Raw genomic sequence first — 57,671 nt, 5'->3', positions numbered from 1 at the left:
CCAGTGTATGTATGTTAACAGTTGTTGTTCCGGTAAAAACAACCTCTTCTTTTAACGCGCCGAACATGGAGGCTGCCCGGGCTCCCATCTCTTCTGAAAATCTGAACCACGGAATCTCTGCATTCATCCAACCTCCTATGCCAAGGGTTCTCCATTCATCCAGAACCCGCAGCAGGGATCTTTCGGCGTCAATACTCAGCAGCCCCAAAGAGTTGCCATCCATATACACTTTCCCCTCAGGTATATGAAAACGGCTCCTGAATTCTGCGAGTTCGTTTTTGGCGTCCAGCTTCCTGGCGTAGGTTCTATTATATAAGGGTTTGTTCTTCACGACTTTAAGGTTTTTACAGGTTGCGGTTACCGGACTGTTAAAAAATGGCCTTCCCCCTTCCGGGAGCGGCCATTCATCTCATCTGAAAAAAGCACGGCAAATATCCTTACGGTAAATATAACCGGTTTTGAGCCGAAATCATAGGATTGTCAATTAAAAAACAACCTTAAGGTAAATTATCAGGCCGTAACGATCTCTTTCTTATCCTTGTCCCAGAACACCTTGGTTTCCAGCCTGTATGCCTGTGTGCCCATGTGGGCGGCAATTGCCTCTTCAACGCCTGCCTTGATGTCGCATGAGGTCTTTCCGGCTCCACGTATTGCATCTACCCACTCTTTTATGTGCAGGAAGGTTGTATCAACTCTTCTGCCTCCACGGTAGGTATAGAGCAGGCCCCTGCTTGCGAAGTACTGCTCGGTTGCAGAAGTGACCACATCCACTCCCTCACGACCCGGTGTGTAGGTCAGCAGCGGGGTGTCGGTCCGGATTATTCCCGCTTCGATATGCTCTTTGTAGCGTGTCGAATCCCTGTCAGCATACACTGTCATGTTGGCGCTTAGCTCCATGTGTGCGTCGTGGCCGAAGAATGTCTTGTTTCGCCTGTTGCTGCTGGCAAGCGAAGCGCTGTAGAGGAGGCTCAGGTCACGTTCGGGGTACTGGTAGCTTACCTGCAGCACGTCGGGAACGGTACGCCCGTCTTTGTAATAGTAGATCCCCCCAGAGGCGACTGCCGAATGGGGAATGCCAATATCCATAACCTGGTTTATGGCATCGAACTCGTGTGTAAACAGGTCGCCGGTCAGCCCCGTGCTGTAATCCCACCAGCAGCGCCAGCGGAAGAACCTTTCAAGTGAGAACGGGTGCGGAGGTGCAGGTCCGGTAAACTGTTCCCAGTCAATCGTGTTTTCATTAGCCTCCGGGTCTATGTCGTATACCCATGCACCGTTGGGAGAGTTCCTGTTGGTATAGCACTCAATCTTTGTGATCTTGCCCAGGATATTCTTTTCTATCAGCTCTTTTGCCCTCAGGTGGCTCTCAATCTGACGGTTCTGGTGTCCCAGCTGGAAAACTACGCCATTCTCCCTTACAGCTTCTTCAACCGCGTGGGTTTCGGCAACAGTCAGACTCAGAGGTTTTTCCAGGTAAACGTGCTTACCTGCCCTGGCAGCCTCAATGGTCATTTCAGCATGCCAGTGATCGGGAGTTGCTATAATTACGGCATCGATATTATCTGCATTGATCAGATCCCTGTAGTTATCATAGAGTTCTGCCGGCTGCCCTTTTTGTCCCCCTGATCCGGCCCGGTAAAGATTTGCAGAGGTCTCCAGGGCCCTCCTGGTATGGGCGGTGAAAATATCGCATACTCCGGTAATACGGATATTCAGGTCCTCCTGTTCGAGGTAGACCTGCAGCCTGTCATCGGCCCTGTTCTGAGCTGCCGCTTCAGTCCAGCTGTCTATCAGTTCCGGATGAGCGAATCCTGCTGAACGCAGCAGTTGTTCACCCCTTATGCCGAACCCGATAATCCCAATCCGGAGAGGGTCTCCCCCCGTTGTAACAACCGGGCTGAAAGGCATGGGTTCATTAACCGTGTCCAGCCCCAGCTCCTTCAAGAGCCGTCCCTGCCTGTAATGCTGGAGGCTTTGCTTTCGGAAGGCACCGTAGAGAAGTGCTCCTGCAAACGGTAATGTTGCCAGACTTTTAAGTACATCCCTGCGTCCTATCCCTTTTGTGTTGTTTTCAGTTTTTTTTGACTTATTGTTATCCATTTTTGTGAGAATATTATCATGCGAATTCCGGATTTATTAACATTTTTTTTTCCGGTTTATTGTTTTTTCCTTTTGAATAGCCGGTCTATCCCTATAATGTGCCCGGTGGGAAAAACATACAGAACTGCCAGCGCCAGGAGTTCAATAAGGTTCTTGTTTACCCACAGGTAACTTCCTTCACCCGGGAACATGTATTCGGCCGACATGATTGGTGGCTGTGCCAAATAATAGAAGAGGAGAAGAACCATTCCCGCAATCTTGGCATATTTTGTGAGAAAGCCCGTTATCAGGGCCAGTCCGATAAGTGCCAGCCCCCACATGTTAAGCTGGTCGGATATGGCCAGTGCAGTGGGATTTGAGGCAATGCTTCTGAAAATACCTGAGAACCATCCCTGTGAGTCCATTAAAAATGCCTGGGCCGTCCAGCTGCCCTGCAGGATCTTTGCAACCCCTTCGTACATGAAATGCCAGCCTATTGCCACGCGCAGTGACACCAGCAATACGAGCCTGGGCATTGTATAGCTTTTGAAATTGTTATCAGTCATTATGTATATAAAAGTTTGATGGGTTAAGTATTGGCAGGTAAAACAAAACCTTACCGGGAAGCCTCAAATATAATTATTACATGAATTTTCTTTATGTGAAAAAATCTTAAATCGGCCTGCCGGGTTATTTGCCATGCATCCTTGCAGCCTGCATCACAATATCCATGCATTCATCATGCCGCTCCTCAATAAGCTGCATAAGCCTGAACTGGGCCCTGCATCGCCTCAGGTTCTGATCGCTGTAACCGGTTGAATAGTATATATCGCCCATTATATAGTCGGTCAGGAATCTCAGCCCCATTATGAATGTCATATAACGGGCAGAAAGGGGCAGCAGTTCAAGTTCGGACTGGGTCAGAAATGCAACGGTTTTTTCAATAAAACCATTGGTATAGGCGCGGAATACCGGTATGCTGAACCTGATCCTGTTAAGATCGGCTTCATCTTCATCGGCAGTGTTTGCAGCGGTACGGATAGTGTCGCCGAAGTCATAGAGAGAAAGACCCGGCATGACGGTATCCAGGTCAATGACGCATGCTGCCCGGTCTTTTTCATCAAACAGGATGTTGTTGAGCTTTGTATCGTTGTGCGTCACCCTGACGGGTAATTTGCCCTCTCTTTCCAGGCGGGGGATAACCAGCATGGCATCAATCGCCCTGGAGGCGGTTTCGATCTCACTTTTCACTTCATCAACCCTTCCTGCAGCGTTTGCTTCTATAGCTCTCAGAAATTTCTCAAAACGCATTTCGATGGAGTGAAACTCGGGTATTACCGGGTATATCTCATCTGCCGGCATATCCCTCAGGTCACCTATAAACTGTCCGAATGCCTTCCCTGCCTCATTTGCGACCTTGTTGTTTGGTACAATATCATAGCTGATACCCGGTTCCAGTTTATTATATATCCGCCAGTGATTGCCTGACTGGTCGGTAAAAAAGGGATCTCCCGATCGGGTTTCAATTACTTCCAAAACGCCAATCTGGCTGTCGCCGGCTCTTTTTGTCCTGATATGCCTGGTAACCCTGATGATATTGTCCATCATCTCCCTCACCGGCGGGAAGACATTTTGATTGATTTTCTGGAGGATATAATCAGGGGCATCCTTTTCCTTTGTCTTTACGAGCAGTGTCTTGTGGATATGTCCCGATCCGGTCGGTTTACCGCTGAGGAAGGTGCCGGTAGTTTTGAAATTGCCGAATACAGATCTGATCTCGCTTTCAAGCATTACTGCCACAGGTTTTCAGGGTATTCACCGTTACGGATCTTTTCAAGGATACTGTTCCTGGCAGCATCCCTGTCTTCTTTGTAAGTTATTCCAAACCAGGTGGAGTTACAGTCGAGTACCCTGACCCTGATCTCCCCGTCATTGATAAGCTGGTCGACCAGGGTTGGTATGTAGAACTCTGCTTTTGGATCGTTAATATTAAAGTCAAGGAAAGAAGAGAACCTTTGCCTGATATGGCCGAAAACGGAAGTGCCGAATCCCCACATGTTCATTGAGACTGTTGCACTTCCGGATAGTTCCGCCGGCTCACCGTTTTCGTAGTGGAAGATTTTACCTTTTTCGCGTTTAATTTTTGTAAGTTCCGAAACTGATATTAAAAAGCGTTCTCTGTCAATGCTGCAAACTCCTCTTGATACGGTTCCGTGATCGGACAGGGTGTTGTCAAGCCTGTATCCTATCATGCAGTATTCCTTCGAAGTATCTCCCGTTTGAAGAAAACCGTGCATTTCGCTGAATGCCTCATACCCATAGTAATCATCGGCATTGATTGCTGCAAAAGGGGTGGTGACGGCTTTTTCAGAGACCATGATCGCATGGGCTGTTCCCCATGGCTTTACCCGGTTGGGGGGTAATTTGTACCCGCCTGGAAGCATATCAAGCTCCTGGAAGACATAGCCGGTCTCTACCTTGTCCCGGAATCTCGCAAGCAGGCTCTCTTTGAAATCAATTTCAATATCCTTCTTTATAACGAAGACGACCTTTCCAAATCCGGCCTTAATTGCATCATAAACCGAGTAGTCTATTATGGCTTCTCCATGAGGGCCAATTGGTTCGATCTGTTTAAGGCTTCCATACCGGCTTCCAAGTCCCGCAGCCAGGATGAGCAATGTTGGTTTTGACATAATTCCGTGTAATTGAATATGGAGAATAACCCCGGGTTATTCTCCATATATGCTTATTTTTCAGGTTTATCAGGTTATTTTGATTTCAGCTTGTTCCATGACCTGTAAAGCAGGAATGATGACACCCCTGTAATGATAATGAATATGAACGCCTGATCGAAATTGCCGTACAACAGGTTGCCGATCGAGAAAAGGACGCTGTATATGGAAATACAGCCCAGTATCATGCACAGTATGCCGGTCGGCACATCCCACCTCAGATCCGTCTCTTTAACCAATTCAATGTTTTCAGCTTTTGCCCTGTCTACTACCGGCTTCCAGCCCGGTCCCCCGGGCCTGATCTTGGTGTAGAAGCTTCGCAAAGTTTCTTCACTGACAGGTTTGGTGAGCAGGGTAACAATTATCCATGTCGCAGATGTAAAGACAACCACTCCTACGAATCTTATTATTGACCAGTAAGTTTCTGTTGACGGAATGCCCAGCACCTTTATCGCTCCGTTTTCAAGATGTGTTATGCCAAAGTTCTCAATTGCAATAAAGATCAGTGAGAATGTTACAGCAGCTATCATAGACGCTATTTCAGAGAAAGCGTTTATTCTCCACCAGAACCACCGGAGAATGTATATAAGTCCGGTTCCTGCGCCGATCATCAGTATGTACTGGAATGCCTGAAGTGCATTCTGCAAAATAAGGGCAAGGATGACCGAACAGACCATTATGGAAACAGTACTTATCCTGCCGACAGCTACCTTTTGTTTCTCGGTTGCATTGGGGTTATAGAAGCGACCGTAGAAGTCATTCACAAGGTATGATGATCCCCAGTTTATGTGTGACGCGGTTGTAGACATATATGCTGCAATGAGTGATGCAACGACCAGTCCCAGCAATCCCGCCGGCAGATATTCCCTTAACATGGCAGGATATGCAAAGTCTTCCTGCACGTACCTGGTGGCTACGTCTGGGAACCTGTCAGCCATTGACTGGATATCAGGAAAAACTATCAGCGAGGCAAGAGCCACTATTATCCATGGCCAGGGCCGGAGCGCGTAATGAAAGAAGTTGAAAAGAAGCGTTGCTCCAACGGCATGATCTTCGCTTTTGGCAGAGAGCATTCTTTGTGCCACGTAACCGCCACCTCCGGGTTCGGCTCCGGGATACCATACCGACCACCACTGCACTGCAAGAGGGATAATGAATATACTAAGCAGAAGTTCAGGCTGTGATATGCTTGGAACGAAACTAAGCTTGTCGACTACATTGGGATGTGAAAACAGTCCCGAAAGTCCCCCCACCTCAGGTGACTTTGTTACATAAACCGCTGCTATAATCGCGCCGAACATTGCAAAACTGAACTGGAACAGGTCGGTCCACAATATCGATTTCAGTCCCCCGAGTCCGCTATAGAAAACCACAATAACAGCGGCAATTATCAGCGCAGGTGCGGGCTGAAGGCCCAGCATCACACCGGCTATCTTGATAAATGCGAGTGACACGGTTGCAATAACCATCACGTTAAAGAAGAATCCAAGATAAACTGCCCTGAAACCCCTCAGAAAAGCTGCCATTTTGCCGCTGTAGCGCAACTCGTAGAACTCGAGGTCGGTCATTACTTTTGACCGGTTCCAGAGCTTGGCATAGACAAATACGGTAAGCATTCCGGTAAGCAGGAATGCCCACCATAACCAGTTACTTGCCACTCCGCCTGTGCGGACCATGTCTGTCACCAGGTTTGGAGTATCGGCCGAAAAAGTAGTTGCTACCATTGAGACGCCGAGCAGCCACCAGGGCATGTTGCGGCCCGAGAGAAAGAAATTGGTGGTACTTTGCCCGGCCTGCCTTGATGTAAAATATCCTATTGAAAGAAGGATGACGAAGAACATTGCCAGAATTGCCCAGTCGATAGGTTGTAGTATCATCTCTATTGGTTATTTATGTTATTAATGTTTGGTTCCTGTGAAAAGATCCTGGTCATAACAACAGGGATAGTGCCGAGCAGCATAGCCTGTTCCCCAAGTTCGCTGATATGGATCGCAGTATCCTGCCGTATCCTGTTGATGGTATATTTGTTAAGTTTTTGCTGTACCGGGTCGGCAAGGAGGTTGCCTGCCCCTGCCATGTCGCCGCCAATGATGATCATTTCGGGGTTGAGCAGATGGATCAGCACTGCAATCCCGCGTGCAAGGAATCCGCCTGCCTCTTCAAGTAGTTCAATGGCAAACTGGTCTCCCTGCCTGGCTGCAAAGATGACATCTGGCAATCTTATATTTTCTGTTCTGCCCTCCACCATTTTCTTGATGATTGAGTTTGTTCCTTCGCTTATCCTCTGTTTTGCCCTTGCAACTATGGAGGATCCTGAAGCAATGGTTTCGAGGCAGCCAATCTTCCCGCAATCACACAATTCACCGTCAGGTACCATCTGTATATGACCGAACTCGCCGGAATACCCGGAGTGTCCCTGGTAAAGCTCCCCCTTCAGTATCATCCCAAGTCCGACTCCTGCTCCAATATTAAGGCACAGGACGTTAGACTTGTTTTTGGCAAGGCCGAACCAGGCCTCACCCAGTGCCATGGTCTTTGTGTCATGTTCAATATAGGCAGGTATTCCTAAAAGTTCGCCAAATATTTCATCCAGGGGTTTATCCCCCAGGCCGGGATAACTGTAGCTGATGTTGGTCTTCTTGTCGATAAGGCCGGGCAGGCTTATACCGGCACCAAGAATACTGCTTTTTTCGAGGTTATGTTTTTTAATCAACTCATTTACAAGGGTTTTCAATATTTTCGGCAGGGAGGTAACATCTTCAAGGCCAATGTCCTTCTGCACAGTTTTACCGGCAGGCCTGTTCCTGAGATCAAATATGTTTATCCTGATGTATTTCCGGGTAATGTCAATTCCGATTATTCTGCGGGCTTCAGGGTTAAGGCCAAAAAAAACGGGTCTTCTGCCCCCCCTGGATTCACCCGTTCCAAGTTCGGCTACCCAACCCTCTCTTATCAGTTCATGCATTATCCTGGTCATCGTCGGGATACTCACACCGGCAGGGATGCAGAGATCAGCAATTGTTTTTGGCCCTTCCAGGTAGAGTAACCCGAAAATCTTTTTCTTCAGCAGCAGCTTTTTACCACTGCCGTTATTTTTAACAGGCAATGATGATTTGTTTTCAAACAATTTTGATAAGTTCATGCAATCCTTTGTTAATTGTCATGACAGCATTTAAAAATTGCCTAAAAATATAAATAAAGGGGAAAACAAATCAATTTTTATCAAAAAGTTTGTGATGTTTTTATCAGGGCGGGTAAAATTATATGTCTGAATCAGGTGTGCCGATTAAAAGCCGGCAAAAAACAGGAAAGTGCCTAAAAAGTATTCCGGAACAGTGGTGCCATGATCTCCGTCCTTAACGGTCACCAGTTCGACACCGGCGGCCCCTCTTGCGGTCATGGCATCATATGCTGTAAGCGAGTTGAAGTAGAAAACAAAGTCATCATCAGTTCCGTGGTACAATCTCAGCGGTGTCGATGGTTTCCAGTCATAATTGTCATTGTCAGCCAGGGCTTCCATAATCGCGGTGTCTGTTCCTGATAAGACGCCATCTGCAAACTGGCCGGTAAACAATTTTCGCGGGTTATGTTCCGTATTGGCAAAAATGCCCTCTTCTTCAATGACTGATGCGTGCGGCTGGTTGAAATAATAGCTGTATGGCCTGTCAATGTCATAAACCCGGTTGTAGGTGTCAAGCACCCAGATGAAATAGTTAATGTAAGTAAGTTCCCGGTTCAGGCCCAGGATGTACTCTGCAAACAGTGTTTTGTTATAGGCACCGGCCCCGGCCGTGGCTGCGGTAACTGTGAGACCGGATTCGTTCTCCTGTTCAAGGAGCTTCAGCAGGGCCATTGTGGCATATCCTCCCTGCGAATAACCTGTCAGGAACAGCTTTTCTGATGCACTGAATTCATTCACAGCCATGTCGAATTCCCTTACAGCCCTGAGCATATCACGTGAAGCTGTCGCCAGGGATTTTCCATGCTCATAGGGGTGTTCAAGGTGGCGCGAGGCGCCGTACCCCAGGTAGTCGGGAAGTGAAATTATATAACCGGCAGATGAGTAGAAGAGGGTAGCAAGGTACTGTTCAGACTGAAAATATGATGGAGCATCTTCATCCCTGGTAATCGTTCCGTGCTGAAAACTCATTAGGGGGAGGGGATCTGGGGTGACCGGGACAACAAGTGCCCCTGATGCCTCTACCGGATTGTTACGGGTATCAGTCGTCTCGTAAACTATCCGGTAGACTGAGACATCATACTTGATCAGGAACTCAATACCCGGAGTCGACAGCCCCAGGCTGCCTGCCATCTCAACAACTTCCCCTGCTGAATATTCAGCTATAAGCTCTGCATCAACAAGGTATTGCGCATCAAAAACAGGATCTTCCTTCTCTCTTTCACAGGAAAGAACCAAAAGCAGCGCGGCCGGGAACAGGATTGTCAGAAAAGCCTTAAAATGTAATCGCATAATTTTTAAACGTTTGCTCAACCGGGCTGATCCCTTGCGGGTTTTTGGCAGCTGCGGATTAAATGTCTGTAATCCTGTGGTTCAGTAGGTCATGTTTATAAGTTGGCAGTCCGGCAGATGGTATTTCCAGTGGTTATATCTGGCCGGATGTGACCATTTTAACACCCAGTCCCGCCATCTCGCCAATGGCTTTATCAACATCGCCGGGGTTCTGGAGTACACCTTCGATGGCATCGGTAACCAGCCAGGTTTTGAAACCTCTCCTGAGGCTGTCCAATGCAGTCGACTTTACACAGTATTCGGTGGTCAGCCCGGCAACATATACTTCTTCGACACCGCTTTTCTTCAGGAGTTTTTCCAGGTTATCGCTGGTTGCCTCAAATGCCGAATATCCGTCATCAACATTACCAGTACCCTTGAGCAGGTGCACATCAATTTTACCGGTATCCAGACCGGGGTGGTATTCGGCTCCTTTTGTATTTTCAACACAGTGGGCGGGCCACTTGTCAAAATGGACGGTACCTTCCGGGTGCCAGTCCCTCGACGCAACCACCAGGTCAAACCTGCCCGATATGCTGTTGATTACCGGCACTACCCTGTCTCCTTCCGGTGCAGGCAATGCGCCTCCCGGACAAAAATCGTTCTGAACGTCAACTACTATAAGTGCTCTCATACCACAACTGTTTATTTCGGCAGGCGGTCAGGCCGGCAGCAGCCGGTAATCAGCCTGCCTGGTTTTTCTTTATTTCCTTTACCAGCCTGTCGCGTGTTTCCATCAATTTTTCACTGATCCCCACCTTGTAGATATGCGGGTATTCAAAACGTTTGTGCTCAGCAGGTAGCTTTATAAGTCTTTCCCGTGCATATTCCGCAATTTCATCAATACTGCGGGGACTATGCAGAGGCTTCCCGTTATTCATGACCTGTACAACAATTTCCTCCCTCTGAAAGTTCGAAATGTCACTCTTTTTTTCGGGATTGAAGGGGTGGTATATCATACGGAAGCTATCCTCCTGCCCAAGGCTTACGCCGTCAGCATAAAAACTGCCGTCGTCCCCTGAATACCTGAAGACCCTTTTTTTACCCGGCAGGATCATTTTTTCAATATTATCGGAGATTTTCAGCCTTTCACGGCCTTCGCTGTAAACAAGCTTGTATACCCCGTCAAGCGCTGCATCGTCCTTCCCGGTAACAAGGTTTGTACCCACCCCGAAGGCATCGATCGGGGCGTTCTGTTCTCTCAGGCTTCTTATTACATATTCATCAAGCTGGTTGGAGGCTATGATCTTAACATACTCCAGATTTTCGGTATCGAGCATTTTCCTGGCTTTCTTACTGAGGTAGGCAAGATCGCCGCTGTCAAGCCGGATCCCTTTCAGGCGGTAACCGGCCCTCTCCATCTCCTTTGCGACCCTTATTGCATTTGGAACTCCTGTTCCCAGGGTATTGTATGTATCGACAAGCAGTATGCAGGAATCGGGAAAAGCCCCTGCAAACTCCCTGAAAGCTGTAAGCTCATCGCTGAAGCTCTGTATCCATGAATGGGCCTGTGTACCCGTGCTTCTGAGACCGTACTTGTATGCGGCAAGTACATTTGAGGTTCCCGAGGCTCCGCCTATCACGGCGGCCCTGCTTGCCTGCATAGCGCCTGTACCCTGCGCCCGGCGAAGTCCGAAGTCAATAAACTCCCTGTCGCCGGCAGCATGTTTTATCCTGCTTGCCTTGGTGGCAATGAGCGATTCAAAATTCAGAATGTTAAGCACCATGCTCTCAATAAGCTGGCACTCAATGATATTTCCCTCAACTGACAAAACCGGCTCATTCGGGAAGACAATCTCCCCTTCGGCTGCTGACCATATGTTGCCGGAAAACCTGAACCCGGCCAGGTATTCAGTAAAACGCTGATCAAATCCGCGGGATTCAAGAAATTCGCGGGCTTCCCTGTCGTACGCGAATTCCGTGAGCATCTCCAGCAGGTTCTGCAGTCCCGCGAAAATAACATAAGAACCCATGAACGGTGATTTCCTGAAGAAGTAATCAAACCTGGCAGGTGTTTCCGCTTTCCCACTGAGAAAGAAACCCTGGGCCATGGTCAGCTCGTAATGATCTGTAAAGAGTCCGCTCTGCCTGTCAATAAGTGTCATAAAACCCTGCTATATTCCCAATTCGATCTGGAACCGGATGACCCAGCCAGTTGACGTGGCGGGAACCGGGACCATATTTTCAGTTATCCTGTATCCTATATTTCCCTGTGCCTTTATCTTGTGGCTGTAGATATATTTTGTAATACCAAGTGTGTACTCTTCGGTTTTCGGGGGACTAATAACCGTCGGGCCGGGTGGAGAAGCATCAGGCCGGTTGAAGCTGACGTTCTCAGGCCTGACATATGTATACCTGCCTGCCACCTCAATATTGTTGAGGAAAACATAGCTCAACTGCATATTTGTTCCATATCCCGTCAATACAAGGGCAAACTTATCGGTGTCTGACAGTGTAAGGGGGTCATCGGTGCTGCGGTCCATGTATTCGCCGTAAAAGGCCCAGCCCCGGTACTTCATTACCGCGTCAAGGTGAAGGGACCGGAGATCGCGCTCTTCAAACAGCGGGCATCCCCTCTGTCCCTGCGTCCTCGTTGCCTTATGATTAAAGTGCAATCCTGCGCCTACCGATAATTTTGGTGTGGGTTCCCTCTCCAGGTCCCCCTCGGAGAAGTCGCCGTCATTTATGAACCGCCCGAACGGCATAAGCTCAATACGTGCCGTATAAGCCATCCCGTTACCGGAGGGCAGGGAATTTCTGCCGTCACCGTTCGATACCGCCGTCTTTAAGTTGTAATGAAGAAAAGCGATGTTGCCGGAGTAGTATCCCATGACGCCGAAATCCCTGTCGATGTTGAACATGGCGTTAACATCGGAGCGGTCGGCAAACTGCAGTTGTCCTGATGAGTTTATCCTCTGCCTGTTGCCGGGAAGCTTTCCCTGTCCGAATCCCACATAGAATTTATCGCTCAGACTGTAATACACCATGGCATCCCGAATGATGTTCGGCACACCACTGCCGTCCCAGTCCTGGTCACTTCTCGAAAAGGAGAGCTGCATGTAATAGGTAATCCTGTCGTTCCTGGTATATCCGTCGATCCTCAGCCGCAGCCTCCTGATCCGTGCATCCACCTCATCTATGACCGGTCCGCTGCCTGTCAGTCCGTTAACCCCCAGCCTGTTCTGCATTCTGAATCTCAGGTTGAGTCCGAAACTCGTGTCCGGGGCATGAAACCCCAGCCCTTTATCAAACCTGATCATTGCCCTCTCGTCGACCTCCGTCTGTGCCAGAAGTCCGCTCTGTACCATGGTCAGCAAACCGGCCAGCAGGGAATAAAACAAAATAGTGCGCTTCATGATATAACTTAAGCTTGTCCGATAATTTTGTAAACCTTTTCCATCGCCGGCTTGCTCAACTGTCCGTCAGCCGTTTCTAGTCCACGTCCCAGCGAGGCATAGGTAAACTCAGCCCCCATTACCGGGGCTGCCAGCCTTGTTATCTTCCCCAGGTTACCCAGCCCTATTACAATTACATTCTTCCCGAGAGAATAAAGGCTAAGCAGGCGGGCATTATCCTCGGTGCTGTTTACCCTGCACACTATTTTCACTATATCGGCGCCACTCATGGCACACTCCTTAACAATATTTTCCAGCTCCCGTTTAACAGGTGTCTTCTCCCTGTCATGGAACGAGATAATAACCCGGCAATCGTTTCCCCTGGCCAGGGGAACCAGCTCTTCCAGGAACTCCTCTGCGGCATCCCATTCGGTGTCGACAAACTTCGCTCCGGCAAGTATAGCAACCTTTAGCTTCTCAAGTCTTTCTGCATCAGTAGCTTTTCCCGGCCTGAATGCAACAATTGCACGGGCGCTTTGCGAGCAGAGGGTTTTGATCTGCTCATCTGTTGCCTTCAGCAGGTCCAGGCGAAGTTCGATAAGCTCTTCAGATCCGGCCTTTTCCATAGCCGTCTCAAAGTCCGCGTCACCAATACATGTACATATCATACATCAGGGTTAATTGTTCAGTTCACAGTCTGCGTGATGATTTGCGGGATTCACCACTGAACAAAGTGAGCAAAATGTAAAATTAACAATTTTTATCAAACCTTACACTATCTGTATTTTCAGACAATAAGCAACATTCTGCAGGTATTGTTTTTGTGCCGGCTATTTTAAACCCGGTTGCCCGGAAGAGAATTTTTATTTATTTTAATTACTTTGCAAACACAAATAACACCTTTTTGTTATCATAACCGGGAGCTAATAATTATTGCCGGCGTTTGTTTAACCAAATAATCCGATCATGCATTTTACCAGGAACATTATTAAGGCGATTCTGCTCATGGTGCCTCTTTTTCTGGCAGCCCAGAAAGAACCCGTGGACCTCGATATGGTTCACAGGATAAGGCAGGAGGGCCTGAAGAACTCACAGATACGCAATATATCCTTTCATCTTACCGATGTTATTGGTCCGAGACTCTCCGGCAGCACCGGGTTGAGCAAGGCCAACGAATGGACCAGTTCTCAGCTTGAAGATTGGGGACTTAGCAATGTTGAGGTTGTACCCTGGGGAGAGTTCGGCAGGGGATGGGACAACGAGCGGTTCTATATAGCAATGACAAAACCCTATTACCAGCATCTGGTTGCCGTTCCAAGGGCGTGGACCAGGGGTACCGACTCGCTGGTGGTGGCAAAACCCGTACTGGTAAATATACAGAGCGAAGATGATTTCGAAAGGTATCGTGGCAGGCTGCAGGGCAAGGTGGTGGTAACCCCGGTCACATCCGAACCTGAGCTCTCATTCCAGCCGCTAGCCTCACGGTGGAGTGACGAAGATCTTGAGGAACTGTCCCAATACCCGGAGATCCGCTCACCTGCATACGGGCAGCCCAGGAGGCAGGCATCGGATTGGTTTGCGCAGCGTGCACTGATGCAGAAGGTCAATGATTTTTTGGAGGAGGAGGGGGTCATAGCGCTTCTCAATTCCTCGGGCACTTACGGAGCGGTCATGTCTCACGGCAGGGGCTATGCTACCAATGTAGAGCCGGGAATGACTGTGGTTGACATGACCTTTGAGCATTACGGCAGGATAGTCAGGCTTCTTGAGGCAGGCATTGAGGTAGAGCTTGAGCTGGATATCAGGAACAACTTTCTTTACGATGACCTGATGGGTTACAATGTTATTGGAGAGATACCGGGAACTGACAGGAACCTGCGTGATGAAGTGGTAATGGTGGGTGGGCATCTCGACTCATGGCACGCCGCGACCGGAGCAAATGACAATGCTGCCGGGGTGGCCGTAATGATGGAGGTGATGCGGATTCTCAGGGAGCTCGGGGTGCAGCCCAGGCGCACCATCAGGATAGCCCTCTGGGGCGCCGAGGAGCAGGGGCTTCACGGGTCGAGGAGCTATGTGCGTGAGCACTATTTTGATCCTGCCGGCGAAGGCAGGAAGCCGGATTACGATAAGCTGTCAGCCTATTATAACGTCGATAACGGGTCGGGCCGCATAAGGGGCATCTACCTGCAGGAAAACGATGCACTGCGACCAATATTCGAAGCCTGGTTCGAGCCTCTTGCCGACCTGGGAGTGAGCACCGTCACCATGCGCCGCACCGGCAGCACCGATCATGTGGCATTTGACGGGGCGGGATTGCCGGGTTTTCAGTTCATTCAGGACCGGCTCGATTACCGGCGCAGCTACCACACCAATATGGACACATTTGAGAGGATGCAGCTTGGCGACATGATGCAGGCTGCAACAGTTGTGGCCGTTCTTGTTTACCACACAGCCATGAGGGATGAGAGGCTTCCGCGGAAGCATTTCGACAGGTAAAAGTTTGTATAAGAAATTATTTACAGGGCAGCCCGGTGATGCAGCCGGGCTGTATTAGTCCCCAAACTCCGACAACTCCAGCCAGCGGTTCGTTTTGGCCTCAAGTTCTTTGGTAAGTCCCCCATACCTGCCGGAGTATTCCTGCAGCTTTTCTTCCGGCAGCTCTCCGCCCGAGAGGGCCTTTTCGATAAATACCTTCTCAGCTTCAAGCTGTTCGATCTCCTTCTCAAGCTGTCCGATCTCCCGCTTCTCATTGTAGCTGAGTTTCCTTTTTCCCCTTTCGGGGAAGCCGGGCGCTGCCTGTCCCCCAACCTGTTCAGCCTTTTGTGAACCCAGCTGCCGTTGCCGGGGAGCATTCCTGCCACCGGCCTGTTCATTGCTCACGGTCCCTTTCCTCTTATGCCGGGAAGCCGCGTTTTCTTCATTCTGCTGTTTCCTGATATGTTCCCTGTATTGTGAGTAATTGCCGGGAAAATCCTTCACCGAGCCGTTGCCCCCGAACACGAACACATGGTCGGATATCCTGTCGAGGAAGAACCTGTCGTGCGATACCACAAGAAGGCAGATGCCGGCTCCGGCGAGGTAATCTTCCAGCACCGTGAGTGTTTCAATATCAAGGTCATTGGTAGGCTCGTCCAGCACCAGGAAGTTGGGATTCTGCATCAGCACCGTGACCAGGTGCAGTCTTCTTCTCTCGCCCCCGCTGAGTTTCTCAATGTAGTCATGCTGCCTTGGCGGCGGAAAGAGGAAATGGCCCAGGAACTGTGAGGCAGAGATGGTTGAACCGTCGCCCATCCTGACCACTTCGGCAATATCCCTCACGGCGTCAATGACCCGCTGCTTTTCATCAAAGCTTATGCCCTCCTGCCTGAAATAGCCGAAACGCACCGTTTGGCCCACCTCCAATGTGCCGCTGTCAGGCCTGAGCTGACCGGTTACCATGTTCAGGAATGTCGTTTTGCCGGTGCCGTTCTTCCCTATTATACCTATCTTCTCAAACCGGCTGAAGGTGTAAGAAAAATCGTCTACCACCTTTATCCCGTCAAAGCTTTTATTTATATGCCGCACCTCGAGTATCTTGTTGCCAAGCCTCCCGGTGCCGGCCCTGATCTTAATCCCGCCCTGCCCGGCAGTACCCGCCGCTCTTTCCTTCAGATCGCCGAAGGCATCAATTCGGGATTTGGATTTGCCTGTACGGGCCTTGGGGGTGCTCCTGATCCACTCCAGTTCCCTGCGCAGCAGGTTGCGGGCCTTGTCGGTAGCCGATTGCATCTGCTCCAGCCTTTCGGCGCGCTTCTCAAGGAAGTATGAATAGTTGCCCTGGTATGAGATCAGGCTGTTATCGTCCAGCTCAATGATCCGGTTGCAGACGCGGTCCAGGAAGTACCTGTCGTGTGTCACCATCAGCAGCGTCATACCCGATCTTCCGAGATAGTTCTCCAGCCATTCGGTCATGTCCAGGTCGAGGTGGTTGGTGGGTTCATCGAGAAGCAGCAGTTCCGGCTCTTCAACGAGGACCCGTGCAAGGGCCACCCTCTTGCGCTGTCCCCCTGAGAGTTCCCCGGTCTTCCGGTCAAAACCCGTTATATCCAGCTCGGTGAGTATCTGCCTGGCTTTGGTCTCCCGGTCCCACGCCTCAAGTGCATCCATCCGCTGGGTGAGTGAGGCAATGAGCCGGCGGTCGCCTGATACCAGTGCCTCTTCGTAGCGGCGGATTGTTTCGGTCACCTCCCCGGGCGAAGAGAACACCTGTTCCAGTACTGTCAGTGCGTCATCCAGAACCGGCTCCTGTTCCAGGTAGCCCAGACGCAGATCGCGCCTGGAGGTCAGCGTGCCGCTGTCGGCCGTATCCTTCCCCGAAAGGATATTAAAAAGAGTCGTTTTCCCCATTCCGTTTCTTGCCACCAGGGCCACCTTCTCGCCAAGGCTGATCACCAGGGAGATGCCTGAGAGTATCGCGAGACTGCCGTACGATTTACTGATATTTTCTGCCTGGAGCAGGGGTGTCATATGATTGGTTTTTGGAATGCAAAATTAATCATTAATTCTATCTTTACAGGCTGAATACAGCATGCCTGCATGAGAAAAGAGGAGAGGTTCAGAAAGGTGCTCGAATACTTTATAAGGGAACAGCCGGCTCCTGAGACGGAATTGCTGTATACCGATCCCTATCAGCTGGTTGTGGCGGTCATTCTTTCGGCACAATGTACCGATAAGAGGGTCAATATGATAACACCAGGGTTCTTCAGCAGGTTTCCCGATGCTCACTCACTGGCCGGTGCCGGAGTGGAGGAGGTGTTTGAGCTGATAAAGAGCTGCTCGTATCCCAACAATAAATCGAAGCATCTTGTTGGTATGGCAAAGGTGCTGACAGAGGAGTTCGGGGGTGAGATGCCCGCTGATGTCGAAAAGCTTCAGAGGCTTCCGGGTGTGGGGCGCAAGACGGCCAATGTGCTTGCCTCCGTAATTTACAACATGCCGGCAATGGCCGTCGACACTCATGTGCACCGCGTATCGGCCCGCATCGGACTGACCTCCAATGCCAAAACTCCACTGCAGACCGAGATACAGCTTGTCAGGCACATTCCCGAAGAGCTCATATCGAGGGCGCACCACTGGCTCATCCTGCACGGGAGGTACGTGTGCGTGGCAAGGAAACCAAAATGCGGTGAATGCGGTATAAAGGAGTATTGCAGGTATTATAAAAAAAATACGGACATATGAACCGTCCATGACAATATTTTCAATATTTTCACAAAATACAATGAAAATATTGTTATGGTAAGGTCCATAAGACCAATGGTTTAATTTAAATATTTACTTATGAAGAGGCTGATTGGTAAAATTTTGGTTGCAGGGGCCCTGATGATATTTCTGGCGCCGGTATTTGGAAACGACACCATACCTCCCCTCAACCGGAAGGTGGTTGATTATGTTGAATCGGTTATCGGTCAGCAGGTTGACCGCGGCGAGTGCTGGGACCTGGCTTACCAGGCGCTCACGCGTATAGAGGCCAAATGGGACGGGGAGTACAGGTTCGGTCGTGAGGTCAATCCCCGCCGCAGGGAGATCTTTCCCGGCGATATAATCCAGTTCAGGGACGTTACGGTGCGTTACCGGGAAGGCAACACCACATATACCGAGACCATGGCGCACCACACAGCCATTGTTTACCGGGTCATTGAACCCGGCCTGTTTGAGCTTGCCCACCAGAACACCGGGTTTTCGGGCCGCACCGTTGGGTTAAGCAATCTGGACCTTGATAATGTTGTTTCAGGCAGGATGTGGTTCTACAGGCCGGAGAGGTGACTTTCCCGGCAGGATGTGGGTTCGGCGGTTTTGGATTAATACCGGAAAAATGTTTATATTTGCAGCCTCAAAAGACTCCGTAGCTTAACTGAATAGAGCACCTGACTACGGATCAGGAGGTTGGGGGTTTGAATCCCTCCGGAGTCGCAAAAGAGACTGAGAATTAAATTCTTGCAGTCTCTTTTTATTTTGCATTTATTGAATTGTCACTGAACCCCCGGAGGGATCATGAGCGGGTCGTGTGCCCGCCATACTGGTGAGTGTAGCGAGCTAATCCCTCCGGAGTCGCAAAATAATCAAGCACTTGCAGTTTTGACTTGCAGGTGCTTTTTTCATTGAATACATCACTGAACATATTTGAAAATACTTCCTGCTCCCAAAATACTTTAAGTCTTTTGTTTTCATATTTAGATAATTATCATATATTTGTTTATATGCATAAAACAAATCGCTTTCTGCAGAAATGAGCTGCAATCAAAAACCTAAACCTGTCGAAAATGAAAATGAAAAGTCTTAGAAGTTTCGTTTTTCCCTTGTTGATACTGGGGATGATGATCATGGCAACATTGAGCTGTGATAAGGATGATGATTTTAAGCTTGAAGGAACATGGAACATAGATAAAGTGGAAATGTACATGGGCACACAGCTAATTGAGGAGTTTACCACGGTCAATGCAGGCACCATTACTTTCAACGCTAATGGAACCGGTTCTGCAACCGATAACCAAGGCACTGACTCATTCAACTGGACCTTGTCGGGTAGCAACCTCACTATTATAGAGGAAGACGTAACAATTGTGATGACCCTGACGACCATGGAAAAGGATTTAATGGTGGCAGAATTTACTGAGACCTTTGATGAAATGACTTTTAATGTAGTAATGACATTGTCAAAGAAGTAGATTCTGATCTCAGGTTAGCATAATTTATGTTGATGGTCATTTTTTCACCGGGAGAACTCCTTTGATTGTCCCGGAACGGATGCATATATTAAATAACGGGAATACAAATAATCCTTTGAGCCAATACCTTAAAAATTGTTGTATTTTGTTAAAACCTTCGGTGGGCCGGTTTAAATGAGATACTTTTAGGTTGTCACATTGTTTATAATTAAAGACATACCTGGGATATCATGCATTGCAGACCTGATACTGAAACTGAAGAAGATAATACAACATACTTCAGACAGCAGAAAAAAACAAAAAGTAAATCACATACCCGATGTGTCATAGGTGTGTTTCCGGAAGCCGTCAGGAAGGCTGATCCTGTTGCCTGGTTTGGACCAGCTATTATCCTTGCACTATTTTTAATTGCATGTGAAAAGGAGTTCCCGGAAGAAAGAACACCGGCCCCCGAATTGTCAGTTGCCCGTCTTACAACAACTACTACAGAGTTTTCTGCCCTTTTTTCATGGAATATGGATGGAGAGGTATCTGCATGCGGCATTGTATGGGGCGAAAATGAAAATCCCACACTTGAAAACAATGACGGAGCGACAATTGATGACCCGGGAGCAGGAAGCTTTTCCAGCAGTCTGGATGGCCTTGTTCCGGGCAGGACCTATTTTGTCCGTACCTATATCATAATAGAAAATGACACCATATACAGTGAGCAGATCAAGTTCACTCCCACCGGGCTGCCGGAGGTGATCACCAGGGATGTAACCAGGATAACCTCCGTTTCTGCTGTTTCCGGTGCCATTATTGAGGATCAGGGTGGTGCAACGGTTACTGAACTTGGTTTAGTTTGGGGAGTGGGTGAGAAACCCACAGTAACCAGGAATGAGGGTAAAATAATCAATTCAGATGGTGCCGCAGAGTTCACGGCCCGGATCCAGGGGCTTAAGTCTGATACCAGGTATTACCTTCGTGCTTTTGCAACCAATGAAGCTGGAACCTCATATGGAAACCAGCTCAGTTTTATTACCAGTATACTTGCTGCAGATATCGATGGCAATGTCTACACGACTGTGATAATAGGCGAGCAGGAATGGATGGTGGAAAACCTTCGCGTCTCAAGGTACAGCAACGGCGATCCCATACCGGGTGATCCGGCTGATCCCGAATGGCAAAAATCAGGTGAGACCAGGCTTGGATCAATTAAGGTTTACCCGCATGCGGAGGTTCCGGGGCTGGACAACAAAATAGAGGTGCTGGATGCTTATGGTGCACTATATAACTGGCATGCTGTTAATGACGGACGGGGTCTGTGTCCAACCGGCTGGAGGGTTCCTGACAATGATGACTGGAAGGTACTTGTTGATTATCTGGGCGGACCCGAAACAGCAGGAGGAAAACTTAAAAGCGCTGCAACGGACCCTGCATCTCATCCGCGATGGGACAAACCCAATAACGACGCTACCAACGAATCAGGATTTACCGCACTGCCGGGCGGTAGCCGTACCAGCGAGGGGAACTTCGGACTTGCAGGATATCATGGATACTGGTGGAGTGCAACGGAAATAAATATTTTCGGCGCCGCGGATATAACCATCGGCAGCCGTAATGGCAATGTGATTTCGAGTATAGGCAACAAGATGAACAGCTACTCGGTGCGCTGCATGAGAGACAGGGACTGAATAATATTAACGGGAAAAGACCGCAGTTCCCGGTTTTTTCTAAAGAATATGTTTTGTGAAGTTCGAGGCGAGATTGTCCATTTCGCCGGGGGTGATGATGCCGTCAGCCCGGATGGCAAGACGGTACCTGAAAGTGACCGATTCGCCGGCAGGCAGGACCATGTTCATCACTTCGCTGCCTTCTGAGAATTCTGCCTGACCGAGCGGGTTTGCCGAAAAGAGCCCGTACCCCCTGGCATGCCAGTATGTAGGATAGCCGGGGTTTTCGGGGTGGTCGATCAGTGCAATGCTTACCTCTTTGCCGTGCATCTTCCCGTTAAGTATCATCCACCTGGCACGGGTTCCCCATACATCATCTCCCTCAAGCCCCTCACTGCTCAGGTAATTGCCGGTGCTGCCCTCATGATAATTGCTGCCGGCTTGGCCCTCACTGCCGTCGGGACCTACGATCACCGGAAGATCGCTACCCGGTAGCTCCATCTCCCTTGCAACCCTTACCGCTGCCATCCCTTCCTTGTCGTCGGCAAAATTCACTTCTTCGCTGCCCGCAGTCAGGGTTGTTACCCGGTCAATTATTCTTGTGTCATCCTCAATGGAAAATACGAATGTCGTTACCTCGGTAAGAATTATTTCATCACTGTAATTCTTCCAGTAGGCTGAAATAACCAGCTCGCCCTTGTTTCTACCCCCTTCCATCCTGAGGACCTCTCCATGCTCAATGTACCCGTAACCAGCCCGGTTCTCTTCAGGGAGGTTGCCCGGGTTGTTCCAGAAATCGAGTCCGTTGACATTGCCATAGCTGAGCCAGAACCCCACCTGGTGAGGGTGGTCAGTCCGTTCACCTGTACGCGGATGGACCGGGAAACCCCTGGTCAAAGGGACTTCCCCGGGTGCATTTACCGGAAACAGCACCGGTTTTGCCAGATCATCAGGGTAGATGTAGGCGGTAAACAACTCCTGCCCGGCCATTATCTCGATCCTGTTCTCATCGGCGACCTTGCCGATTGAGATATCAGGTTGGGGGGCAGGTGGTTGTTCCGTACATGCGAAAAGAAGAGCAATCCCTGCCAGGAGCGTTAGTGCCGCATTTGTGGTTCCGGTAAACAGGCTTTCTATTTTCATTTGTAATTGATGTTTTTCCGCAATCAGGATTTCTGCATTTCAAAATGACGGGAAGAGCCGGAGAATATTGATAATATTCTCCGGCCATGAAGGCATAAAAGTAAACAATATATGATTAACTCTTCTAGTAGGTGAAGACTTTTCCTCCTGCCAGCACCTCCTGGTTCGCTTCGTCAAAAGTTACGAACTGGCCGGTGCGCAATGCTGCAGTCACCATGATATTGGCAACCGAGTGGTCGTAGCCTGATTTGACCGGCGCATTGGGCTCTTTGCGGCTCCTCACGCACTCCATCCAGTTTCTCATGTGGCTGAGGGTCATGTTATCAACGCCTGTATCTGCCGAGGTGACGGCCGAAGCAGTGGGCAGGTCCATCTCCGGAAGCAGGTTGGGTTCCATGTTCATTGCCCTTGAATGATATTCAGAGAGTCCGCCATGCGGGGTTATCTTGTTGGTGTCAAGGTTCAGGGTGCCCCCGTTTGAGTAGTAGAGTTCCTTAACTCCCCCCGCCGAATTGGTGAACCGTGACGAATAGACCACCTGGAACCCTGACGAGGGGTCGTTCGGGGGACCGTAATCGAACACGGCGGTCATGGTGTCGTAGTTCTCGCGCCCGTCCTTCCACAGGTAGATGCCGCCATTGGCTGCCACGCTCCTGGGATGGTCATAACCGCTGAACCAGTGAACCGTATCTATCTGGTGCGCCATCCATTGTCCGGGAATGCCCGACGAATAGGGCCAGAAAAGCCGGTATTCAAGATATTTCCTTGGGTCCCAGGGCTCCCATGGCCTGTTCATCAGGTACCGTTTCCAGTCCGTGTCCCCTTCCCTTATCTGCGACACCAGTGAGGGCCTTCTCCACCTGCCGGGCTGGTTTACGTTCCAGGTCATCTCAACCATCACGATGTCGCCGAACTGTCCTGACCTGATGAAATCGTTGGCCGCATGGTAATTGGCGGCGCTTCTTCTTTGCGAACCGATGGTAACGATCTTGCCGGTGCGTTCAACAGCGGCCCTTGCCTTCCGGTTGTCCTCCATCGTTTCGGCAAAAGGTTTTTCCACGTAAACATCCTTGCCTGCCTCAACGGCTTCAACGGTGTGCAGGGCATGCTGGAAATCAGCTGTGCCAATGATCACGGCATCGACGTTGCCCTTTTCGTAAAGCTCTTCATTGTTCCGGTACAGTTTTACATCAACATTCCGCTCTGCCATGAAAGCTTTTGCTTCATCCCTCCTCCGGTTCCAGATATCAGAAACAGATGTGATGGAAAAATTCAGGTCGGCCGACTGGCTTAGCAGGGCATCAATTAGCGAAGCCCTGGTGCGGTCTGAGAACCCTACAATGCCGACATTGACACGGTCATTTGATCCGATAATGTTCCCGTAGGATCGTGCGCTGAAGCCGAGGCCTCCCACGGTGATCCCGGCAGCCCCGAGTGCTGCCTTTTTGACAAATTCTCTTCTTGATTTTTGCATGGCTCTGAAGTTTTGGTTTTGTAATTGCCTGTTATTCTTTGAATCTCTTTTTTGCCTCTTCAAGCATGGTTATTGTGGCTGTTGCACCACTTCTTGAGCATCCTGCTTCCCTCACCTCCAGGAGCTGATCGAGGGTGCGTACACCGCCGGCAGCCTTTACCCTGACACGGGGGCCGCTGTGTTTGCGCATCAGGCGCAGGTCGTGGAGTGTTGCCCCGGTGTAGGAGAATTTACCGTCGTCGCCCTTCACAAACCCGAACCCCGACGATGTTTTCACGTAATCGGCCCCGGTGCGGGTGCATATTTCGCACAGCCTGATCTTGTCTTCGTCTCTTGTTATATAGTCGGTTTCAAAGATAACTTTTACAATTGCACCGTTTTTATGACTGGCCCTGGTAACTGCATCTATCTCCTTTTCAATATAGTCCCATTCCCCCGAAAGGGCCTTCCCGATATTTATCACCATGTCGATCTCAACAGCGCCGTCTTTGCAGGCGGTCTCGGTTTCGAAAACCTTGACTTCAATTGTTGAATTTCCTGCCGGGAAGCCTATCACACAACCAACCAGCACGTCGGTGCCTTCAAGCAGTCCGGCTGCTTTTTTCACCATGTAGGGTTTGACACATACCGAAGCGACATCATATTTTGCCGCTACCTGGCATTCCCTTAAAAGGTCATCGTCTGTCATCGTGGGATGAAGGATCGAATGGTCGATCATCTTTGCAAGTTCTCTGATCATTTTGTTTTGTTTAGGTGGTTAATATCCTGTTTATGTTAAGACTGTTAAAGTCAGATGGAACGCCTATGTTCGTGATTATGCCATTTTTGTAAGCGTTTATCATGGCTGTTTCCTGGTTTCGTTTTAAAGGAAATAGCTGTTCCCGATCGGGTATTTCATGGTGTTGCATATAAGCTCGCTGTAAATGTTCAGTAAGGGGTTGCTGGTAGTAAAGCGGATTGATATCTGGAGCACAGGTTGCCCCGGATTGATCCTGAGGAGCTGCGAGCTCCTTTTATCTGCCGGCAATGCCCTTATTTCCTGTTCCGACCCTGTTATCTCCGTGCCATATTTCATGCTGAGCGTTTTGAAAAATGACCCCTCTGCGAAGCCGTTATCAATGAACCCGGGAAGGGCTCTGCCCGGGAACCAGTTATTTTCAATTATCACCGGGTCTTCACCCACAGATCGCAGGCGCTCAAAATGTATGCAGGGTGTTTGCCGTTCATCTTCGCCTGTTTCGAAAGGGAAGCCGGCAACCCATCTTCTTATGGCCGGAGCCTGGAGAAATACGGTATTGATGTTCTGCCCGACGGCTTCTGAGAAGCCTTTTACATTAAGAAGCCCCAAAGATTTACTTCTCTCTTTTACAATGCTCCCTTTCCCGTGCAGCCGGTCAATATAGCCCTCTTTATGGAGCTCTTCAAGTGCCTTCCTTGCAGTGGTGCGGGTTATGCTGAAAGTAATACAGAGCTGGTTTTCAGATGGCAACAGGTCTCCCTCCCTGAGCAGGCCTTTCTGTATCCTGGTTTTAAGCATGTTCTGTACCTGCCGGTATCTGGGTGTCTTCATAATTTCCCGTGGCTGTTGGCAAGGTAAATATAGATTATTTGACTTGTACGTACAAGTTATTTGTTCTAAATTTGAAAAACCGGCAAAAATGTTATTTTTTTATGACTACCAAAACCTAACTAAATTCTTATATCATGAGAAACTTTTCTTTTATTGTTGCTGTGCTGGCCTTATTTGTTTCCAGCCCGTTATTGTCTGCCCAGGAAGCCCCTGATGTTTCCGATGAGGTTCTGCTTGAGCTCTACAGGGGAGCGAGGGTTGCCGATGTTGTTGATGCAATGGCTACTGTCGGTTATACCGGCATAGGCGTGATGGATCCGAAAATTGCCCCGTTATGGAAAGATGTCAAGGACATGAGCCACCGTTTTTCAGGAATTGCCGTTACTGTGCGTTACGGCCCCACCAACCGTCCGATGTACCCGGGAGCCGACCTGACTAAGCCTGAAAATTATGAGGTTTACAGGGAGTGGAGGGGGTACTGGTACTGGAGGATATCGAACGAGCCTTTCCAGGAGTTCATCAAACCGGGTACCGTTATAGTAATGGATAACCGCGATGATAACGACACCGGGTCGACCGGTTCAAAGAACATAATGGAATGGAAGGAGAAGGGGGCAGTGGGACTGGTAACGGCCGGAGGGGTGAGGGATATCGACGAGATAATCCTTCAGAGAAACCCCGTTTACACCAACTATTATGAAAGGGGCCGCGGCGAGCGTATCGGCAGGAATGAGGTGATCGACGTGCAGCGGCCGGTTGTGGTTGGAGGTGCTCTTGTCCATCCCGGCGATATGGTGGTGGCCGATTCTGACGGTGTTGTAGTTGTTCCCCGAAGGGTTGCCGTAAGGGTGGGGCAGATCGCCTACCAGGAGCTGGTCGATGACATAGAAGGTCGCAGGGCTCTTTACGAGAGGCTTGGTTTTGAATTTGATGAAACCGTTGAGATACGGGAGGAGCCTGAAGTCTTCTTCAGAAGGCTCGGATTACCGGCCGATCCGAACAAACCGTGATTAAGCTGGCCATTATGCCTGCAGTTTGAGGAGGGGCTGGTAAGAAACCCGGAATCAAACCCTGAGGGGGCAGTGGACGGAACTTTGACGGAGCTTTGGAAGCCTTGCCTGTCAACGCCAGGTAACCGGCATGCTGAAGCGGGCAATGGGCGTTCCTATCTTGTTCTGATATAGATGGCCGCAGCTGCTGCGGCTATCTTTTCTCCGGTCATGATGACCGATCTTTCAAGCCTGCTGCGCCGCATTATCTTCAGGTCACGTTCGGCGTGCTTTCTGAGTTGAATGATAAGCGACAGGCTCCGTTCAAGTCCCCCCTCCCTGTTGCGGGCGAGCCACAGTCTTCTGTGCTCCCTCTCCACCTCGTCAGCCAGATCCAGTATCTGCTCAAGGAGGACAATGTTACCGGCGGCGCTGTTTTCACGCCTGTAAATCATGTATTGTCTTGCACGGGCGCCCAGGTGGATCATATTCACAGCATTGGTATATTCATCTTTGATGAGCTGTGCGTCGGCCCTGTCCATATCTGCTTCTGTCAGACTGTTGCGCAGCATTTCAGTATATGAGATAATTGAACGGTAGTCATAGGGTGCAGGTTCATCAAACCTTTTCATGACAGCAGATGTAAGTTCCTCATCATAACCGGTGAGATCAAACACACCCTCCAGCATCTTTGCATAGATGGCATCAACCATCACCTTGTCGGTCAGTCCCAGCATATAGGTCATCATGGTGGTGGTCATGTTGAGCATCTCGTATTCTTCAAAACGGTTATAACGTCCCATATCGAGCACCAGGCTCCCCATGATACCTGCCCTGTCTGCAAAGACCGACCTGTTGAGAAATTCAGCCAGAGGAAGGTCATCCCTGCTGTCGTAGTTCCAGCTGAGGGCTGCGCCGTATGCCAGCGGGGCATAGCTTACAGGCCAGTATTGCCAGTGTCCCATATCTCCCCAGTCAGTCAGCAGCATACCCATGGCGTCGTATTTGAGTCCGCTACCCACGGCATTTGATATGTTTTCCATCATATTCGAGGTGCGGCCGGTTATGCTGGTCCACGAACTTGTTCCCGGGGCCACCATGAAATCCAGACCTGCTTCATGGTACCTGCGGCAGTTCTGTTCAAAGGGATGGACCGATTCATAGCCCCATTCGATCATTACAACATCTTCGGGGATCTGCGGAATTATCTCCGGATGCCTTGTTACAATATCACCCCACATCATCATCCTTTTGCCTTTCGATCTGATGAAGCTCTCAAGCTCTTTGACAAAATCGATGTAAAGCCGGCCAACTCCCTTTTCTTCTGCAAGCTTCCTGTTTTTGCACTTGCCAAGCTCAAAGGGTTCATCAAGGTTGGCATTGAAATAACCGGAACTGAACCAGGGAAGCATGTCATCTGTCATCTGCCTTACAAGCTCCATGCTCCGCTTATCGGAAACATTCAGGGTCGATTTCATGTCGATTAGCCCCATGAGTTTGTAGCCTCCGGGGCACTCGGCAAGGTCGCTGAATCTTTCTGTTTCGAGCCAGGCGCTCATGTGCCCCAGTGAATTCTGGTTTGGCACAAGGTCTATGAACCGCTCAGCACAATACCGGTCGAGAAGCTTCATCTCTTCGCCTGTGACCGGTGTTTCGGTATCTTCCCATAGTTCCCGGAATGATTCATAGGCAAAGGAGAAACCCTCTACATACAGCTGAAGGTGGTTGTATTTCATGCTGGCAAGAAAATCAACGATGCCGTAGAGCGTCTCCATTGACGGCACCTTGTCGCGGCTTATATCAAGCATGACGCCCCTGGTCTCCATGTCGGGCCAGTCGGTTATTTTCATTGCAGGAATATTGCCTTCACTTTGATCAATGATCTGCCCGAGGGTTACCAGCCCATAAAAAAGACCTGCATTCCCGCCCCCTTCAATATCAATACCACCGGCACCGATGATCAGACTGTATCCCTGTTCCGGCAACCGGCCATCGCGGATAAACCTGAGCCAGGGCGATCCTGTGACGGTTAGTGGCAGTCCGCTAAACCTTTCTATCATTTCATCCCCTATGCCATTGTTGCCGGTTTCTGAAACATAGTTAACCGCATCAGGCACCCGGAATGAACCTGTCATGACCTCAAGTTCTTTCGGCACGGGCATAATTACCGGGAACTTTCCCTGCTCAACAGTTTGATCGTCAATGGAGGGTGAAAAAGTCTTTTCACCTGGCAGAGGTGGCGGGGGCTTGTACATTGAATTGTAGCTTATTGCCAGGATCACCGCGGCAACTATTACAAGCAGAAGAATACCTGCTGCTGCATATTTGATCACAAGGAAGAAGGTTTCCATATTACCGGTGTTTTCAGGGTTATTCACAACTGGCATAAAACTACAATTTTATTACATTTTAAAAAACCACCACTTTCAAAGGCTACGCCTTCATTGATCTAAGAAGCCTCCTTCTAAGAATGAGGTGGTTCACTCCTGTTTTCATCATCAGTCAATCAATGATATATAAAAAGTAATTATAGCTTTCTACGGTAAAAAAAGCCGGAATTTTGTCTCCAGGAAGAAACAAATTCATCTATATTTCTCCTGTAATAAAAGAAGTCAAAATTTTGTTTCAGAAAATACAAAATTTTGACTTACAGGAGGAACCGCTTCGCTTTAACATGAAAATTTTTTCAGCCGTCTGTGTGTAAATTGGCTGAAAAAATTTTCATGTATATTTAAGCGATTAATCTTCCGCGAAAGCGGAAACAGTATGCTCGAAATCATTAACGACCTGATAAGGTTGAGCTTGGTTAACTGTTGAAAGACGGCATTTTTGAGTTATATTTAAGGATATCAGGTATAACAATTATAAATTCAAGGATTATGCGAATTACAAGGGTTGAAGTCTACAAGGCCAGCATCAGGCTGAAAAAACCGTTTATAATATCCCTGGGTGCGATCACCCACGCTGATAACATCTACCTGCGGATAATAACCGACAGGGGGGTGACAGGATACGGCGAATGCAGTCCGTCGCTCACCATTAACGGCGAGAGCCAGGGCACATGCACAGATGTTGGGCATTACCTGGCCAGAACTCTTATCGGAAAGGACCCACGTGACATCGAAGGGTGTACAGCCATAATGGATGCTGTCATTTATGGCAATACCAGTATAAAAAGTGCTTTTGACATTGCGCTGCACGACATTGCAGCCAGGGTTAAGGGGTTGCCCCTGTTTGAGTTTCTTGGCGGCAATGAACGGAAGGAGCTTTATACCGATTATACAGTTTCCCTTGATGATGCTTCAGTGATGGCAGCAGATGCACTGGAGATCATGAACAGGGGATTCAGATTTATCAAGGTAAAGCTCGGCGATAACCGGGAGAATGATTTGCGGAGAGTAGCAAGTATCAGGAGTGCCGTCGGACCGGAGATACCTCTGAGGCTTGATGCCAACCAGGGGTGGGACAGGGAAACCGCTGTATTGTTACTCAATGATCTTGCAGGAATGAATATTGAGTATTGTGAAGAGCCGATACCCAGGTGGGATTTTATGTCGCTGCCCGAAGTGCGCCGTTCAAGTCCGGTCCCCCTGATGGCAGATGAATCGTGTCTTGACCAAAATGATGCGTCACGGCTCATTGGTCTTGGTGCCTGCGACTATATAAACATCAAGCTAGGGAAATCATCGGGCCTGCATAAAGCCGTTAAGATAGCCGGTGTTGCCTCCCGGGCCGGTGTTCTAATGATGGTGGGAGGTTTCATGGAATCAAGGCTGGCGTTTACCGCTTCGGCACATCTTTCTTTAACCAATGATCATATAGTGTTCAGCGATTTTGACTCACCGATGATGATGGAGGAGGATCCTGTGACAGGCGGAATAGTCTACGGTGAAAACGGACTGGTAGATGTGCCGGACGGACCCGGATTGGGGGCATCGGTTGATGAAGGCTACCTGCAGAGGCTCCCTTGTGCCGTTATTGAATGACACCGGTTTTGTGATCCTGTACAATACTGGTGTGAACCGGCAAGAGCCGGTTAAGCAGACCGGATTGACAGTCCTGCACTCCGGGCGCAGGGAGGCCTGAAATATATCCATGGATATAATAGGGTATATCCGGCATGTAACGGTCTTATGTATGTAGTGCAATTGTGGCATGTGAAGAGACCAGGCTGGTAGTTGATCGCAATACTTTGTATCTTTACGGCAGGAGGATACGTTGAATGGCATTAAAGTGGATAGATAGTCAGCAGAAAACCAGGAATGATGACATTGCTGCGTTTGAGATGCTTTTCAGGAAGTATTATGAACCTCTTGTGAGATTTTCCACCAGCTTTACAGATGATGTTGATTCGGCCGAAGAGATAGTTCAGGATTTTTTTTACAAATACTGGAAGAACAGGAAAGAGATCAGGATTAAGTTCTCAGTTAAATCATATTTCTACACGTCTGTAAGAAATAATTCCCTGAAATATCTTGAGGCGCTTGATGTGAGACGAAAATATGCCGAAAGGGTAATTGCGGGAGATGGTGAAGGCTCAGGTTACGATGACAGCGGGATTGAGTATTCAGAGCTTAATGAACTGATTGAGGGTGCGCTGGATGAGATGCCGGAAAGGTGCAGCACCATATTCAGGATGAGCCGGTTTCGGGGACTTAAGTATGAGGAGATTGCCAGTGAGTTGTCAATATCGGTAAAAACAGTTGAGGCCAACATGGGCAAGGCGCTTAAGATTCTCAGGGAGAGGGTTGGCCGGTATTACGGGTCTGTTGCCTTTTAATGAATATGCAATTTATATTAATATTGGAATGATGATGGGAGCGAGCAAAACATACAACGGGGTAGATACCGACAAGGCCTGGAGCCGGGTTCATGGAAGGCTTATGGATGAAGGACTTATACCCGCTCAGGATGGAATTCCCAGGGTGACCCCGTTGTCACGCAGGATCTCGGTGGCTGCAGCCATTGTGGCTGTCATAGCCGGATGGGGACTTGGTTACCTGTTATGGCCGGAAGGCAGAGGGGTTGAGTTAATGACAATGCGGACAGAAGCTGACAATCATACCCTGGTGCGGACTTTTGGTGACGGCAGCATAGTTTATCTTGCCGGCAATTCGGTACTACACTACCCGTCAGTATTTGCGGCAGATAGCCGTAATGTAACCTTTGAGGGAGAGGCTTTTTTTGATATTACCGAGAGAAGAGGGCAGCCCTTTGTAATTGAAACAGGAAAAGCAATTGTTGAGGTTGTAGGTACAGCCTTTAATCTCAAATCGTCAGGTGAGGGCTTCGAACTTATTGTTGAAGAGGGCTCGGTTAAGGTAAGTGTTGCCGACCTGCCCGGTTACTATGAATTGGTGGGAGAATGGGAAATGCTCAGGGGAACGGGCAGCAGCATGGAAAAATTCCCGGTCATTGACAGGACATATCTTTCGTGGAGAATGAACCGGATGCAGTTCAAGGATGAGAAGCTTGAAAATATTGCTTCTGTACTGAGCAGAAATTATAACATGCAGGTCTATTTTGAAAGTGATGCATTGAGGGAACGAAGGCTTACCGTAACTTTTGCTGATAACGATATAGAAACTATAGCCAGGGTCATTGCTTCAGGCCTTGGCCTGGATTATGAATTACTGTCTGAACCGGGAATACTGTTCAGTGAGAGGAACTGACAATGCTGATATGCGTTTCAACATACCGGCTTCATGGAAACAGTGAAGGCAGGAAAAAATCCGTTGCCCGTGCATTCCATTTGCTTCTGCCGGCAGTTATCTTTTTACTGGTTTGCATTGGAACCAATGCACAGGTTGAGAATACAGAAGTTCCGGGACCATCATTATCTCAGGGGGATAAATATGATGCCCCTGATAAACCGGAAAGTGACAGTGTATTTGACATGATAGTTTCACTGCCCAGGCAGTCGGCAAGCATATATTCTGTACTTAACCAGATTGGAGGTCAGGTCGGGTACTTCTTTGTTTATGACACCGAGATAGTTGATTCTGACCAAAGGATCAGGATACGTGCCGGGAACAAACCTGTTTCGTTATGGCTTGAAGAGGTGTTGGATGACCCTTCACTTGATTACAGGATTATTGAACAGCATATCCTTATATACCGTCCTGATATTGAGGTGCCTGAATATTCAATTGCCGGAAAAGAGGAAGCACCCGCAAAAGAGGAAGTAGTCATTGTCAGGGGGCGTGTACTCGATGAAGAGACAAGGGACCCGCTTTCCTTTGCTACGGTCGGCATTAAGGGTGGATCAATCGGAATAATTTCCAATTCTGACGGGTTTTTCAGTCTTAGAGTTCCTCCCGGCTATGCCGACAGGGATATATCCGTTACTCATCTGGGATACCGTACCCGGACCCTTCCGGTTCGGGTATTCAGTGATAACAGGGTTGATATACTGATGAAAACTGAGTATATCTCGATTCCCGAGGTGATGATAAGATATTTTGACCCCAATGGCATAGTAAGGTCGGCAATATCAAGGATTGATCACAATTACAGCAACAAACCCGTTTATATGCTCAACTTCTACCGCGAAGGCGTGATGAGGGGCAGCAGGTTTATCAATTATTCGGAAGCATTCTTCCAGGTTTACAAGTCTCCTCATCACAACAGGTTTGAGCAGGACCAGGTAAAACTGCTTCAATCCCGTTCAATAAGCAATATTGACCGCTCCGATACTCTTATTCTCAAAATAAGGGCAGGTATAAAAAGTTCGCTTGAACTGGACTTTATCAAGAATGTTCCTGATTTCCTGAATCCCGAATTCCTTTATGAATACAAATTTACAAGGTCAGATATTGTTGCTTTTGACGGCAGAATGGCATACGGGGTAGCTTTTGAGCAGAGGGAACATATCAATGAACCGCTTTTTAAGGGAGTGCTTTATATAGATATTGAAAGTCTTGCATTCCTTGGAGCAGAGTTTGAGGTCAATCCCAAATATATAAGCAAGGCTCATGAGCGGTTTATTGCAAGGAGAAACAGGGATTACAGGGCAACCATCGACAAGGCCCATTATACGGTCAGTTACAGGTATCATGATGGCTTTTATTATCTCAACCATGTAAGGGCTGACCTCCATCTGAGGTACAGAAGGAGGTTCAGTTTATTCGGCAGTAACTACCATGTTTTTGTCGAGATGGCTAACAGCAGGATTGATACCGGTGATGTGGAGAGATTCAGAAGAAGGGAGGCGCTGAGAACGGACAGGGTTTTCATGGACGGGGGACATGCATATGACAGTGATTTCTGGGATGGGTACAGCATAATACCGCCTGAAAAGCGCATAACTGATGCCCTTGCAAATATTGAGTCACGTATAGAAAGAGTGGTTGCCGGCTCAGATTAGGATTAGTCAGGATGATATCTCAAGCTGGCGCCGGTTTAACATTTGGGAGTAGACTCGACCCCGGCACCTTACCTGCCGGTTCCCAGAATCTTCATTATAGCGCCTGCTTTAAGCATGCATTCTGCGAATTCCTTTTCAGGGTCGGACAGCGAAGTGATTGCGCCGCCAACCATGAATGAAAGCGCTTCTGATGTCCGGTTGTACTGGATACTTCTTATAACAACATTGAAGTCAAAATCATTTTGTGGCGTAATATATCCAACGGCCCCTGAATAGAGTCCCCGCCTGCTGCGCTCATATTGTTCAATGATCTCCATTGCACGTATTTTGGGCGCGCCTGTCATTGAACCCATAGGGAACAATGCCCTTATAATGTCAACCAGGCTCGTTTTAGGTCGAATAAGGGCCGAGATGGTAGATTGCATCTGGAATACACGGGGGAACGGATATATTCCGCACAACTCATCAACCTTTACCGAGCCCCGTTCTGCAATCACCGACAAATCATTCCTTACCAGGTCGGTGATCATGACATTTTCTGCCCGCTCTTTTGGATCAGTGGCGAGTTTCCTTAGGAGTTGCTCATCTTCAAGGACATTATTGCCTCTTGCGGCTGTACCCTTTATGGGTTGCGATATAATCCTGTTGCCGGTTCTTTTCATGAAACGTTCGGGACTGGCACACAATAGATACTTATCGCCCAGGTTATAATAGCATGAAAACGGTGTGGGCGACTCTTCGATAAGGCTCAGCCAGGCTTGGCCGGGATCAAATGATTTAATTGAAGAAAAGAATTCCTGGCAGATGTTTACCTCGTAAATATTGCCTCTGCCTATGTGTCCCATGACTCTCTTTACCGCCTCAAGGTATTCTTTTTTGGTCATCACCTCTTTTACCGGTCCGGACCCACCCGCTTTCAATTGCCGAATGGTAAGGGAGTCGATCTCTTTCACTAAACGGTTTATTTCCACCTCACCTGAAAGGGATTTGAGCCAGCCTACCTGCAGGTTGTTCCCGTCTATGACGAATATATACCCGGGAACGAAAAATTCTGCAAGAGGGAAACCTATCCTGTCAGGATGAGAGGAGGAAAGGTTCTCGGTTTCATTTTTAATATCGTAACTGAGATGTCCAAAAAGCCAGTCACCCGCCAAACCGGAGAATTTGCCGATTGCTTCCAGGTTGCCTTGTTCATCTTGCCCCATCTTATTGACTGAGCCGATTGCAGCCAGGTAATCGTATCTGAAACTGCAGGTTGGTGAATTGAAGCGCTTACTGTAACCATTGGAGTCAAGAATGCACACTTCGTTGAAGTCACGGCTCCAGTCAAGCAGTTTTGCCTTGAAGTCATTAACATTGTCTATTCTGAAACTGCTGAATATTCGCATCATGCAAAAATAATCATTGATTTCTTTAAAACTGATTGCAGAAAAAAAATCATCCCGGACAGGTGTTATACTATTTTTTTTACCTTTACCTCTTGATTTTTTTGACATGACTTTTAATAAAACAATAACCATTTTATAACTTAAATCATTATACCACTATGAAAGAGTATGTTATAGGAATTGACATTGGGGGCACCTTTACCAAAAGCGGATACGTTGACCGCGACGGTAATTGCTATGCCGAATCAGTATCGCCAACTGATGCCTATGATAATGTGAATGATTACCTCGATAATCTTATAAAGGAACTCAAGAATGCCGAAAAGCAGCTTGAAGGGCCATACAAGATTGTAGGTGTTGGCATAGGTGCCCCGAACGGCAATTACCACAACGGAACAATAGAGAATGCGACCAACCTCAAATGGAAAGGGGTGATTCCGCTGGCAGAAATGGTAAACAAGCATTATAACCTTCCCGTTAAGCTTACAAACGATGCAAATGCAGCTGCCCTGGGTGAAATGGTGTATGGTGGTGCCAAAGGAATGAAAGATTTTATAATGATCACTCTCGGAACCGGACTTGGAAGCGGGATAGTGGTAAACGGAGACCTGGTTTACGGTCATGACGGTTTCGCAGGTGAACTGGGCCATGTTAACGTCGTGGAAAACGGTCGCAGATGTGGCTGTGGCAACCTTGGCTGTCTTGAGACATATGTGTCGGCGCCCGGAATAAAACGTACTGTTTTTGAGTTGCTGGCATCTGATGCAAATGGAAGTGACCTTGTTAACTACAGTTTTGGTGAACTTGATTCTGAAATGATATACAACGCTGCTGTAAAGAGTGATCCTGTAGCACTTAAGGCATTTGATGTAACCGGGAAAATACTTGGCAGGAAGCTGGCCGATTCTGTAGCTCATACAAGCCCTGAGGCAGTATTCCTTTTTGGTGGACTCTCAAAGTCGGGTGACTATATTTTCAAGCCTACAAAGAAGTACATGGAAGAGGCGGTAATGGGTACATTCCGGAACAAGGTAAGGATCCTTCCTTCGCAGCTGACTGACAAGAATGCTGCTGTTATGGGAGCCAGTGCCCTGATCTGGAAGGAACTTGATAAATAAGTTTTAATATTTTACGGTAATTGTTTATTATAGCTAAAATCCTCCTAAATTACTAACTAAAACTCATCACCATGTCAAATCAAAACAATACTTTGAAGGTGGGAATGATTTTCATTTCCATGATCTATTTCATTTTCGGTTTTGTAACCACATTTATAATTACCCTGAGTGACCCTGTGATGGAAGCGTTCGATCTTTCTTATGCACAGGGCTTTCTGGTTAATTCTGCCTTTTTTATTTCGTATGCTGTTTTTTCGATTCCTTCCGGAAGTGTGGTTAAGAGAATAGGTTATAAGAATTCCATATTTTTAGGATTGCTTCTGATGTCAGTTGCAGGATTTTTATTCTTTCCTGCCATCAGGACAGAATCTTATCCTTTCTTTCTCGGTGCCATAATGCTGCTTTCATTGGGTGTAGTTATTCTGCAGACATCATGCAACCCATTTGTTACAAAACTCGGACCTCCTGAGACAGCTTCAGGCCGCCTTAATCTTACCATGGCGCTCAATTCCATTGCCACCTGGTTAGCGCCGCTTTTAATCGTTGCCCTGATCCTTCCTGCTGCTGTTCCTGCAGCTGCCGAAGCTGTTACAGGTGTAGTTGACGCTATCGTTCCCGGCGGGATCCGTCCAGCCGATCTTCTTCCCCCGTTTATTATTATAGCTGTTGTTGTATTGGTTGTAGCTATTGGTATAAGGTTTATCAATCTTCCGGTATTAAGCCAGGAGGGTATCGGGAATTACTCAACAGTTTTCAAATACAGGCATGTGATTCTGGGTGCGATCGGTATCTTTTGTTATGTAGGAGCTGAGGTTGGTATAGGTACGGCTATATCCTCCTATGTAGTTCAACCCGGACTGGGTGGTGGTGTCAGCAGGGAGCTGGCCATGAAATTTGTCGGTCTGTACTGGGCAGGTGCCATGGTAGGACGACTTTTCGGAGCGATCGCCCTTTCAGATATCAAAAAGCAGAACTTAAAGTTTATTTTTGCCGGACTGGTAGTGGTTTGGGCCTTCGTGGTTGGTTTTATCACACTCGAGTACAGCCTGCCTATGTCTCTTACTTTCCTTGGATTTGCAGTGCTTAATTATGTTCTCATGCAGATAGGAAAAGGTAAGGCTAATCTTGTACTTTCCGTTTTTGCAATAATTGCTGTTATAATGGCAACAACTTCAATGCTCACATCTGGTAAGATTGCGCTCTGGTCAATTGTATCCATTGGATTGTTCAATTCGGTCATGTTTCCAAATATTTACTCCCTGGCAGTTAAAGGACTTGACAAGAGCGAGGTCAGTCTTGCTACCGGAGTAATTAACACATTTATAGTCGGCGGAGCTGTTATCCCCCTGCTTATGGGTGTGGTTGGTGACGCATTGAATATACAATACTCATTTATTATACCGGTGATATGTTACCTGTACATCTTATTCTTTGCATTGGTGGGCAGTAAACTTAAACCGATGGGAGAAACTGCTGCAGAAGGACCTGCTTCCTGACACAGACGGGTATTTTAATAATACGGGACTGCCTTTGCGGCGGTCCCGTTTCTTTTGGGTGTGACCGTACATTACTGATTTACCTGAAGCTCAGTGCCTGTAGCTTGCAAGGTTTTTTATCACCCTCAGCCTGTGTGTGTACCTTTTGACTGCGCTGTTGTATATCCCCTGGTGATCTATTCTGTCTTTCCTTACGCAACCCGAGGCATGTATGATCTGCTGGTTGCTCACAATAATGCCCGTGTGGATAATCTCCCCCTCCTCATTGTCAAAGAAAGCCAGATCTCCGGGCTCTGCCTCTGTTATAAAACTTACCGGGTTTCCGCGGTCGACCTGTTTTCTGGCATCCCGGGGAATTTTAATGCCGAAAATTCTCATGATCACCTGTGTCAGGCCGGAACAGTCGATACCAAAAGGGTTCTTGCCGCCCCATAGGTATGGTATATTAATGAATGATTCTGCTACTTCATCTACCTTGAACCTCAGGCTTTCAGGGTCATAAAACAATGGCTGCTGCCTGCAGGAAAATAGTTTGCTGCCTGCGGTAAAACTGTTGGATGCAGGTTTGTATTCATTCAGTATGCTTCCTGCCGGGATCAGTGAAATGTCCTCTGTATCCCTGGGTGCAACAGGCAAAATTAGATTTGCGGTAACCCTTGCATCAGTTTCTGCTGCCCTGACCGCCTGTTCTTCCGTAACAGGTGTCAGCATCTTACCTGTAGTCCATCCCTGGTAACTGTCATCCGGGAATTCAACCATCCACCACTGGCCTTCCTTGTCAACTATTTTTACATATTCGCCGAAGAGCAGCTGGGTTATCATTTCACTTTTCTCAGAAGGATTTGTCCTGAGAGGGATAACCGGTAATAATGACACTCCGTATTCCATATATTCAAATATAAAGGAAATTTTTCATCTTCTGATGTCTATTATACAGATCAATAAAATAATGTATTTTTGCATACCTAAAGGCATATAAATCACAGGTCGTGAAAAACATTATCGGATTTGCAAAAAAGCATTACAGCACCATCATGGTGGTGCTGCTCTTTCTTGTCACTGCATTGCTGGTTCTGTACTCTCTTCCCCGGGAAGGGAAATTCAGGTATGAGTTTCAGAGAGGGCGCCCCTGGATGCATGAGACGCTTATTGCACCTTTCAATTTTCCCATTTACAAAACGGAGGCTGAGCTGAATGCCGAACGGGATAGTGCTCTTGCAGGATTCCGGCATTATTTCAGGCATGACAGCCTGGTGTATGACTCAATAGTTTCACTGTACAGTGATAATCTGAGCTCTGACATTGAAAATTTTATGAGCAGGAATGTGGAATTTTTTGGCGAACAGGCCGAGCCTGCCGGTAACAGACGTGAAGAATTCATTAACATTACAAATCAGTTTGCCGGGTTCAGCAGGGAGGTGCTCAGGGATGTCTACAGCATGGGTATAATTGAGCCGGGGGAGACTGCTGACAGGATTGCTGCCGCAAATGAGCCGATTGTCATTGTCAGGAATAACATTGGCGAAAGGACACCGGCAGATGGTTACTTTCGCCAAAAAGGCGCCTATGAATTCTTTACTGAAAGTATCGAAGACTGGGCCGGGAGAAATCTGACAGGCCAGCCAGGGATCTACGTGGAGTTTTTTAACATGCTGGATGTCAGCCGGTACATACATCCCAACCTCACGTATGATCAGGTGATGACCGAAAGGGTGAGGCAAAGCCTGCTTGAAGAGATATCCTTTGCCCGTGGAATGGTTCAGGCGGGAGAAAGGATCGTCTCAAGGGGAGACCTTATAACCGGGGATGTTTTCCGGATCCTTGAATCGCTGAGAAGGGAATATGAGACCAAGTTCAGCGGGGCAAACATAAACCTGGTATTTCTGGGTCAGTTTATCCTCGTGTTCTCCCTGTTGACAGTCCTTTATCTGTTTCTCTACAATTTCAGGCGTGAGATTCTTAATGATGTGAGGAAGAGTCTGTTCATACTCCTTCTTTTTCTGCTAATGGTTGTCATATCGATGATGATCATCAGGTATAGCCCGGTTAATTTCTACATTGTGCCATTTGCAATTGTACCCATTATTATCAGAACTTTTTATGATGAAAGACTGGCTCTCTTTGTTCATACTATTATTCTCCTGCTGGTGGGCTTTTTTGCACCCAACAGCTTTGAGTTCATATTTCTCAACTTTATTGCAGGAATAGTCGCTATTTTCAGTCTTACCAACCTATACCGGCGCAGCAAACTATTCCTTACGGCAGTGATAATATTCCTGACATATTCTGCCCTCTATTTCGGTATAGCTGTAATACAGGAGAGGAGCATAGCATCAATAGATTACATGAATTTTGCCTGGTTCGGAGGCAATGGCTTGCTTGTGCTGATCACTTATCCCTTGCTTTATATATTTGAAAAGTCATTCGGGTTTATATCTGATGCAACCCTGATGGAGCTGTCTGATACCAATCAGCCACTTTTGCGGAAGCTTGCTGAGGAAGCGCCCGGCACTTTTCAGCATTCAATACAGGTCGCTAACCTTGCTGAGGCTGCGATATTTGAGATAGGAGGTAACCCGCTTCTGGTAAGAACAGGTGCGCTTTACCATGATATAGGAAAAATGGCAGATCCGGCTTATTTTATTGAAAACCAAACAACAGGGTATAATCCACATGATTCACTCGATTTTGAGGAGAGTGCCCAGAAAATCATATCGCATGTTGCAAAAGGGGTGGAAATGGCCAGAAGGCATAATCTTCCGGAACAGGTAATTGATTTCATCAGGACTCACCATGGCACTACGCGTGTACAATATTTTTATCGTTCATACCTAAAGGAATACCCTGATGATGAGGTTGATCTGCAAAAATACACATATCCAGGCCCCAAACCTTTTTCACGTGAAACCGCTGTGCTGATGATGGCCGACTCCGTTGAAGCGGCATCGAGGAGCCTGAAAAAAACGGATGTTGATTCTATAAATAACCTTGTTGAGTCAATCATTAACAGCCAGGTAAACGAGGAGCAATTTACTGATACCGACATAACCTTCAAGGATATAACCACTACCAAAGAGATCTATAAAAAGAAGTTGCGGAATATATATCACGTCAGGGTCGAATATCCGGAGTGATTGATATTACCAGCGCATGTCAATAACTTCAACCCCGGGGTAATCATCTTTTGTGAACGAAAAGAAGTCGTCGGGCAGATCATGCCGGTCATCGAATTTATCAACCAGTAATGTGTAACGGGAACCGTCCTTTGCGGCCACAACTGCAGAGTGAAGACTTTTTTTATCCTTTTCGATAAAGAGCTTAATGGTATGATAGGCCTGGTCAAGGTCGAGCGGATGAAGGTCAACTTCATACAGGGTTTTGCCAGACTGGCTTGTTTCGCCTATCAGTCTGTACCTGAATTTTTCCCTGTATATACTGAACAGGTTTACAGGGTTTGATAAAATATCTTCTGTTTCGGCATTATCGCTTATCATAAGCTCATTTACATCGGGCATGTAAGTATATACAGATGAGCCGTCAAACCATGATACCATCTCCATCGTTTCCAGCCGGTATTTGTTGTCCTTCATTACGATGTTCCCTTCAATCTCTTCTGTCATCCCGTCTTTCAGGTCTGTTATAATAAATGTAAAATCAATTTTAACTGACGGTGCAGAATTCATGAGGTCTGAAAGACCATCCAGTATCTCAGCCGCCTTCTCATCCTGGGTTACTCCGGTAAGTGGCGGATTTAACAGGAGAATAGTTATGATAAATGAAATTAGCTTTCGCATAGATACTCTTTTAACTATCCAGTTCATTCAATAACTGTTCCAAAGTATATTCGTCCCTGATTAAAACCTGCCTGGCCTTGCTGCCTTCAAACGGCCCGACCACCCCTGCAGCTTCCAGCTGATCAATGATACGCCCTGCCCTGTTGTAGCCGATAGAGAACTTTCTTTGGATCAGTGAGGTAGATCCCTGTTGATGCTGAACTACAAGTCTGGCGGCTTCATCAAAAATATCATCCCTTTTTCTAAGATCTACTTCGGCCGTCTCTGTTTCATTGTCGCCAACGTATTCTGGCAGAAGATGTGCGGAGGGATAACCTTTCTGTGATCCAATATACTCCGTTACCCGGTCAATCTCAGGGGTGTCAATGAAAGCACATTGCAGCCTGATCATCTCACTTCCGGCTGTAATCAGCATATCTCCCCGGCCTATTAGCTGGTTGGCACCAGGCGTGTCCAGAATGGTCCGCGAATCCATCATCGAAGTAACCCTGAATGCTATACGGCTTGGAAAGTTTGCCTTGATCACCCCGGTAATGATATTTGTCGTTGGACGCTGGGTTGCAATTACAAGATGTATTCCTATCGCCCTGGCAAGTTGCGCAAGTCTTGTCAGCGGTGTCTCTATTTCGCGGCCGGCGGTCATGATCAGATCTGCAAATTCATCAATAATAACCACAATATATGGCAGGTACTTGTGTCCTTTCTGTGGGTTTAACCGCCTGGCAATAAATTTCGTATTGTACTCTTTTATATTTCTTACATGAGCTTCCTTGAGCAGATTGTATCTCTCATCCATTTCTATCGTAAGTGACTGGAGAGTGTTTATGACTTTCTGCGTATCGGTAATTATTGCCTCATCAGTATCAGGCAACTTGGCAAGGAAATGCCGCTCAATCTTTGAATAGACTGTGAGTTCAACCTTTTTCGGGTCAATTAGAACCAGTTTGAGCTGAGCCGGGTGTTTCTTGTAAAGGAGTGAAGTAAGAATTGCATTAAGGCCCACTGATTTACCCTGCCCTGTGGCTCCCGCTATCAGAAGATGTGGCATGCGGGTTAGATCAACGACAAAAGTGTCATTGGATATTGTTTTACCCAGGACAACCGGTAACTCGTATTTGGCGTCCTGGAACTTCACCGAACTTATAACGGATCTCATAGAAACTATCTCCGGATTCTGGTTCGGCACCTCTATACCTATTGTGCCCCTGCCGGGTATGGGTGCTATTATTCTTATCCCCAGTGCTGACAGGCTCAGGGCAATGTCATCTTCCAGATTTTTTATCTTGGAGATTCTTATTCCGGGGGCAGGAACAATCTCATACAGTGTAACAGTAGGGCCGATTGTGGCAGTGATCTTGTCAATGTTTATCTTGTAATTACCAAGTGTCTCGACTATCCGGTTCTTGTTATTTATAAGCTCTTCCTTGCTTACGGAGCTTTCATCAGTTTTGTGATGCTCCAGAAGGTTTATTAGTGGGAATTTGTATGACGGCAGATCAAGTGTCGGATCATAATCTTCAGGTATGCTTTTGTTTATCATATCATCAGGCAGGCTGCCCTCATCAGCTTTTTTCTCTCTTACATGCAATTTGACTCCGTCTTTTTCAGGCACATCATCTTCTTCGTATACTGATCCTTCAATCTCACTTTTTCCGGCTTCATCGCCGTCATCAATCTCAAAGGGTTCGTTTTCTGTTTTGCCGGAAGAAGTATCTTCCGGTTCAGTATCGGGGACTGCCCCGGTTGTGACTGCCTCATTGGCTGGTGGGGGATCAAACGTTTGTGTGCGCCTGGTGAAAAGATCCTTAATGTAATCTGATGCTCCCCTTATGGAGAAAAGAAGGAATGTGAAAATAAGCAGTAGTATCAGTAAAGCTGTTCCTGTCTTTCCCAGAATTGCATTGAGCCATTCTGCCAGGTAATATCCATGCGCTCCTCCGGGGCCGCTGCCCAAAAAACCTCCTCCATCACCAAAAAGATAACCCAGTGATACCGACAGGAGGATTGCCCCTGTAATAGTTATTCTGATTGTTCTTCCGACAGGCGACATCTTTACCCTCAGGATCCTGAATCCCGCAAGCATCAGGATAAAGGGTATGGTGAATGATGATATGCCGAACCATTTGTTAATGAACAGTGACGAGAGCCAGGCTCCGGTTTTTCCTGCCCAGTTTTCAACCCTGATCTCGGGTGATGACAGGATTTTTTCCCACTCAAAACTTTGATCTGTTTTCCACGTGAAGAAATACGATACAAACGATAATGTCAGGAACAGTGAAAGAAGCAGTATGAAACTTCCTGCGGAGAGCCTGAAGCGATCATCCCTGAAAAAACTCAATTTCGACTTCACTTTTCCTGAATTACCGGTTTTAATCTTCGAGTCAGCCATTTTGCGGATTCTGTCGTTGGCTGCAAAATTGCAAATTTTTATTTAAGATCGTTGCTTTTTTTATAAATAAGCGATACTGCAAAATCATTGTATTAAGCACTTCGTCATGAACTAATTTAAATCATGTTAAATTCATAAAAAATAACATAAATTTGTCTTTTATAAATATATGACTGCAAGTATTTGCTTATGAGACGATTAGCTGTTGTGGCTCTTGGTGGTAATGCTTTGTTGCGGGGTGATCAGGAAGGTACAATTGAGGAGCAGGAACAGAACACCACCGATACCCTGGAGAACCTCATTTTTCTGCTTAAGGAAGGATATAACCTGGTTATTACCCACGGTAACGGACCACAGGTTGGAAATATTCTTATGAGGAATGATGCAGGTGAACAGAACTTTGGCATACCTCAAATGCCTCTCGATATTTGCGTAGCTGACTCGCAGGGAGGAATAGGCTATATGATTGAAAGAATGATGCACAACGTTCTCAGGAGACATAACATAAGGAGGGATATCGTAACATTGGTTACGATGGTTGAAGTTGACAAAAACGACAATGCATTCAGTAATCCCACCAAAAGAGTTGGGAAGACCTACAACAGGGATCAGGCAGATAAACTTGCCGGTGAAAAAGGGTGGGAGTTCAGGGAAGAGGTTAAGATAAGTGGGGGCTGGCGCAGGGTTGTCCCTTCTCCCGAACCCAAGAGCATTCTGAATGTAAATGTAATAAGTGAGATGGCCCGAAACGGTACAATTGTTATCGCTTCCGGAGGGGGAGGAGTGCCGGTCTATTTTGATGAGGAGGGCAGGGTCAGACCGGCTGAAGCTGTAATTGACAAAGATCTTGCAGGGTCGCTTTTGGCAGCCGAGATAGGTGCAGATGAGTTTTATATATTGACAGATGTTCCGTATGTTTATATCAATTTTAATAAACCCGGACAAAAGGCTGTTGAATTTCTTAATTTCGACGATACAATGAAGTACATTAATGCCGGTATGTTTGCAGAGGGTAGTATGGCCCCAAAAATAAGAGCGTGTTTGCAGTTTTTAGAGAGGGGAGGTAAAAAAAGTGTTATCACCGAGGCATTTAAGTTGTCTGATAAGAAATTCGGGACAAAAATCACCATGGAATATGAAGATTGATGTTTCAAAATTATGTTTAACCTATAATGAAATCTAATAATGGCTTTTAATCTCAGAAACCGTCATTTTCTTAAACTTCTTGATTTTTCGTCAAGGGAAATAGAATATTTGCTTGAGCTGTCAGCAAGTCTTAAAGCTGCCAAATATTCAGGAACCGAAAAGCAGATGCTGAAGGGAAAGAATATTGCCCTGATATTTGAGAAAACCTCAACGCGAACACGATGTGCATTCGAAGTTGCCGCATTTGATCAGGGAGCCCATGTTACTTATCTTGGACCAACCGGTTCCCAGATTGGGCATAAGGAGTCGATGAAAGATACGGCCCGTGTACTTGGCCGGATGTATGACGGAATTGAATACAGGGGCTTCGGCCAGGAAATTGTTGAAGAACTGGCAGAGTATGCCGGTGTACCTGTTTGGAATGGCCTTACAAGTGAGTATCATCCAACACAGGTTCTGGCAGATTTGCTCACTATGATGGAGCATTCTGATAAACCACTGAGAGATATTTCATTTTGTTATCTTGGCGATGCTAAGAATAATGTCGGCAACTCCCTTATGGTTGGTGCTGTAAAGATGGGGATGGACTTCAGGGCCGCCGCTCCGGAAAAGTGTCAGCCTGACAGGAAACTTGTCGGAATGTGCAGGGAATTGGCTGCTGCAACAGGTGCCGGATTAACCATAACAGAAGATGTCAGGGAGGCTGTAAAAGGTGTTGATTTTCTCTATACCGACGTTTGGGTCTCAATGGGTGAACCTGACAGCGTATGGGAGGAAAGGATTGAGCTTTTGAGGCCCTATCAGGTTAACAGGCAGGTAATTGAGTGGTCGGGTAATCCTGGCGTGAAGTTTCTGCATTGCCTTCCTGCATTCCATAACCGTGAGACAAAAGTAGGTGAGGAGATTTTTAGTAAATTCGGGCTTGAGTCGATGGAAGTCACCGAAGATGTCTTTGAGTCAGAGCATTCAGTTGTTTTTGACCAGTCAGAGAACAGGATGCATACGATCAAGGCAGTCATGGTAGCAACGTTGGGAAAATAGCTGTAGGAGGCCATTTATATCAGCCGGAAGAAGGGAGTTTTTATTATCTCTTTTCCGGTTTTTTTTATTTTTTTTTTGAAATTGAACATTAATTTATAACTTGTTACATATTTTGAGTTTTGTTTTACCGAAAAACCGGTTTCTTATGACTATTTATGTCGGGAACATACCTTATTCTCTTAAAGAGGCAGATATCGAGCAGTTATTTGCCGAATTTGGGACAGTAACGTCAGTAAAAATAATTACTGACAAATTTACTCACAGGTCAAAGGGATATGGATTCGTTGAGATGGACAATGAACCTGAAGGTGAAGGTGCCATAGAAAAGCTGGACGGGAAGGAAGTGCTGGGGCGGAACCTTAAGGTTAGCAGGGCTAACCCGAGGAAGAATGATTGATAGATTTACCCTGTTTATCATTCTGTGTTTTTTCTGCCTGGATCTGGTCCCATAATCTGTCTGCAAAGATTTATCCGGGAATAGGTATATTTACCTGATTGGACCGTTATTAATTATTTTGATTCATTAATTCCATTATGTTCAAGTACTCCGGTTATTTAACCGCTTTAGTAGTGGCGGTCGTCCTGCTTAAGACTTCAGGATGTGAGAAGGATGAAGATCCCAACGGTGATGAAAAACTCAGGATCGAGACCGGCGCAGTTATGGATGCCCAGGAAAATGTTTATGTAACGGTAAGAATAGGCGACCAGTGGTGGATGGCTGAAAACCTTCGTGTGACTGTTTATAATGACGGAACTGAAATCCCAAATCCGGAAGATGATAACGAATGGATGTTGGCGGGGGAAGGCGCATATGTTTTTTATAACAATGACAGGAACCTTGCCGGGGAATTTGGTGCTTTATACAACTGGCATGCAGTTGTTGATGAAAAAGGAATTTGTCCTGCAGGATGGGGTGTTCCGTCGGACGGGGACTGGCAGGAACTGGAAAGATACCTTGGAATGAATGAAGATGAGGTTGGGCTGACAGGCCTCAGGGGAGACACCGAGGGAGGCATGCTTAAGGATACCGGTATTCAGATATGGAGCATCCCCAATGTCGGAGCAACGAATGAGACCGGTTTCTCAGCCCTTCCGGCAGGGAGCAGGCAGGTCGAGCCAATAGTTTTTTTTGATTTTTTTACTGAGGAAACATATTTCTGGACATCAACTGTTTCTGGTGATAATAACGCATGGAGCCGGGGCCTGACATTCAAGACATCAGGAATATTCAGAGATGGAGCTGATAAAAGGAGCGGCTACAGTGTGAGGTGTCTGAAAAAACAGGCCACCCCGTGAACAGGGTGGCCTGGGTAATCTTTTGTGGAGCTGGAGGGAATCGAACCCTCGTCCAAACAAGGAACCGATATGGTTTCTACATGCTTAGTCTGTTATTTATTGTCGGGTAGCGGACCGGCAACAGACAACCTATCCATACCTTATTCCCTTGAATTCTCACCCGGGGTGCGGGAATATCCCCAGGCCAGCCCAATCTTACCGGTGCCTCTTAACCAAAAACCGTTGGGCGTGGTTTTTGAGAGACAGCCTGTCTGCGATCCTTGACCGCAGATTATGCATAGATCTTCTTAAGACTATGCTGCAAGCGCGTAGTTATTCTCGCCGTTTAATAGTTTGCACAAAAAGTTTTACGAGCTTATATGCGTTGCTCGGCATGCTTGCATACCTGCCCGGCTTGCTGTCAAAACCAGTCAGCCCCAAGCAATATGCAAAGGTACAAAAACCCTGCCAATTTATCATAAGTTTATTATACCATAATTATTCGCTAAATTCGTTATTTTCGTAAAAAAAAGTCATGCATATTGGCATATTAAAAGAGACAAAAGTCCCTGTCGACAGGCGAACGGCGCTCACTCCCGGCAAAGCTGTTGAACTGATGAAGCAGTATCCTGAATTCAAGATAACAGCTCAAAGTAGTGATATCAGGTGCTTTGATGATGATGAGTACTCAGCTTCCGGTATACCTGTCAGTAAAGACCTTTCTGATTGTGACCTGCTTGTAGGTGTTAAAGAGGTTGCTGTTTCATGCCTCATCCCGGGAAAGACCTACCTCTTCTTCTCACACACCGCAAAGAAGCAGTCGTACAACAGGAAATTACTGCAGGAGATAGTAAGTAATAAAATAACACTTGTCGACTATGAATACCTTAGCGGTAATGATAATTTAAGACTGGTCGGTTTTGGCCGGTGGGCTGGTATGGTTGGCGCATATAACGGTTTGAGGGGGTTGGGGCTACGTAACAGACTTTTTGATTTGAAGCCGGCCTGGCGATGTCACGACATGTCGGAAATGATGTCAGAGCTGAAAAAAGTCACTTTGCCACCGGTAAAGATACTGATAACCGGAGGGGGGCGGGTTGCCAGTGGAGCTATGGAGACACTGGATCAGCTCGGATATGATATAGTGGATCCGGAAGAGTATATGCAGGGAAGTTTCAGTAAACCGGTGGTATGCCGGCTTGATCCATGGCATTATGTCAGGAGGAGGGATGGAGAGGATTTTGACTTGCAACATTTTTTCTATTACCCCGAGGAATATGAGTCGGTTTTCTATCCATACAGTACAGAAACTGATCTTTTTATTCCCTGCCATTACTGGGATCCGCGTTCTCCTGTATTCCTCGAAAAGGAAGATTACCTAAAACCCGGTTTCAGAATATCTGTAATTGCTGATGTAAGTTGTGATATAGGCAAACCTATTGCCTCTACAATTCGCGCATCTGCTATCGATGAACCATTCTACGGTTATGACCCGGTTAAGGGTATTGAGGATGAACCATTCGACAGGAAAAATATTACAGTAATGGCTGTTGACAATCTTCCGGGTGAACTTCCCCGTGATGCTTCGGAGGAGTTTTCGGAGAAACTTGTCGAGAGCGTATTTCCTGCATTCCTGAATGACAGGGACGGTATAATTGAACGGGCTACAATTGTAAGGGAGGGCGGACTGACCCGGAGTTTTTCGTACCTGGAGGATTTTCTTGCTGGAAGGGAATAGATCCCTGCATCCGGTTGGTAGCCGTAAGGTTCTGCAAGGTTTTTACACAATTGTATCGCTTGCTGATTTTAGTTTTCTTATTGTTTCAGCTGGATCATCGGAACTGAATATGGTATTTCCTGCAACAAGAATATCTGTCCCTGCCTTAACCAGTCTGGGTGCATTTTCCAGATCTACACCGCCGTCCACCTGTATCAGTGCCGATGAACCTGTCTCTGTGATAAGTTTACGGAGCTTGGTTATCTTGCTGTAACTGCTTTCAATGAAAGTTTGTCCTCCAAATCCGGGGTTTACAGTCATTATAAGGACCAGATCAAGGTCAGGCAGGATCTCTTCCATCAATGACACAGGGGTATGCGGATTTAACGATACCCCGGCTTTCATTCCCAGTTCCCTTATTTCCCTTACTGTGCTGTGCAGATGAGTAACAGCTTCATAATGAACGGTTAATACAGAAGCTCCGGCCTGTCTGAAACGCCTGATGTATTTTTGGGGGTTAACCATCATCAGGTGCACATCAAGGGGTTTTCGGGCTTTTTTATTTATTGCATCGAGGACGGGAAATCCGATACTGAGGTTGGGCACGAAGACTCCGTCCATAATATCGATATGAAACCAGTCCGCTACCGACCCGTTTAAGATTTCTATATCGGCATCAAGATTGCCAAAGTTGGCTGCGAGTAATGATGGTGCTATCAATGGTTCCATTTACAGGTATTAACTGTGCGCCGGCCGAACGGCAAGGATGTTAAAAAAAATTACAGGTATGTTTTCAGGATCTTGTTTTTTGTCGAATGTTTCAGCCTTTTGATTGCTTTTTCCTTGATCTGTCTTACTCTCTCCCTTGTAAGGTTAAAAGCTTCACCAATCTCTTCAAGTGTGTGCGGATGTTTACCGTTCAGGCCGAAGTAGAGTCTGACGATATTGGCTTCACGGTATGTCAGGGTTGACAATGCTCTTTCGATCTCTTTTCTGAGCGATTCGATCAGCAGTTCACGGTCGGGTTCCGGTATATTGTCGGTCAGCAGGACATCATACATGTTCCCTTCTTCATCGGGGTTTAGCGGGGCATCCATTGAAACATGCCTTCCTGATGTTTTCAGGGATTCCTTAACATCTTTCGGGGCAAGTTCCAGCGCCTGGGCTATTTCCAGTATTGAGGGCTCTCTTTCGAATTTCTGTTCAAGCTCGGAGAAGGTCCGGTTAATTTTATTGATATAACCGATCTTGTTAAGGGGGAGCCTGACAATTCTGGCCTGTTCGGCAAGGGCCTGGAGGATTGATTGCCTGATCCACCATACTGCGTAAGAGATAAATTTAAACCCCCTTGTTTCGTCAAATCTCTGTGCAGCCTTTATCAGTCCGAGATTTCCTTCGTTAATGAGATCGGGCAGACTTAGCCCTTGGTTCTGGTATTGTTTTGATACAGAAACGACAAATCTGAGGTTCGCTTTTATAAGGAGGTCAAGAGCCTTTTCGTCGCCATTTCTGATTTTACGGGCAAGTTCCACCTCCTCTTCGGCCGAGATCAGCTCAACTTTTGCAATCTCATGCAGGTATTTGTCCAGTGATGGTGTTTCCCTGTTTGTAACCTGTTTGATGATTTTAAGCTGCCTCATTAATTATTGGGAGTTTTGTATATTCTTTCTTTTACGTTTAATCCCGGGTAAAGGTTGCGTGCACTATAAATTTTTTGATTTACCGGAAAATATATTATCTTTGTCTTTCATAACAAACATATGCAATAGTTCCTGAAAAAACGCAATCCGAAGTTAAAAATAACTTTTTTTTTCTGCTTTTTGCTTATTTTACAGAATTACTTATTATTGCAAAAATTTTCCTCACTTGTATTGCACTACAGTTTTATTCCCTGGTTGTCTTATACCAAAAGCCGGAAACTACCGGTGATTTGTAGATAAATACTTATTTAAAATAATTAATTCCAGTTGAACATATGTATGATATTCTTGAACTGAACAAGAAACTTGTTCCTGAACTGCGTGAGATTGCCAAAGAGCTTGATATTAAGCGCGTTGAATCTTTGAAAAAGCAGGATCTTATTTATAAGATACTTGACCAGCAGGCGATCAAAACTTCAGAAAAAGATGTTGAGAGAAGCAAAGTGGCCCCGAAGAGCCAGCAGGGTCAGGGTACCGGAAAACGGCGTGGAAGGCCTCCTAAAATGAAAAAGATCACCGAGGATCAGTTTGATGAAAAGAAATCTGGTGAAAGAACTGCCGGCGAAGCTGAGAATACCCAAAAAGTGACATCCGAGGCATCCAGGGACGATCTGAAGGTTGGCCACGCCTCTGAAAAACCTGCAAAGCAGGTTAAAGAAGGAAAGCCTCCCAAACAGCACGGAGATAATAAACCCAGGCCCAAGGCAAGGGGTGAGGACAAATCTCAACAGCCTGAGCGGCAGGGTAAGGAGGGTTTTCACAAAAAACAGCAGTTTGAAAGGAAGAGCAGTCCACGTGAATATGATTTTGACGGGATAATTACTGCTTCAGGATTGCTGGAGATAATGCCTGATGGTTATGGTTTCCTGCGTTCATCAGATTATAATTATCTGAACAGCCCCGATGATGTTTATGTTTCCCAGTCGCAGATTAAGCTTTTCGGACTAAAAACGGGCGATACCGTTCAGGGAACAATCCGTCCGCCGAAAGACGGTGAAAAGTATTTTCCCCTCATCAAAGTTGAAATGATCAACGGACGTACACCCGACTTTATAAGAGACCGTGTTCCTTTTGATTACCTCACTCCGCTGTTTCCTGATTCGAAATTCACTCTTGTTAGTGAAAAGAGTAATAGTTTATCTGCCCGCATAGTAGATCTGTTTGCTCCGATAGGGAAAGGCCAGAGGGGACTTATAGTGGCACAGCCCAAAACAGGAAAGACAGTACTGCTGAAGGAAATTGCAAATGCCATCGCTGCAAATCATCCCGATGTGTATATGATGATACTGCTTATAGATGAGCGGCCCGAAGAGGTCACCGACATGGCCAGAAGCGTTAGGGGTGAGGTTGTGTCATCCACATTTGACGAACCTGCTGACAGGCATGTGAGGGTTGCCAATATGGTCATAGAGAAAGCAAAAAGGATGGTGGAATGCGGACATGATGTGGTCATTCTGCTTGACTCGATAACCCGTCTCGCCAGGGCCTTCAATACCGTCTCACCTGCTTCAGGCAAGGTGCTTTCAGGTGGTGTGGATGCCAATGCCCTGCAAAAACCAAAGAGGTTTTTTGGGGCGGCCAGGAATATTGAGAATGGCGGGTCTCTTACGATCCTTGCAACTGCACTTACCGAAACAGGATCGAAAATGGATGATGTGATATTTGAGGAGTTCAAGGGGACAGGTAACATGGAGCTGCAGCTTGACAGGAAGCTCTCCAACAAGCGGGTTTATCCTTCTGTAGATGTAAATCTTTCAAGTACAAGGAGAGAGGACCTGCTGCTTGATAAGGAGATGATGAACAAGATATGGATACTCCGTAACTATCTTTCAGATATGAACCCGGTTGAATCAATGGAGTTCCTGCGTGATCGCATAGCAAAGACCAACTCCAATGAAGAGTTCCTTATCTCGATGAACAGCGAATAGCCTTTTTCCGGAACTATACCGCAGACGGCAGTCAGTATTGATATTTAACATAAATACCGCATGATGACAGTCCATTGTGGGCGGAGACATTATGAGTAATGTCATGTTAATTTTTGTCTCTATTTTATAATTTTGCTGATCGCCGGATTTCCGGAAAAATCAAAGATGCTGAAGCCAAACTTATTACCGATAATACTAACCAACTAATTGAATTATTGAATATGACTAAAAAGAAGAAATTCATTACTTGCGACGGGAACTATGCAGCTGCTCATGTTGCCTATATGTTTAGTGAGGTTGCTGCGATATACCCTATTACACCTTCATCAAACATGGCTGAGAACGTTGATGAATGGGCTGCTAATGAAAGAAAGAATATATTCGGAGAAGTTTTAAAGGTTGTTGAGATGCAGTCAGAAGGTGGTGCAGCAGGAGCTGTTCACGGATCATTGCAGTCCGGCGCCCTTACTACCACATTTACCGCTTCCCAGGGTCTTTTGCTTATGATCCCGAACATGTTCAAAATATCTGGTGAGCTGCTTCCGGGCGTCTTTCATGTCAGTGCCCGCAGTCTCGCAGCACAGGCCCTGTCAATTTTCGGTGATCACAGTGATGTTATGAGTACCCGGCAAACCGGGTTTGCACTTCTTGCTACAGGCAGCGTTCAGGAGATCATGGATATAGGAGCTGTAGCTCATCTTGCCTCAATAAAGACCAGGATACCTTTCCTGCATTTTTTCGATGGGTTCCGTACCTCACATGAGATCCAGAAGGTTGAGCCCTGTGACCAGGATGAGATGGCCAGGCTTCTTGATATGGATGCAGTCCAGGCTTTCCGTGAAAGGGCTCTTAATCCCGAGCACCCTGTTACCAGGGGTACCGCACAGAACCCAGATATCTATTTCCAGTCACGCGAAGCAGCAAACAAATTCTACGATGTTGTACCTGATGTTGTAGAGGAATATATGCAGGAGATCACGAAAATCACTGGAAGGGAATACCATCCATTCACATATTATGGTGCACCCGATGCAACTGATATAGTTGTTGCAATGGGATCGATCACAGATACGATCAAGGAGACAATTGACCATATCAATAAAAATGGCGGAAAAACAGGCCTTATCACAGTACATCTATACCGACCGTTCTCATCAAAATACTTTATGAAGGTATTGCCCAAGTCGGTTAAAAGAATTGCCGTGCTTGACAGGACCAAGGAACCGGGAGCAAATGGTGAACCTCTTTATCTTGATGTTAAGGACCTGTTTTACGGACAAACCGGCGCTCCTGTGATCGTAGGCGGCCGTTACGGACTGAGTTCAAAGGATACCACTCCTGCCATGATCCTTTCAGTTTTCGAGAACCTGAAGCTCCCTGAACCTAAAAATCGCTTTACTGTCGGGATAATAGATGATGTAACTTTCCATTCCCTGCCCCTTATGAAAGAAATAGATGTTTCGCCAGAGGGTAATTATGCTGCAAAATTCTTCGGCATAGGAGCAGACGGTACTGTTGGTGCAAACAAGAACTCAATCATTATCATTGGCGATACAACAGATAAGTTTGCACAGGCTTATTTTGCATATGACTCAAAGAAATCGGGGGGGATAACTGTTTCGCATCTCAGGTTTGGCGACAAGCCCATCCGTTCACCATACCTTGTTAATACAGCCGATTTTGTTGCGTGCCACGTTCCGGCATATCTTGATAAATATGATCTCCTGAAGGGACTGAAGAAGGGAGGAACCTTCCTGCTGAACAGCATTTGGGATATTGAGGAGACAAAAAAGAAACTGCCTGTCCGTATGAAGAAGTATATGGCTGAGAATGACATCGGTTTCTACATGATCAATGCAACAAACATAGCAGAAGAAATAGGCCTCGGCGGCAGAACCAATACCATAATGCAATCCGCATTCTTCAAAATATCTGAAGTAATTCCTTACGAGAAGGCGGTTGAAGAGATGAAAAAGGCTATTATCAAGTCATTTGGCATGAAAGGGGAGGAGATCGTTGCAATGAACAATGCTGCAGTCGATCGTGGAGGTGACGTAATCAAGGTTGATATACCTGCAGAATGGAAAGATCTTGATGACAGCAAACCTGAAGATAAAAGGGATATTCCTGACTTCATAAAGAATATTATGGAGCCCATCAATGCACAGAATGGCGACAGCCTGCCGGTCAGTTCATTTGTTGACCGTGAGGATGGTACATTCCCAGCTGGTACAACTGCTTATGAGAAGCGTGGTATTGCGGTTCATGTACCGAAATGGATACCCGAGAACTGCATTCAGTGCAACCAGTGTTCCTATGTATGCCCTCACTCAGTGATCCGCCCCTTCCTTCTTACAGAAAAGGAGGTGAAGAATGCTCCTGAAGGTACAGAAACTATTAAGGGGATTGGGGGAACCAAGGATTACCAGTACCGTATGCAGATCAGTCCCCTCGATTGTACAGGCTGCGGTAACTGCGTTGATGTTTGTCCCTCCAAGAAAAAAGCGCTGGTCATGGAGTCCCTTGATTCACAGATGGTCGAGGATACGCGTTGGGAATACATGCATAACAAGGTGGGATATAAGGATACTGTGCTTGAAAAAGAAAAGTCCGTTAAGAACAGCCAGTTTGCTCAGCCGTTGTTTGAGTTTTCAGGTGCCTGTGCAGGTTGTGGTGAAACTCCTTACATCAAGCTGATTACCCAGCTTTACGGCGACCGGATGATGATAGCCAATGCAACCGGATGCTCTTCAATATACGGAGGTTCAGCACCTTCCACACCTTATACCGTTAACAAAAACGGTCACGGGCCAGCATGGGCCAATTCACTTTTCGAAGACAATGCTGAATATGGCTATGGTATGTTTCTTGGGGTAAAACAGATGCGGACACGGATTGAAGGGCTTATGAAAAGAGCACTTGAAGGTGAGTTGCCACCGAAGGTTAAGGAGGCATTTACAGAGTGGCTGGAATCTAAGGATGACGGTGAGAAATCAAAGGTGGCCTCTGAAAAAGTTAAAGAGGTCCTCAAGGATAAAAAAGATGAGATCTCAGTCGAGATCATGAAACTGAAGCAGTACCTGGTGAAAAAATCCATATGGGTATTCGGTGGTGACGGCTGGGCATATGATATTGGATATGGCGGACTTGACCATGTTATAGCATCAGGTGATGATATTAATATGCTGGTTATGGATACCGAGGTATACAGTAACACCGGAGGCCAGGCATCCAAATCAACACCGGTCGGTGCGGTTGCCAAATTTGCCGCAGCAGGAAAAAGAATCCGTAAGAAGGATCTCGGGATCATGGCTATGAGCTACGGATACGTTTATGTTGCCCAGGTGGCGATGGGAGCAAGCCAGTCCCAGTTCTTCAAGGCTGTTAAAGAGGCTGAGGCTTATCCGGGGCCCTCAGTGATAATTGCTTATTCTCCCTGTATTAATCACGGTTTAAGAGGCGGCATGGGCAAGACCATGGAGGAGAGTAAGCTTGCAGTTGAGGCAGGCTACTGGACCAACTGGAGGTACAATCCATTACTTGAGCAGGAAGGGAAGAATCCTTTTGTAATAGATTCTAAAGAGCCTGATTTCAGTAAATTCCAGGACTTCCTTAAATCAGAGGTGCGGTATACATCACTTCAGAAGGCTTTCCCGGATGTCGCTGGTGAGTTGTTCAAGGCAGCTGAAGAAAATGCAAAATGGAGGCACAAGAGTTATGTAAGAATGGCATCAATGGATTTCTCAACAGTTTAATGATGATTATACAGATAAAAAGGGCGGCTTCTTTAAAGCCGCTTTTTTTTTGAACCAAGTTTGTTGTAAATTGTTTTTATTTTAGGATTGTTAAACTAAAAATTGATATTATGGCCGATCTGAAGACCAGTTTTATGGGAATAGATGTTAAAAATCCAATAGTAGTTGGTGCCTGTAATTTATCCCAAAACCCTGAAACACTTATCCAGCTTGAAAAAGCCGGTGCAGCCGCAGTTGTTTACAAATCGCTTTTCGAAGAGCAGATACAGTATGAGAGAATCCAAATGAATGAATCTATGCATGAGTTTGATGACAGGCATGCAGAGATGACCAGCATTCATCCAAATCTCGAACACGGAGGGCCGAAAGAGTACCTCCTGGAGTTGAAAAAAGCTAAGGAAAGTGTATCAATACCGTTAATAGCCAGTCTGAATGCTGTTTACAAGGAGACCTGGGTCGAATATGCACAATTAATTCAGGAAACCGGCGTCGACGGAATTGAGCTCAATTTCTACTCCGTTCCGAAAGACGCCGAAACTGATGCTGTCGCTATTGAGAACAAGCAGATTGATATTCTCAGGGCAGTTAAAAAAGTGGTGAATATACCTGTTGCAGTCAAGATCGGCCCCTTCTATTCCAATCCTCTGCATGTTGTGTCGGAGATGGATAAGGTCGGCGTAAACGGGTTCGTGCTTTTCAACAGGCTGTTTCAGCCCGATATCAGCACTAATGAACAGAACCACACTTATCCGTTTTTCCTCAGCAGAGAGGGAGACTACCGGCTTCCGCTCAGATTTGCCGGTCTGCTTTATAAGCATGTCAAGGGCAATATTTGCGGTAATACAGGTATTTATGCCGGTGAGGATGTTGCCAAAATGATTCTGGCCGGGGCTGATTGTGTGCAGGTTGTCAGCGCTATTTACAGGAACAAGCCTGCTCATATCAGCAAAATGCTGAAAGACCTTGAGGCCTGGATGGATTCAAAATCCTACGGCTCAATAAGCGACTTCAGGGGGAAGCTCTCCAAGTCAGAGGTCGGTGATCCCTTTGCCTATTCCCGGGCACAGTATGTCGACATACTTATGAAACCCGAAGAGATTATGAAGAAATACCCGGTGGTATAAAAACTTCTGAATTTGTATTTTTGCAGTCTGAAGCATAAATATCAGACCTATGGGAAGGATAATGGCACTGGATGTGGGGCAGAAAAGAATTGGGCTTGCTGTTACCGATCCACTTGGGATAATTGCAACCGGACTGGCTACTGTTAATATTGCAGAGGTATTTGAGTACCTTGAGCAGTACACGAATGAAGAAGAAGTTGATCTTTTTGTTGTAGGCATGCCCGTTCAGATGAACAA

General features: G+C 46.9%; 46 protein-coding genes, 1 tRNA gene and 1 other RNA gene (2 of these 48 cut by a window edge). 23 read left to right on the top strand and 25 right to left on the bottom strand.

Going from position 1 to position 57,671, the window contains the following annotated elements:
* The 12 genes from kynU to EA408_10245 all read right to left on the bottom strand — a co-directional run.
* Positions 1–331, bottom strand: partial view of a kynureninase gene (gene kynU, locus EA408_10300; protein ID TVR71041.1) — the 5' end (the start) only. It extends 920 nt beyond the left edge of the window; only the first 331 of its 1,251 coding nucleotides appear in the window; its start codon is at positions 329–331; the stop codon falls past the left edge of the window.
* A gap of 179 nt (positions 332–510) precedes the next feature.
* Positions 511–2,100: a gfo/Idh/MocA family oxidoreductase gene (locus EA408_10295; GenBank protein ID TVR71040.1), complete on the bottom strand. Its 1,590-nt coding sequence runs from the start codon at positions 2,098–2,100 to the stop codon at positions 511–513.
* Positions 2,101–2,156: 56 nt separating this feature from the next.
* Positions 2,157–2,645, bottom strand: a complete 489-nt coding sequence (locus tag EA408_10290) for a DoxX family membrane protein (GenBank protein ID TVR71039.1) — start codon at positions 2,643–2,645, stop codon at positions 2,157–2,159.
* A 124-nt stretch (positions 2,646–2,769) separates the two neighbouring features.
* Positions 2,770–3,870 (bottom strand): aminoglycoside phosphotransferase family protein, encoded by a 1,101-nt coding sequence (locus tag EA408_10285; protein TVR71038.1) that lies wholly within the window; start codon positions 3,868–3,870, stop codon positions 2,770–2,772.
* Positions 3,870–4,772 (bottom strand): nucleotidyltransferase, encoded by a 903-nt coding sequence (locus tag EA408_10280; protein ID TVR71037.1) that lies wholly within the window; start codon positions 4,770–4,772, stop codon positions 3,870–3,872. Before EA408_10280 ends, EA408_10285 begins: the two co-directional genes overlap by 1 nt.
* A 74-nt stretch (positions 4,773–4,846) precedes the next feature.
* On the bottom strand, positions 4,847–6,688 hold the full coding sequence (locus EA408_10275; GenBank protein ID TVR71036.1) for a Na+:solute symporter: 1,842 nt from the start codon (positions 6,686–6,688) through the stop codon (positions 4,847–4,849).
* 2 nt (positions 6,689–6,690) lie between these two features.
* The gene (locus tag EA408_10270) at positions 6,691–7,953 is read right to left on the bottom strand and encodes an ROK family transcriptional regulator (protein ID TVR71035.1); all 1,263 of its coding nucleotides are present in this window, start codon (positions 7,951–7,953) and stop codon (positions 6,691–6,693) included.
* Positions 7,954–8,097: 144 nt separating this feature from the next.
* Complete coding sequence (locus EA408_10265; protein ID TVR71034.1) at positions 8,098–9,282, bottom strand: alpha/beta fold hydrolase; 1,185 nt, start codon at positions 9,280–9,282, stop codon at positions 8,098–8,100.
* A 133-nt stretch (positions 9,283–9,415) separates the two neighbouring features.
* On the bottom strand, positions 9,416–9,955 hold the full coding sequence (locus tag EA408_10260; protein ID TVR71033.1) for a nicotinamidase: 540 nt from the start codon (positions 9,953–9,955) through the stop codon (positions 9,416–9,418).
* A 49-nt stretch (positions 9,956–10,004) separates the two neighbouring features.
* Positions 10,005–11,426 (bottom strand): nicotinate phosphoribosyltransferase, encoded by a 1,422-nt coding sequence (locus EA408_10255; GenBank protein ID TVR71032.1) that lies wholly within the window; start codon positions 11,424–11,426, stop codon positions 10,005–10,007.
* Positions 11,427–11,435: 9 nt separating this feature from the next.
* Entirely contained in the window at positions 11,436–12,677 is a 1,242-nt protein-coding gene (locus tag EA408_10250; GenBank protein TVR71031.1) for a porin, read from the bottom strand.
* Positions 12,678–12,685: 8 nt separating this feature from the next.
* Positions 12,686–13,324: a type I 3-dehydroquinate dehydratase gene (locus EA408_10245; GenBank protein ID TVR71030.1), complete on the bottom strand. Its 639-nt coding sequence runs from the start codon at positions 13,322–13,324 to the stop codon at positions 12,686–12,688.
* A gap of 337 nt (positions 13,325–13,661) precedes the next feature.
* On the opposite strand from EA408_10245, the gene EA408_10240 reads away from it, so the two are divergent.
* Entirely contained in the window at positions 13,662–15,155 is a 1,494-nt protein-coding gene (locus EA408_10240; GenBank protein TVR71054.1) for a M20/M25/M40 family metallo-hydrolase, read from the top strand.
* Between the two features lie 54 nt (positions 15,156–15,209).
* Here EA408_10240 and EA408_10235 read toward each other — a convergent pair whose 3' ends face one another.
* Positions 15,210–17,165 (bottom strand): ABC transporter ATP-binding protein, encoded by a 1,956-nt coding sequence (locus EA408_10235; GenBank protein TVR71029.1) that lies wholly within the window; start codon positions 17,163–17,165, stop codon positions 15,210–15,212.
* Between the two features lie 69 nt (positions 17,166–17,234).
* On the opposite strand from EA408_10235, the gene nth reads away from it, so the two are divergent.
* From nth to EA408_10210, 5 genes are all read left to right on the top strand, one after another.
* A complete protein-coding gene (gene nth, locus EA408_10230; protein TVR71028.1) occupies positions 17,235–17,879 on the top strand; it encodes an endonuclease III in 645 nt (214 codons plus the stop codon).
* A gap of 99 nt (positions 17,880–17,978) precedes the next feature.
* A complete protein-coding gene (locus EA408_10225; GenBank protein ID TVR71027.1) occupies positions 17,979–18,464 on the top strand; it encodes a hypothetical protein in 486 nt (161 codons plus the stop codon).
* A gap of 73 nt (positions 18,465–18,537) precedes the next feature.
* Positions 18,538–18,614 (top strand) — tRNA-Arg (locus EA408_10220).
* Positions 18,615–18,961: 347 nt separating this feature from the next.
* Positions 18,962–19,366 carry a hypothetical protein gene (locus EA408_10215; GenBank protein TVR71026.1) on the top strand — a complete coding sequence of 135 codons (405 nt, stop codon included), beginning with the start codon at positions 18,962–18,964 and terminating at the stop codon, positions 19,364–19,366.
* 230 nt (positions 19,367–19,596) lie between these two features.
* A complete protein-coding gene (locus tag EA408_10210; protein TVR71025.1) occupies positions 19,597–21,042 on the top strand; it encodes a hypothetical protein in 1,446 nt (481 codons plus the stop codon).
* A gap of 39 nt (positions 21,043–21,081) precedes the next feature.
* Here the strand turns inward: EA408_10210 and EA408_10205 are convergent, their stop codons facing one another.
* The 4 genes from EA408_10205 to EA408_10190 form a co-directional block, all read right to left on the bottom strand.
* Positions 21,082–22,164, bottom strand: coding sequence for a hypothetical protein (locus EA408_10205; GenBank protein ID TVR71024.1), 1,083 nt, complete (start codon positions 22,162–22,164; stop codon positions 21,082–21,084).
* Between the two features lie 124 nt (positions 22,165–22,288).
* Positions 22,289–23,638: a gfo/Idh/MocA family oxidoreductase gene (locus EA408_10200; protein TVR71023.1), complete on the bottom strand. Its 1,350-nt coding sequence runs from the start codon at positions 23,636–23,638 to the stop codon at positions 22,289–22,291.
* A gap of 31 nt (positions 23,639–23,669) precedes the next feature.
* Positions 23,670–24,377 carry a deoxyribose-phosphate aldolase gene (deoC, locus tag EA408_10195; protein TVR71022.1) on the bottom strand — a complete coding sequence of 236 codons (708 nt, stop codon included), beginning with the start codon at positions 24,375–24,377 and terminating at the stop codon, positions 23,670–23,672.
* A 123-nt stretch (positions 24,378–24,500) separates the two neighbouring features.
* Positions 24,501–25,208, bottom strand: coding sequence for a GntR family transcriptional regulator (locus tag EA408_10190; GenBank protein TVR71021.1), 708 nt, complete (start codon positions 25,206–25,208; stop codon positions 24,501–24,503).
* Between the two features lie 134 nt (positions 25,209–25,342).
* Here EA408_10190 and EA408_10185 point away from each other — a divergent pair, with 134 nt between their 5' ends.
* Positions 25,343–26,218 carry an RraA family protein gene (locus EA408_10185; protein ID TVR71020.1) on the top strand — a complete coding sequence of 292 codons (876 nt, stop codon included), beginning with the start codon at positions 25,343–25,345 and terminating at the stop codon, positions 26,216–26,218.
* Between the two features lie 155 nt (positions 26,219–26,373).
* On the opposite strand, the gene EA408_10180 is transcribed toward EA408_10185, so the two are convergent.
* The gene (locus EA408_10180) at positions 26,374–28,584 is read right to left on the bottom strand and encodes a hypothetical protein (protein ID TVR71019.1); all 2,211 of its coding nucleotides are present in this window, start codon (positions 28,582–28,584) and stop codon (positions 26,374–26,376) included.
* A 492-nt stretch (positions 28,585–29,076) separates the two neighbouring features.
* On the opposite strand from EA408_10180, the gene EA408_10175 reads away from it, so the two are divergent.
* From EA408_10175 to EA408_10160, 4 genes are all read left to right on the top strand, one after another.
* Positions 29,077–30,183: a dipeptide epimerase gene (locus EA408_10175; GenBank protein ID TVR71053.1), complete on the top strand. Its 1,107-nt coding sequence runs from the start codon at positions 29,077–29,079 to the stop codon at positions 30,181–30,183.
* Positions 30,184–30,419: 236 nt separating this feature from the next.
* Entirely contained in the window at positions 30,420–30,977 is a 558-nt protein-coding gene (locus EA408_10170; GenBank protein ID TVR71018.1) for an RNA polymerase sigma-70 factor, read from the top strand.
* Positions 30,967–31,869, top strand: coding sequence for a DUF4974 domain-containing protein (locus EA408_10165; protein ID TVR71017.1), 903 nt, complete (start codon positions 30,967–30,969; stop codon positions 31,867–31,869). The genes EA408_10170 and EA408_10165 overlap by 11 nt, the downstream gene beginning before the upstream one ends.
* Before the next feature lie 2 nt (positions 31,870–31,871).
* The gene (locus tag EA408_10160) at positions 31,872–33,563 is read left to right on the top strand and encodes a hypothetical protein (GenBank protein TVR71016.1); all 1,692 of its coding nucleotides are present in this window, start codon (positions 31,872–31,874) and stop codon (positions 33,561–33,563) included.
* Between the two features lie 68 nt (positions 33,564–33,631).
* Here EA408_10160 and EA408_10155 read toward each other — a convergent pair whose 3' ends face one another.
* On the bottom strand, positions 33,632–35,083 hold the full coding sequence (locus EA408_10155) for an anthranilate synthase component I family protein (protein ID TVR71015.1): 1,452 nt from the start codon (positions 35,081–35,083) through the stop codon (positions 33,632–33,634).
* A gap of 26 nt (positions 35,084–35,109) precedes the next feature.
* On the opposite strand from EA408_10155, the gene EA408_10150 reads away from it, so the two are divergent.
* The gene (locus tag EA408_10150) at positions 35,110–36,069 is read left to right on the top strand and encodes an ROK family protein (protein ID TVR71014.1); all 960 of its coding nucleotides are present in this window, start codon (positions 35,110–35,112) and stop codon (positions 36,067–36,069) included.
* A 71-nt stretch (positions 36,070–36,140) separates the two neighbouring features.
* Positions 36,141–37,565 (top strand): MFS transporter, encoded by a 1,425-nt coding sequence (locus tag EA408_10145; GenBank protein ID TVR71013.1) that lies wholly within the window; start codon positions 36,141–36,143, stop codon positions 37,563–37,565.
* Positions 37,566–37,655: 90 nt separating this feature from the next.
* Here EA408_10145 and EA408_10140 read toward each other — a convergent pair whose 3' ends face one another.
* A complete protein-coding gene (locus EA408_10140) occupies positions 37,656–38,453 on the bottom strand; it encodes a hydrolase Nlp/P60 (GenBank protein ID TVR71012.1) in 798 nt (265 codons plus the stop codon).
* Between the two features lie 101 nt (positions 38,454–38,554).
* Here EA408_10140 and EA408_10135 point away from each other — a divergent pair, with 101 nt between their 5' ends.
* A complete protein-coding gene (locus EA408_10135) occupies positions 38,555–40,699 on the top strand; it encodes an HDIG domain-containing protein (protein ID TVR71011.1) in 2,145 nt (714 codons plus the stop codon).
* A 6-nt stretch (positions 40,700–40,705) separates the two neighbouring features.
* On the opposite strand, the gene EA408_10130 is transcribed toward EA408_10135, so the two are convergent.
* On the bottom strand, positions 40,706–41,386 hold the full coding sequence (locus EA408_10130; GenBank protein TVR71010.1) for an outer membrane lipoprotein carrier protein LolA: 681 nt from the start codon (positions 41,384–41,386) through the stop codon (positions 40,706–40,708).
* Entirely contained in the window at positions 41,370–43,748 is a 2,379-nt protein-coding gene (locus EA408_10125) for a DNA translocase FtsK (GenBank protein TVR71009.1), read from the bottom strand. Before EA408_10125 ends, EA408_10130 begins: the two co-directional genes overlap by 17 nt.
* Positions 43,749–43,937: 189 nt before the next feature.
* Here EA408_10125 and arcC point away from each other — a divergent pair, with 189 nt between their 5' ends.
* From arcC to EA408_10105, 4 genes are all read left to right on the top strand, one after another.
* Positions 43,938–44,894: a carbamate kinase gene (arcC, locus tag EA408_10120; protein TVR71008.1), complete on the top strand. Its 957-nt coding sequence runs from the start codon at positions 43,938–43,940 to the stop codon at positions 44,892–44,894.
* A 39-nt stretch (positions 44,895–44,933) separates the two neighbouring features.
* The gene (gene argF, locus EA408_10115; GenBank protein ID TVR71007.1) at positions 44,934–45,935 is read left to right on the top strand and encodes an ornithine carbamoyltransferase; all 1,002 of its coding nucleotides are present in this window, start codon (positions 44,934–44,936) and stop codon (positions 45,933–45,935) included.
* Positions 45,936–46,080: 145 nt separating this feature from the next.
* The gene (locus EA408_10110; protein TVR71006.1) at positions 46,081–46,332 is read left to right on the top strand and encodes an RNA-binding protein; all 252 of its coding nucleotides are present in this window, start codon (positions 46,081–46,083) and stop codon (positions 46,330–46,332) included.
* Positions 46,333–46,469: 137 nt separating this feature from the next.
* The gene (locus tag EA408_10105) at positions 46,470–47,231 is read left to right on the top strand and encodes a hypothetical protein (GenBank protein ID TVR71005.1); all 762 of its coding nucleotides are present in this window, start codon (positions 46,470–46,472) and stop codon (positions 47,229–47,231) included.
* A gap of 22 nt (positions 47,232–47,253) precedes the next feature.
* Here EA408_10105 and ssrA read toward each other — a convergent pair.
* Positions 47,254–47,649, bottom strand: a transfer-messenger RNA (tmRNA) gene (ssrA, locus tag EA408_10100).
* A gap of 96 nt (positions 47,650–47,745) precedes the next feature.
* Here ssrA and EA408_10095 point away from each other — a divergent pair.
* Complete coding sequence (locus EA408_10095; protein TVR71004.1) at positions 47,746–48,948, top strand: alanine dehydrogenase; 1,203 nt, start codon at positions 47,746–47,748, stop codon at positions 48,946–48,948.
* Positions 48,949–48,990: 42 nt separating this feature from the next.
* Here EA408_10095 and rpe read toward each other — a convergent pair whose 3' ends face one another.
* Together rpe and EA408_10085 are read right to left on the bottom strand one after the other, a co-directional pair.
* Positions 48,991–49,656 carry a ribulose-phosphate 3-epimerase gene (gene rpe / locus EA408_10090; GenBank protein ID TVR71003.1) on the bottom strand — a complete coding sequence of 222 codons (666 nt, stop codon included), beginning with the start codon at positions 49,654–49,656 and terminating at the stop codon, positions 48,991–48,993.
* Positions 49,657–49,706: 50 nt separating this feature from the next.
* On the bottom strand, positions 49,707–50,567 hold the full coding sequence (locus EA408_10085) for an RNA polymerase sigma factor RpoD/SigA (GenBank protein TVR71002.1): 861 nt from the start codon (positions 50,565–50,567) through the stop codon (positions 49,707–49,709).
* 335 nt (positions 50,568–50,902) lie between these two features.
* Between EA408_10085 and EA408_10080 the strand changes: the two genes are divergently transcribed.
* The 4 genes from EA408_10080 to ruvX form a co-directional block, all read left to right on the top strand.
* On the top strand, positions 50,903–52,555 hold the full coding sequence (locus tag EA408_10080; GenBank protein TVR71001.1) for a transcription termination factor Rho: 1,653 nt from the start codon (positions 50,903–50,905) through the stop codon (positions 52,553–52,555).
* Positions 52,556–52,776: 221 nt separating this feature from the next.
* Entirely contained in the window at positions 52,777–56,310 is a 3,534-nt protein-coding gene (gene nifJ, locus EA408_10075; GenBank protein TVR71000.1) for a pyruvate:ferredoxin (flavodoxin) oxidoreductase, read from the top strand.
* A gap of 110 nt (positions 56,311–56,420) precedes the next feature.
* Complete coding sequence (locus EA408_10070) at positions 56,421–57,434, top strand: dihydroorotate dehydrogenase-like protein (protein ID TVR70999.1); 1,014 nt, start codon at positions 56,421–56,423, stop codon at positions 57,432–57,434.
* A gap of 49 nt (positions 57,435–57,483) precedes the next feature.
* Positions 57,484–57,671, top strand: the 5' portion of a protein-coding gene (ruvX, locus tag EA408_10065) for a Holliday junction resolvase RuvX (protein TVR70998.1). The gene runs 238 nt beyond the window's last position; 188 of the gene's 426 nt are visible here — the first part of the coding sequence; it begins with the start codon at positions 57,484–57,486; its stop codon lies off the right edge, out of view.

This window comes from Marinilabiliales bacterium, from assembly GCA_007695015.1.
Lineage (GTDB): Bacteria > Bacteroidota > Bacteroidia > Bacteroidales > PUMT01 > PXAP01.
This window is presented reverse-complemented; position numbering and strand designations above follow the sequence as displayed.

Coding starts and splice junctions, on each gene's coding strand:
- nifJ (TVR71000.1), top strand. CDS start 52,777: ATGACTAAAAAGAAGAAATTCATTACTTGCGACGGGAACTATGCAGCT.
- EA408_10105 (TVR71005.1), top strand. CDS start 46,470: ATGTTCAAGTACTCCGGTTATTTAACCGCTTTAGTAGTGGCGGTCGTC.
- argF (TVR71007.1), top strand. CDS start 44,934: ATGGCTTTTAATCTCAGAAACCGTCATTTTCTTAAACTTCTTGATTTT.
- EA408_10080 (TVR71001.1), top strand. CDS start 50,903: ATGTATGATATTCTTGAACTGAACAAGAAACTTGTTCCTGAACTGCGT.
- EA408_10225 (TVR71027.1), top strand. CDS start 17,979: ATGAAGAGGCTGATTGGTAAAATTTTGGTTGCAGGGGCCCTGATGATA.
- EA408_10175 (TVR71053.1), top strand. CDS start 29,077: ATGCGAATTACAAGGGTTGAAGTCTACAAGGCCAGCATCAGGCTGAAA.
- EA408_10130 (TVR71010.1), bottom strand. CDS start 41,386: ATGAACTGGATAGTTAAAAGAGTATCTATGCGAAAGCTAATTTCATTT.
- EA408_10255 (TVR71032.1), bottom strand. CDS start 11,426: ATGACACTTATTGACAGGCAGAGCGGACTCTTTACAGATCATTACGAG.
- EA408_10145 (TVR71013.1), top strand. CDS start 36,141: ATGTCAAATCAAAACAATACTTTGAAGGTGGGAATGATTTTCATTTCC.
- EA408_10190 (TVR71021.1), bottom strand. CDS start 25,208: ATGAAGACACCCAGATACCGGCAGGTACAGAACATGCTTAAAACCAGG.
- EA408_10170 (TVR71018.1), top strand. CDS start 30,420: ATGGCATTAAAGTGGATAGATAGTCAGCAGAAAACCAGGAATGATGAC.
- EA408_10270 (TVR71035.1), bottom strand. CDS start 7,953: ATGAACTTATCAAAATTGTTTGAAAACAAATCATCATTGCCTGTTAAA.
- EA408_10155 (TVR71015.1), bottom strand. CDS start 35,083: ATGGTTATTGTTTTATTAAAAGTCATGTCAAAAAAATCAAGAGGTAAA.
- EA408_10095 (TVR71004.1), top strand. CDS start 47,746: ATGCATATTGGCATATTAAAAGAGACAAAAGTCCCTGTCGACAGGCGA.
- arcC (TVR71008.1), top strand. CDS start 43,938: ATGAGACGATTAGCTGTTGTGGCTCTTGGTGGTAATGCTTTGTTGCGG.
- EA408_10250 (TVR71031.1), bottom strand. CDS start 12,677: ATGAAGCGCACTATTTTGTTTTATTCCCTGCTGGCCGGTTTGCTGACC.
- EA408_10290 (TVR71039.1), bottom strand. CDS start 2,645: ATGACTGATAACAATTTCAAAAGCTATACAATGCCCAGGCTCGTATTG.
- EA408_10295 (TVR71040.1), bottom strand. CDS start 2,100: ATGGATAACAATAAGTCAAAAAAAACTGAAAACAACACAAAAGGGATA.
- EA408_10210 (TVR71025.1), top strand. CDS start 19,597: ATGCATTGCAGACCTGATACTGAAACTGAAGAAGATAATACAACATAC.
- EA408_10200 (TVR71023.1), bottom strand. CDS start 23,638: ATGCAAAAATCAAGAAGAGAATTTGTCAAAAAGGCAGCACTCGGGGCT.
- EA408_10235 (TVR71029.1), bottom strand. CDS start 17,165: ATGACACCCCTGCTCCAGGCAGAAAATATCAGTAAATCGTACGGCAGT.
- EA408_10110 (TVR71006.1), top strand. CDS start 46,081: ATGACTATTTATGTCGGGAACATACCTTATTCTCTTAAAGAGGCAGAT.
- nth (TVR71028.1), top strand. CDS start 17,235: ATGAGAAAAGAGGAGAGGTTCAGAAAGGTGCTCGAATACTTTATAAGG.
- EA408_10240 (TVR71054.1), top strand. CDS start 13,662: ATGGTGCCTCTTTTTCTGGCAGCCCAGAAAGAACCCGTGGACCTCGAT.
- EA408_10180 (TVR71019.1), bottom strand. CDS start 28,584: ATGCCAGTTGTGAATAACCCTGAAAACACCGGTAATATGGAAACCTTC.
- EA408_10280 (TVR71037.1), bottom strand. CDS start 4,772: ATGTCAAAACCAACATTGCTCATCCTGGCTGCGGGACTTGGAAGCCGG.
- EA408_10260 (TVR71033.1), bottom strand. CDS start 9,955: ATGAGAGCACTTATAGTAGTTGACGTTCAGAACGATTTTTGTCCGGGA.
- EA408_10205 (TVR71024.1), bottom strand. CDS start 22,164: ATGAAAATAGAAAGCCTGTTTACCGGAACCACAAATGCGGCACTAACG.
- EA408_10275 (TVR71036.1), bottom strand. CDS start 6,688: ATGATACTACAACCTATCGACTGGGCAATTCTGGCAATGTTCTTCGTC.
- EA408_10185 (TVR71020.1), top strand. CDS start 25,343: ATGAGAAACTTTTCTTTTATTGTTGCTGTGCTGGCCTTATTTGTTTCC.
- EA408_10285 (TVR71038.1), bottom strand. CDS start 3,870: ATGCTTGAAAGCGAGATCAGATCTGTATTCGGCAATTTCAAAACTACC.
- deoC (TVR71022.1), bottom strand. CDS start 24,377: ATGATCAGAGAACTTGCAAAGATGATCGACCATTCGATCCTTCATCCC.
- EA408_10160 (TVR71016.1), top strand. CDS start 31,872: ATGCTGATATGCGTTTCAACATACCGGCTTCATGGAAACAGTGAAGGC.
- EA408_10215 (TVR71026.1), top strand. CDS start 18,962: ATGAAAATGAAAAGTCTTAGAAGTTTCGTTTTTCCCTTGTTGATACTG.
- rpe (TVR71003.1), bottom strand. CDS start 49,656: ATGGAACCATTGATAGCACCATCATTACTCGCAGCCAACTTTGGCAAT.
- EA408_10150 (TVR71014.1), top strand. CDS start 35,110: ATGAAAGAGTATGTTATAGGAATTGACATTGGGGGCACCTTTACCAAA.
- EA408_10265 (TVR71034.1), bottom strand. CDS start 9,282: ATGCGATTACATTTTAAGGCTTTTCTGACAATCCTGTTCCCGGCCGCG.
- EA408_10125 (TVR71009.1), bottom strand. CDS start 43,748: ATGGCTGACTCGAAGATTAAAACCGGTAATTCAGGAAAAGTGAAGTCG.
- EA408_10140 (TVR71012.1), bottom strand. CDS start 38,453: ATGGAATACGGAGTGTCATTATTACCGGTTATCCCTCTCAGGACAAAT.
- EA408_10245 (TVR71030.1), bottom strand. CDS start 13,324: ATGATATGTACATGTATTGGTGACGCGGACTTTGAGACGGCTATGGAA.
- EA408_10085 (TVR71002.1), bottom strand. CDS start 50,567: ATGAGGCAGCTTAAAATCATCAAACAGGTTACAAACAGGGAAACACCA.
- EA408_10070 (TVR70999.1), top strand. CDS start 56,421: ATGGCCGATCTGAAGACCAGTTTTATGGGAATAGATGTTAAAAATCCA.